This window comes from Paenibacillus sp. JT22N15 (assembly GCF_059383755.1).
The window spans coordinates 1-57671 of the sequence record NZ_JBXENV010000026.1 but is presented as its reverse complement, the minus strand read 5'-3'; the positions used below and the strand labels follow the sequence as shown (position 1 = coordinate 57671).

Annotated in this window: 48 protein-coding genes (1 of these 48 running past the window's edge); 15 read left to right on the top strand and 33 right to left on the bottom strand. The window is 46.3% G+C overall.

Annotated elements, in window-relative coordinates; translation table 11 throughout:
• A protein-coding gene (locus tag AC50X8_RS31525) for a Rab family GTPase (RefSeq protein ID WP_494883549.1) crosses the window boundary here: on the top strand, window positions 1-1036 show its final stretch. Its footprint begins 1208 nt before the window's first position; only the last 1036 of its 2244 coding nucleotides appear in the window; its start codon lies beyond the left edge, outside the window; it ends in the stop codon at window positions 1034-1036.
• A gap of 285 nt (window positions 1037-1321) precedes the next feature.
• Here the strand turns inward: AC50X8_RS31525 and AC50X8_RS31520 are convergent, their stop codons facing one another.
• The 15 genes from AC50X8_RS31520 to AC50X8_RS31450 form a co-directional block, all read right to left on the bottom strand.
• A complete protein-coding gene (locus tag AC50X8_RS31520) occupies window positions 1322-1663 on the bottom strand; it encodes a hypothetical protein (protein ID WP_494883547.1) in 342 nt (113 codons plus the stop codon).
• A gap of 22 nt (window positions 1664-1685) precedes the next feature.
• The gene (locus tag AC50X8_RS31515) at window positions 1686-3347 is read right to left on the bottom strand and encodes a recombinase family protein (protein WP_494883545.1); all 1662 of its coding nucleotides are present in this window, start codon (window positions 3345-3347) and stop codon (window positions 1686-1688) included.
• A 19-nt stretch (window positions 3348-3366) separates the two neighbouring features.
• Window positions 3367-3657: a hypothetical protein gene (locus tag AC50X8_RS31510; RefSeq protein ID WP_494883543.1), complete on the bottom strand. Its 291-nt coding sequence runs from the start codon at window positions 3655-3657 to the stop codon at window positions 3367-3369.
• Window positions 3658-3682: 25 nt separating this feature from the next.
• On the bottom strand, window positions 3683-4906 hold the full coding sequence (locus tag AC50X8_RS31505; RefSeq protein ID WP_494883541.1) for a recombinase family protein: 1224 nt from the start codon (window positions 4904-4906) through the stop codon (window positions 3683-3685).
• Between the two features lie 11 nt (window positions 4907-4917).
• On the bottom strand, window positions 4918-5055 hold the full coding sequence (locus tag AC50X8_RS31500) for a hypothetical protein (protein WP_494883539.1): 138 nt from the start codon (window positions 5053-5055) through the stop codon (window positions 4918-4920).
• A gap of 50 nt (window positions 5056-5105) precedes the next feature.
• Window positions 5106-5588 carry a JAB domain-containing protein gene (locus tag AC50X8_RS31495; RefSeq protein ID WP_494883553.1) on the bottom strand — a complete coding sequence of 161 codons (483 nt, stop codon included), beginning with the start codon at window positions 5586-5588 and terminating at the stop codon, window positions 5106-5108.
• A 293-nt stretch (window positions 5589-5881) separates the two neighbouring features.
• Complete coding sequence (locus AC50X8_RS31490) at window positions 5882-7567, bottom strand: DUF927 domain-containing protein (RefSeq protein ID WP_494883537.1); 1686 nt, start codon at window positions 7565-7567, stop codon at window positions 5882-5884.
• Between the two features lie 202 nt (window positions 7568-7769).
• Window positions 7770-8333, bottom strand: a complete 564-nt coding sequence (locus tag AC50X8_RS31485) for a hypothetical protein (protein WP_494883535.1) — start codon at window positions 8331-8333, stop codon at window positions 7770-7772.
• Window positions 8334-8429: 96 nt separating this feature from the next.
• A complete protein-coding gene (locus tag AC50X8_RS31480; RefSeq protein ID WP_494883533.1) occupies window positions 8430-9449 on the bottom strand; it encodes a hypothetical protein in 1020 nt (339 codons plus the stop codon).
• A 289-nt stretch (window positions 9450-9738) separates the two neighbouring features.
• Complete coding sequence (locus AC50X8_RS31475) at window positions 9739-10395, bottom strand: hypothetical protein (RefSeq protein WP_494883531.1); 657 nt, start codon at window positions 10393-10395, stop codon at window positions 9739-9741.
• A 277-nt stretch (window positions 10396-10672) separates the two neighbouring features.
• The gene (locus tag AC50X8_RS31470; protein WP_494883529.1) at window positions 10673-11182 is read right to left on the bottom strand and encodes a hypothetical protein; all 510 of its coding nucleotides are present in this window, start codon (window positions 11180-11182) and stop codon (window positions 10673-10675) included.
• Window positions 11176-11814 (bottom strand): hypothetical protein, encoded by a 639-nt coding sequence (locus AC50X8_RS31465; RefSeq protein ID WP_494883527.1) that lies wholly within the window; start codon window positions 11812-11814, stop codon window positions 11176-11178. The genes AC50X8_RS31470 and AC50X8_RS31465 overlap by 7 nt, the downstream gene beginning before the upstream one ends.
• Before the next feature lie 175 nt (window positions 11815-11989).
• Window positions 11990-12307, bottom strand: a complete 318-nt coding sequence (locus AC50X8_RS31460; RefSeq protein WP_494883525.1) for a copper amine oxidase N-terminal domain-containing protein — start codon at window positions 12305-12307, stop codon at window positions 11990-11992.
• A gap of 32 nt (window positions 12308-12339) precedes the next feature.
• Complete coding sequence (locus AC50X8_RS31455) at window positions 12340-12846, bottom strand: hypothetical protein (RefSeq protein ID WP_494883523.1); 507 nt, start codon at window positions 12844-12846, stop codon at window positions 12340-12342.
• A gap of 23 nt (window positions 12847-12869) precedes the next feature.
• A complete protein-coding gene (locus AC50X8_RS31450) occupies window positions 12870-13151 on the bottom strand; it encodes a hypothetical protein (protein ID WP_494883521.1) in 282 nt (93 codons plus the stop codon).
• Window positions 13152-13415: 264 nt separating this feature from the next.
• Here AC50X8_RS31450 and AC50X8_RS31445 point away from each other — a divergent pair, with 264 nt between their 5' ends.
• Window positions 13416-13787, top strand: a complete 372-nt coding sequence (locus AC50X8_RS31445) for a helix-turn-helix domain-containing protein (protein ID WP_494883519.1) — start codon at window positions 13416-13418, stop codon at window positions 13785-13787.
• A 30-nt stretch (window positions 13788-13817) separates the two neighbouring features.
• Here the strand turns inward: AC50X8_RS31445 and AC50X8_RS31440 are convergent, their stop codons facing one another.
• From AC50X8_RS31440 to AC50X8_RS31430, 3 genes are read right to left on the bottom strand one after another with little or no spacing between them, the layout of a single operon-like run.
• Window positions 13818-14855: a hypothetical protein gene (locus AC50X8_RS31440; protein WP_494883517.1), complete on the bottom strand. Its 1038-nt coding sequence runs from the start codon at window positions 14853-14855 to the stop codon at window positions 13818-13820.
• A 24-nt stretch (window positions 14856-14879) separates the two neighbouring features.
• A complete protein-coding gene (locus AC50X8_RS31435; protein ID WP_494883515.1) occupies window positions 14880-15272 on the bottom strand; it encodes a hypothetical protein in 393 nt (130 codons plus the stop codon).
• Window positions 15265-15696 carry a hypothetical protein gene (locus tag AC50X8_RS31430; protein ID WP_494883513.1) on the bottom strand — a complete coding sequence of 144 codons (432 nt, stop codon included), beginning with the start codon at window positions 15694-15696 and terminating at the stop codon, window positions 15265-15267. The genes AC50X8_RS31435 and AC50X8_RS31430 overlap by 8 nt, the downstream gene beginning before the upstream one ends.
• A 375-nt stretch (window positions 15697-16071) precedes the next feature.
• Between AC50X8_RS31430 and AC50X8_RS31425 the strand changes: the two genes are divergently transcribed.
• From AC50X8_RS31425 to AC50X8_RS31395, 7 genes are all read left to right on the top strand, one after another.
• The gene (locus AC50X8_RS31425; RefSeq protein WP_494883511.1) at window positions 16072-16962 is read left to right on the top strand and encodes an ATP-binding protein; all 891 of its coding nucleotides are present in this window, start codon (window positions 16072-16074) and stop codon (window positions 16960-16962) included.
• Between the two features lie 85 nt (window positions 16963-17047).
• Complete coding sequence (locus AC50X8_RS31420) at window positions 17048-17671, top strand: hypothetical protein (RefSeq protein WP_494883508.1); 624 nt, start codon at window positions 17048-17050, stop codon at window positions 17669-17671.
• A gap of 71 nt (window positions 17672-17742) precedes the next feature.
• Complete coding sequence (locus AC50X8_RS31415) at window positions 17743-18207, top strand: BglII/BstYI family type II restriction endonuclease (protein ID WP_494883503.1); 465 nt, start codon at window positions 17743-17745, stop codon at window positions 18205-18207.
• A 3-nt stretch (window positions 18208-18210) separates the two neighbouring features.
• Window positions 18211-19512, top strand: coding sequence for a hypothetical protein (locus AC50X8_RS31410; RefSeq protein WP_494883501.1), 1302 nt, complete (start codon window positions 18211-18213; stop codon window positions 19510-19512).
• A 2-nt stretch (window positions 19513-19514) separates the two neighbouring features.
• Window positions 19515-21296, top strand: coding sequence for a DEAD/DEAH box helicase (locus tag AC50X8_RS31405; RefSeq protein WP_494883499.1), 1782 nt, complete (start codon window positions 19515-19517; stop codon window positions 21294-21296).
• The gene (locus AC50X8_RS31400; protein ID WP_494883497.1) at window positions 21293-22156 is read left to right on the top strand and encodes a protein NO VEIN domain-containing protein; all 864 of its coding nucleotides are present in this window, start codon (window positions 21293-21295) and stop codon (window positions 22154-22156) included. Before AC50X8_RS31405 ends, AC50X8_RS31400 begins: the two co-directional genes overlap by 4 nt.
• A 21-nt stretch (window positions 22157-22177) precedes the next feature.
• Entirely contained in the window at window positions 22178-22720 is a 543-nt protein-coding gene (locus AC50X8_RS31395) for a BglII/BstYI family type II restriction endonuclease (RefSeq protein ID WP_494883495.1), read from the top strand.
• A 34-nt stretch (window positions 22721-22754) separates the two neighbouring features.
• On the opposite strand, the gene AC50X8_RS31390 is transcribed toward AC50X8_RS31395, so the two are convergent.
• Window positions 22755-23681, bottom strand: a complete 927-nt coding sequence (locus tag AC50X8_RS31390) for a DNA-methyltransferase (RefSeq protein WP_494883493.1) — start codon at window positions 23679-23681, stop codon at window positions 22755-22757.
• A 390-nt stretch (window positions 23682-24071) separates the two neighbouring features.
• Here AC50X8_RS31390 and AC50X8_RS31385 point away from each other — a divergent pair, with 390 nt between their 5' ends.
• A complete protein-coding gene (locus tag AC50X8_RS31385) occupies window positions 24072-25376 on the top strand; it encodes an AlbA family DNA-binding domain-containing protein (protein WP_494883491.1) in 1305 nt (434 codons plus the stop codon).
• A gap of 304 nt (window positions 25377-25680) precedes the next feature.
• Here the strand turns inward: AC50X8_RS31385 and AC50X8_RS31380 are convergent, their stop codons facing one another.
• The 3 genes from AC50X8_RS31380 to AC50X8_RS31370 all read right to left on the bottom strand — a co-directional run bounded on the left by AC50X8_RS31380 (window position 25681) and on the right by AC50X8_RS31370 (window position 27569).
• Window positions 25681-26643, bottom strand: a complete 963-nt coding sequence (locus AC50X8_RS31380; RefSeq protein WP_494883489.1) for an NADP-dependent oxidoreductase — start codon at window positions 26641-26643, stop codon at window positions 25681-25683.
• Window positions 26644-26663: 20 nt separating this feature from the next.
• Window positions 26664-27170 (bottom strand): MarR family winged helix-turn-helix transcriptional regulator, encoded by a 507-nt coding sequence (locus AC50X8_RS31375; RefSeq protein ID WP_494883487.1) that lies wholly within the window; start codon window positions 27168-27170, stop codon window positions 26664-26666.
• 168 nt (window positions 27171-27338) lie between these two features.
• Window positions 27339-27569: a hypothetical protein gene (locus tag AC50X8_RS31370; protein WP_056035160.1), complete on the bottom strand. Its 231-nt coding sequence runs from the start codon at window positions 27567-27569 to the stop codon at window positions 27339-27341.
• Between the two features lie 91 nt (window positions 27570-27660).
• On the opposite strand from AC50X8_RS31370, the gene AC50X8_RS31365 reads away from it, so the two are divergent.
• Window positions 27661-27825 (top strand): hypothetical protein, encoded by a 165-nt coding sequence (locus AC50X8_RS31365; protein WP_494883485.1) that lies wholly within the window; start codon window positions 27661-27663, stop codon window positions 27823-27825.
• On the opposite strand, the gene AC50X8_RS31360 is transcribed toward AC50X8_RS31365, so the two are convergent.
• The 7 genes from AC50X8_RS31360 to AC50X8_RS31330 all read right to left on the bottom strand — a co-directional run bounded on the left by AC50X8_RS31360 (window position 27809) and on the right by AC50X8_RS31330 (window position 43186).
• The gene (locus AC50X8_RS31360) at window positions 27809-33994 is read right to left on the bottom strand and encodes a rhamnogalacturonan lyase family protein (RefSeq protein WP_494883483.1); all 6186 of its coding nucleotides are present in this window, start codon (window positions 33992-33994) and stop codon (window positions 27809-27811) included. The two genes, AC50X8_RS31365 and AC50X8_RS31360, sit on opposite strands and share 17 nt — an antisense overlap.
• 399 nt (window positions 33995-34393) lie before the next feature.
• Window positions 34394-36049 (bottom strand): MGH1-like glycoside hydrolase domain-containing protein, encoded by a 1656-nt coding sequence (locus AC50X8_RS31355; protein WP_494883551.1) that lies wholly within the window; start codon window positions 36047-36049, stop codon window positions 34394-34396.
• A 248-nt stretch (window positions 36050-36297) separates the two neighbouring features.
• Complete coding sequence (locus tag AC50X8_RS31350) at window positions 36298-37644, bottom strand: ABC transporter substrate-binding protein (protein WP_494883481.1); 1347 nt, start codon at window positions 37642-37644, stop codon at window positions 36298-36300.
• 169 nt (window positions 37645-37813) lie between these two features.
• The gene (locus tag AC50X8_RS31345; protein WP_494883479.1) at window positions 37814-38653 is read right to left on the bottom strand and encodes a carbohydrate ABC transporter permease; all 840 of its coding nucleotides are present in this window, start codon (window positions 38651-38653) and stop codon (window positions 37814-37816) included.
• Window positions 38654-38662: 9 nt separating this feature from the next.
• Window positions 38663-39577: a carbohydrate ABC transporter permease gene (locus AC50X8_RS31340; RefSeq protein WP_056035172.1), complete on the bottom strand. Its 915-nt coding sequence runs from the start codon at window positions 39575-39577 to the stop codon at window positions 38663-38665.
• Window positions 39578-39663: 86 nt separating this feature from the next.
• Window positions 39664-41460: a response regulator transcription factor gene (locus AC50X8_RS31335; RefSeq protein WP_494883477.1), complete on the bottom strand. Its 1797-nt coding sequence runs from the start codon at window positions 41458-41460 to the stop codon at window positions 39664-39666.
• Window positions 41453-43186, bottom strand: coding sequence for a sensor histidine kinase (locus AC50X8_RS31330; RefSeq protein ID WP_494883474.1), 1734 nt, complete (start codon window positions 43184-43186; stop codon window positions 41453-41455). The genes AC50X8_RS31335 and AC50X8_RS31330 overlap by 8 nt, the downstream gene beginning before the upstream one ends.
• A 561-nt stretch (window positions 43187-43747) precedes the next feature.
• Here AC50X8_RS31330 and AC50X8_RS31325 point away from each other — a divergent pair.
• Together AC50X8_RS31325 and AC50X8_RS31320 are read left to right on the top strand one after the other, a co-directional pair.
• On the top strand, window positions 43748-45205 hold the full coding sequence (locus tag AC50X8_RS31325; RefSeq protein ID WP_494883468.1) for an alpha/beta hydrolase family protein: 1458 nt from the start codon (window positions 43748-43750) through the stop codon (window positions 45203-45205).
• Window positions 45206-45237: 32 nt separating this feature from the next.
• Complete coding sequence (locus tag AC50X8_RS31320) at window positions 45238-45630, top strand: MerR family transcriptional regulator (protein ID WP_056035186.1); 393 nt, start codon at window positions 45238-45240, stop codon at window positions 45628-45630.
• Between the two features lie 112 nt (window positions 45631-45742).
• On the opposite strand, the gene AC50X8_RS31315 is transcribed toward AC50X8_RS31320, so the two are convergent.
• On the bottom strand, window positions 45743-50455 hold the full coding sequence (locus tag AC50X8_RS31315) for a glycosyl hydrolase (protein ID WP_494883466.1): 4713 nt from the start codon (window positions 50453-50455) through the stop codon (window positions 45743-45745).
• Window positions 50456-51180: 725 nt separating this feature from the next.
• On the opposite strand from AC50X8_RS31315, the gene AC50X8_RS31310 reads away from it, so the two are divergent.
• Together AC50X8_RS31310 and AC50X8_RS31305 are read left to right on the top strand one after the other, a co-directional pair.
• Window positions 51181-51741 (top strand): TerD family protein, encoded by a 561-nt coding sequence (locus tag AC50X8_RS31310; RefSeq protein WP_056035246.1) that lies wholly within the window; start codon window positions 51181-51183, stop codon window positions 51739-51741.
• A gap of 32 nt (window positions 51742-51773) precedes the next feature.
• Window positions 51774-52616: an AIM24 family protein gene (locus tag AC50X8_RS31305; protein ID WP_056035191.1), complete on the top strand. Its 843-nt coding sequence runs from the start codon at window positions 51774-51776 to the stop codon at window positions 52614-52616.
• Window positions 52617-52711: 95 nt separating this feature from the next.
• On the opposite strand, the gene AC50X8_RS31300 is transcribed toward AC50X8_RS31305, so the two are convergent.
• The 3 genes from AC50X8_RS31300 to AC50X8_RS31290 form a co-directional block, all read right to left on the bottom strand.
• Window positions 52712-54244 (bottom strand): glycosyltransferase family 2 protein, encoded by a 1533-nt coding sequence (locus AC50X8_RS31300; RefSeq protein WP_494883464.1) that lies wholly within the window; start codon window positions 54242-54244, stop codon window positions 52712-52714.
• Window positions 54237-55340: a tetratricopeptide repeat-containing glycosyltransferase family 2 protein gene (locus tag AC50X8_RS31295; RefSeq protein WP_494883461.1), complete on the bottom strand. Its 1104-nt coding sequence runs from the start codon at window positions 55338-55340 to the stop codon at window positions 54237-54239. Before AC50X8_RS31295 ends, AC50X8_RS31300 begins: the two co-directional genes overlap by 8 nt.
• 78 nt (window positions 55341-55418) lie before the next feature.
• A partial coding sequence (locus tag AC50X8_RS31290) for a BclA C-terminal domain-containing protein (protein ID WP_494883459.1) occupies window positions 55419-57671 on the bottom strand: 2253 nt, incomplete at its 5' end.

The window sequence follows — 57671 nt, the reverse complement described above, 5'->3', positions numbered from 1 at the left end:
TGACGGTCAGGGTTTAGGACATACGACATCAAGTATGAGTAGTTTACCTTCACAAATTAAAAGTCGTATCAGATCAAGTGATGTTGTGCTATTGGTAGATAGTGCTAAAAACCCAATGCAAGCTACTTCGCTTTCAGTTTTAAGAAGCTTGGCAGCTAGTGGTCATATAGATAAGCTAAGAATATGCTTTACTCATCTAGATGAACTAAAGGGTGATAATTTACCGAACAGAAAAGCAAGAATCAACCACGTTAGCGCATCATTAAATCAGGCTATTACTCATGTAAGAGACACCCTTGGTTATGAAGTGGCCATTAATTTGGATACTCGTTTACCTGAAAGATCATACTATGTAGCGAATTTAGATGAACCTTTGGATAAAGACAAGCACACCCGCCAACAACTTGTTGATTTACTGAATGATCTAGAAATGAGTTATCTTATGGAGAAATACTCAAACGCGATACCTTTTTATGATGAAGCCAATTTAGTAATATCTGTACAGAATGCAACTCGTAGATTTTTTGAATTGTGGAAAGGGAGATTAGGATTCCCTAGTGTTTCAAATGAATCTGCTGAGCATTGGACAAGAATAAAAGCTTTGTCAAGACGCTTAGCTCAAACTTATGACAATGGAGAATACGGTAATATGAGGCCCGTTTCAGAGCTTTCTGACTATCTAATGGAGCATATCAGAGTTTTCTTAAATCAGCCACTTAATTGGGTCCCAACCAATGCTTCTGATGATGAAAAGAGGATTTCTGTTGATATCATCTCCAGTGAAATTGATGGTAAATTGTTAGATTTTTCAACTAAAAGAGTTTGGACTGACAGAATGGATATGTGGATTAAATCATATAATCATTCTGGTGGCGGATCTGTTAATAGACGAAAAAATAATATATACCAATTACTTGAGTTAGCAGCTCCAGTTCCAGGTGAGGCTGCGACTGCCTCTTCGCATGAATATTTATTGACTGTTAGGCAGCTAGTCAGAACTTCTATTCTAACCAAGGGTGGGAAGCTGCATCAATAAGCACTGGTATAAAAAATGTATTAGGTTAAGGTAAGTTATCAGATAACAAAACTAAGTCCCTTCCATTTCATCGCGATGGGAGGGACTTTGAACAAGTTAGGGATTCTGAGAACTTATCATTTAATTCAATTAGATTATAATAAATAGTTGCTGTCTGAGTCTAAGGAGTTTCGTAAATAGAAAAAGCCCCTTCCGCCATTTGCTCGGTGGAAGGGGCCCTTTAATAGGTTAATTCGTTAATAGTTAACTATTCTCCAGATTAGTCGACAAATCCTCCCAGTAATGCTACAGAGTAATGTTTATTATAACATTTACAATATCTCCATCAGGGTCAAGAATACAAACGGCATATGCCTCATCCATTTCTGCACTGGCGATCAAGAAGGCTTGGAGAGAAATCGCCGGAATATCGTAACCGAGCGTAAATAGCAATTGTCCATCTAAAATGTTGAACTTTTCGAATGCTCGTTCACCCCCCAAATGCTTCTCCGAAATTTCATCTCCTGCTGCCAACATGACGGCTTCACCTCCGAGGAAGTCAGTCCATTCCAACTCTGGATAGCAGGTTTTAGCCATTCTTAGCAGCAAATTATCGCAAGCAGAAGGTTCATTTAAATCTATTTTCATAAGTTCATTGCTTCTCTGATTTTTAGATAACGATCATAATCGCCTGATGAAGCATTAGCTGATTTTTTGCACAGTAAAAAGCCCCTTCGGCCATGGACTCAGCAGAAGGGGCTACGCTTAAAAAATGCTTTTCTGTTTCATTGTTAAACACAAGCTCAACGTCCTCAATGCGCCGCTTGTCATCCAGTGTTATCTTCTTCACGATTAGGTGGAGAAGCGTCTTTCGCTGCTGAAATGGCGAATGTTGGAGTAGGGCATCGAACTTCGTCATCAATGATTGAACAAGCTCGTAGGTTATGGGATCAGCTTGATCGTCGCGGAGTTCCAACTCCAATTTTGACCGACGAGAAAACTCAATATTCAATTCCTTGTTCAGTACGCTCAACCGACCAGTAAACATATCACGATCCATATCGTCCAATTCGTACAGTCCGAGGTATTTGCGTTTCTTTTCCTCCAGCTTGGCGATACGGGTCTGAACTGATGTCAACTCGTCTCGAAGTGGTTTGATCCGCCCCGAACGTTGTTCATTGACGCTACGGACGATTTTTTTTAATATTTCAGGTTTCACCACCGCTTCACGGATGCGGTCGCTTACCACCTGCTCGGCCTCTTGTTTACGGACGCTGTTGGCATGGCAAACCGAGCTGCCCTGGCTTCGGAACCGTCCGCAGGAGTAATACAAGCGGGTGATCTTCTGACCATCTTTTGTCCTGTTGACCGTGCGGCTGGCAGTCATTGCCGCGCCGCACTCGGGGCAACGAATGAGACCAGTCAGCAGGTATTCACCTTCGAAACGCTTCTTTGGCAGAGAGCTTTTCTTATTTCGCAGCAATCGCACCTTATCCCACAACTCTTCGGCGACAATTGGGGGATGATTACCGTCAACGAGAATAGGTTCAGAACTCTTGCCCTTACGCCTTCTTTCTGCCCAATTCTCGTAACGATTGTAACGGATTTTTCCTACAAACATCGGGTTGTCCAGTAGGTCTCGGATAGCTGTAGTGGAGAAGGTTTTGCCATTTTGGGTTCTGTGACCCCGATGATTCAAGTCGTTGGCAATGGTTTTGAGTCCGTGCCCGGATGCGTAATGCTCAAAAATATAGCGTACGATGGTTGCTTCTTCCTCAGCTATAATGACTTCGGATTTACTTTCCCGTGAATTACCCTTGCCTTCAACAACCTTGTAGCCGAGTGGAACTTTGCCGTTATGAAGCCCCATTTTGGCTCGCTGGCGATGACCCATCTTCACGTTGTCAACAATCGTATTTCGTTCCAGTTCGCCTACAGCACCCATCATTTGAAGGGCGAAGCGTCCTGAAGGAGTGCTGGTATCAAAACTTTCCGAGAAGGAGCGGAACGCGATATTGTTTTTCTCCAACAAGTCTACAATATGAAGCAGATCAATATTTTTTCGAGCCATGCGGTTGAATTTCCACACAATAACCTCGTTAAACTTAGATTCCTCAGCATCCTTTAAAAGCCGCTGAAGCTCGTAGCGTCCTTTGATGCTTTTACCACTAACCCCACGATCTACGTATTCACCGACAATATCCCCACCGTACAATTCCCAGTATTTTCTCAGGGTGTCGAGTTGTGCATCAATGGAATAGCCGTGTTCAGCTTGTTCCTCTGTACTGACGCGGGCGTAAATGGCAACTTTCTTTGGTGATCCTTGATTCATCTCAAATTTTCTCCTTCTTTCATTTTGTTGGAATCTCCAGATTGAGCAATGCTGCCGAGCCTTGAATGACCGCTTGTGTGATGTCTCGATCAGGCGGAAGGATGATTTTTGCAATCATGCTTCGTAACAGCGTTTTTTGATGCTGGGGCGTTGCATGTTGAAGTACAGGTTTAAAGTCAGCAAGCACGCGGCGAATACTACCCAGCGGAATTTTTTGCTCGGGATCCTCAGCAATTTTTTGCTCCAGTTCCTGCAGCGCTTGTTCTAATATAGCTATCTCTCCTTGAAGACTTCCTAGCTTTAGCTTCAACTCCTGACTATCAATATGTCCATCCTCAAAAAGCTCGTAGCAGCGGAGATTCCGTTTTTTTCAATAAGGCAATCTGTTTTTTGATATCATTAACTCGTTCTTGGAAAGTCTCCAGTTTTTTATCGCGTCTATGATTCAGCTTCACCGCCAACTGTTCTACAATGGTAGGCTGGGAAAGAAACCGTTGGACATGCTTGCTTACCCAATCTTCGACTTGATCTGCTCGAACATGATGAGGCCGACAAGCTATACGCCCCCAAGAATTGTATCTGCCACACACATAGTAATGGTTTATAGACCGTGCCCCACTTTTTCGTCTTCGGGAGACATGGGCTGCAACCATGCTGCTTCCACAGGTTGGACATTTCAGCAATCCAGTCAACAGATAAGTATGGGCAATGCACTTCGTAGGCGGGTGGGAGCGGAGAGCCAATTGTTGCTGAGCCTGCTCCCACAGCTCTTCTGAAATAATAGGCTCATGCTCACCGTCCACCGTTTTTTTGTGTTCCGGGGCAGTGCTATCGGTGTAGGCAATCTTGCCGATATAATTCACATTCTTTAAGATGCCTCCTACCGACATGCTTTGAAACATTTTCCCTTTCTTGGTTCGATGTCCGTTTTTGTTCAAGCGATTCATGATAGCCTTCAAGCCGAGACCGCTGGCATACCAAGTAAAAATATCTTGAACCAGCTTAGCTTCATCGGGTATGATCTCTACACGAGAAAGGTCACGGCTTATGGAATGGGGGACCCAGCGGTACCCCAGTACCTGATTGCCGCTGTTCCATCTACCGAGCCTGTTGCGGCGTTGCATGCCGAGACAAACGTTCTGTGCGATCTGCCTCCGTTCATGCTCGGCAACGGAGCCGAGCATCTGGAGCGCAAATTTCCCTATAGGCGTATCGGTTTGAAACTTTTCCGTAAGACTGTAGAGCGTAACGCCATGCTTTTCGAAGAGTTCGGTGATGTGTAGCAAATCCGTCAATTTGCGGGAAAGTCGATTCAGACGAAGGCAGATGACCTGCTGGAAGCTCCCTTTACGAGCGTCCTCTAGCATTTCAGTAAGCGAAGGTCTATCAGTAATGGATTTGCCTGATCGTCCGGCATCGACATAGAGCTTGTAGATTTCTAGCTGTCTTTTCTGGCAGTGATCGTACAAAGCAGCTTTCTGTGCCTCCAGACTAAAACCTTGGACTTGTTCTTCCGTTGATACGCGAATATAGAGAGCGACAGTCTGTTTTTTAACCATGTGCATCACCTTTAAGCCGCTTCTCGCTGCGACTGAGAAGTTAGCTTGTTCGCTTCATTAGCATCTTCGGTTTGAAGATAGTGATAGATCATGTCGGCTAGAATGTCGATGAATAATGTGATGTCATTGTTTTCAGTGAAATCTTCCATTGCAAGGCTCCCCCTGTAGTTCATTTTAGTTGGTAGGTTTGTAACTGCGTTTACATCAAAGCTTTCTCCTTCATGCTAATGAAGTTCCCATGCCCCAGAATAATGTGATCTAGCAGGTCAATGCCCAGCAAGCATCCACTATCTCGCAGCCGCTCGGTCAGTTCCACATCTTCTCGACTTGGGTCAGGCTGACCGGAAGGGTGGTTGTGGCAAGCGATGATGGCGGCTGAGTTGGCCAGGATCGCCAGCTTATACGTCTCTCGTGGATGAACCAGCGAGGCGTTCAGTGTGCCTGTAGACACCGAATGGATAGCAGTCGGTTCATTTTTGGTGTTCAGACAGAGGATGCAGAAGGTTTCCCTGTCGCATTCTCCGATGAATTGACGGAAAAGTTCAGCTGCATCCAGGGGCTTGCGAATCCTTCTTCCAGGGTAAAGGATGGATGAGGCTTCCCTGACCATCCGTAAGCCTAATACCTGAATGCGTTTGGCTGAGGCTGAGTTACTCGCCTTCTTGGGTTTTTGATTGCTCATAGCTCCGTTATCTGCTGTTGGTAAAGTATAGCTACTGTTCATCTATGAATCCCTCCATGATAAATGGTGTTAATTTATATATCATGGTTATATTAAATGAATGAAAAGACAACAAAGACGCCTTTATGCTCTTAAAAGGGAAAACTTGTGTTAATTCAAGTGTTTAGTAAGAATTCCGCGTGAAAATCACGCCAGAATTCCCGTTGATTAGGATAGGAAAGCCTTGATACATAGAGAAGCTTAGGCAAATTTCCCGTTTTCCCGTAAAGTTGCGGATGTACCTCTGTTTTGCATTACAGTTCGGTTGAGTCTGTCTGATCTGGGTTAAGTCGAACACAATATACAGGTACAATTGTTGATTCATCATGAATCTTTCTTTTTCGCTTATAACGATCTCCTTCGGTATCGAGCAGGCCTTTCATTTTCCAATCCTTCAAAATAATTTTGGCATCTTCGAATCCTCCATTTTTCATCCACTGATGAAAAACAGATGGAAGAATAAAGGCATATTGCACACCAGACTTTTTATATATACCACCGAATGTTTTACGGTTATCCAGAATATCTACATCCTTGTGGGAGCCTTTGCTTCTTATGCGCTTTAAGTCGCTGAAATAGGAGCGGTTCATTGCGAATTGCTCGTAGAAGTATTCAAGCGCCTTTATTCCAATATCCCTATCATTGTTTATTGCTTTTTCGTTCTCGATGAGGAGGTTAAGAATATCTGTTAGATTGAAATCAAGCTGAAGGGCTTCTTTGGCGATCTCTCCAGTGACCATGAGAATAGCCAGCTTTTTCGCAATACGTTGTGAAAAGTGCCCCTGCTGAGGCATGGCCTCCATAATACGACTAGTCCAGTCCTTCCACATGTGGACCACTTTAGATGGCCCTTGATCTAAAAGTGCCGTTGCGAATTCTGGACCGGCATGTCCGTAGTTGCGAAGGATGAGATTTTTAATTCGGTCTGCGCTCTCAGCGTCTTTTGTCCAGATGATATGACCAAACTCCAAAATACGCATGAGAATCCCTGTATTATGATTCGTTTTTGAGGTAAGTGCCCGCTCTCCATTAGATACAATGGTTGTACCCCAAGCACCCGATTCTTTTAGTTGAGACTCTTTATCCAGACGGCCCTTCTCTCTTCCTCCAGCAAGGTAGTAAGCAATGGTGGAGAAATCTTCACTGTCGGACATTGATATTTCATCAAGCCCAAAGATTAGACCAAAGTTGCCAACCAGTTTGCTAATGATAGCATTCTGTGTGGACATCCAGGTTTGCATTAGTCCATTCTGATTCGTTTCAGGATAGCCGAATGTAGAAATGGCGAGTGAGGTTGCTGTTGTCTTACCCTGAGTGCTTTTTCCGTAGATATGGAAAATGAGGCTATCAATTTTGGTTACGGAACTGATTAGCCCAACCACTGCTGAGGAAAGCCCGATCAGAATCGCCAATTCGAGGTTCCGGTTTCCCAGTACCCATTTTTCTACAGCCTGTTTCCACTTCGTATAGCTGCCTTTTGGCTGGATCGCTAATGTACCGTTATACGTAGAATTTATCCCAATTGCATTGTAGTGTTTAAAGACCAATTGGTTATCATACTTATACCAGCCCAGCTTTTGGTGAACCTTATATTGATGCGCATTGGCTTCCTCATTTCTTAAATGCTTGATGATCTGTGTAGCATTATGTTCATATACATCTGCCCCAAACTTTGCGAGATCAATGATTTTGTTTCTTTGAAAATCGGCTCGCCTGATCGTCGCTTTTTTTGGTTGTCCATTATATTTAAAAGTTACAGTGAAAGATAGTTCGCCTGTATCTATGTTTTCATATACCGCACTGATCTGAATGGCTTCTGCCACTTTAAACAGGCCTTTCTTTTCACCGCGATCTTCCCATATGAATCCATCCTTCAGAATCATTTCGGGGTAAAAGATATTTTCTTCCTCTGGAGAGTATTCCTGATCTGTATCTGTCATTTTGCTTGCTCCTTCCGATAGCTACTTATTTTTTTGTAGATTCATGTTCTCATGAAAAATGAACGTGAAAACGGGAAGTTTGCTCAAACTCCTTGCTATGACAAGGTTCTTGTTACTAAATTTCTTTGTGAATGGCGGTATTTTCCCGTTTTGGGGACGGGAAAATACCTATAAGAGAGAACTTCTGAGTAGACCATTAGGTTCACCGTTTGCGCCCGAGTCCAGCCGCGTATTGGATTCTTCGAGGTTCCTCAAAATCAGATTCTTCCTCTGGATCATCTTCTTCATCAGAATCATCCCAAGATTCCAGATCTAACTCCTCAGTATCCAGCACTTCATCATCATCCAGCTCATCGCTTTCTTCGATCTCATCTGTTGGTTCGTCATTGCCCGTATCTTCTTCATTCAGATGACGTTCGAGTGCCTCTTTATCTTCATTTTTGAGACTCTCAACCCACGTAACATTTGTATACATGCCTCTGTTTTTGACGGTAATCTTGACGTAATATCCGATGATTTCATGGAGGTCAACATCTTCGGATTCTGTGCCTAGAGCAGCATCAATCAAATAGTCGAGAGCAGTAAAAATGTCAGGATGGTCTACATAGCGGTTGCGAACAATCTCATCATGTAAAGTCTGGAACTCCACATACCAAACCTCTGAATTTTTTTTATCCGGCTCGACTTTGATGATTTTCGCCAGATAGTCTCCGTCATGAATAGATGTTTTCCGACGTTTCTTTGAACGAAAGATCATAAAACTCATTGGTCTCGACTCCTTTATTTATGTTAGGTGGGATAGAAAGAACCCCCAAAGGTTCTTTCTATCCGTTAAAAGATGGGTTGCGTGTTCGTTCCTTGATTAAAGCTCCGTATTGGTCAGGATGAATGAAAGGCTTCGCAACTCCATACCATGCTTGTTAAAGAGTTGCATGAAAGGCGGGCAGAGCAACTCTCGGATATTGGTGACAATATCGGATATGGTTTCTGCATAAGGCCCTTCAGGAGACATGCAGAGCAAGGTCAGGAAGCCATTCTGTTCTGAGCATTCCAGTACCTGAAACTTTTGGTTGATCAGATTTATAATTGCTGTTGCTGTCGTATTCGAAGGAATAGTCAATTCAGCACGGGTGAATGGCATAAACAAAGCACTAGATTCAGATGGAATAGGTTGCTTATGCAACTGGACATCAAATTTAAGTGGTTGGGGTAACTGTTGCCTAACCTGATATTCTAGCCACTCTACTTTGCCATCCTGGATGTAGTCCATGATCGGTGCCTCACTCTCCCCTTGTGGGGCTTGGGGGTCAGAATTACCTATCCCCGTAATCTCCATAAACTTTTTGGGTAGGAAATAGCGCTCATAGAAGAATTCCTCCCAGCCTCTACCGTCAGTGATAACAGAAAAGCTTACCCCGCTAACCATAAGGCCAAATTCATTGTTGAAGTAATGGATGACATTCTTCTTAATCATTTCTTTATTTTCGTCCCCTAAATCCATGATATTAATGGGCATAGGCGGAAACCAGAGAACATTAAGTTCTGATTCGCAATTAGTGGTTACAAGGCGATTTCCGAAGAGCGGCGTCTCAAGTCGATTACGGGCCTCCGCAATCAATAGTAACCCCTCAACTGAAGAGAAGGGTTTATTATCAATCCCGCTAATTACCAGAAAAATATTGTCCAAATATTCTTTCTGAAGAAACTGGTCATAATCAGAAGAAAGAGACTTGTAAATGCTGAGGCCAGGCTGTACTCCCGTGTTTTTGAGTTCTTGAATGAACAAAGACTGACTATCGGCATGGTTATGATCTAGTTTTAAAAACAGTTGCCAGAGATCATAGTTCTCCAAGAATTTTGTTGCAAGGGATTCGTTTGTCATGAATAAAACCTCCATATGAATAATTGTCTGCCTCAGGGCAGCGGTTGGTGTCTGGAAATGACTACTCGGTCGGAGCGTATGATTTCCAGCGTTATTTAGTTTTCAAGGAACATAGGATTTCAGCCAACTCTTAGTGTTGAGATGAGTGAAGAAATCTTATGAACTAATCTTAAATGGAGCGATAATCGAAAAAAATGTACATTTACATGCGAAATATCCATTTACGTACACAAACAAATGTTCTTGTTTTTGGACGTAAAAAAGGCAGCCGATTGGCTGCCTAATGTACTTACTCGTTTCCTTTTTGGTTATACCATTCTTCTTCGTTCATTTTCCGTATTACACCAGATATTTTCTTCATGGTTCGTTGAACTTCATTTCTGTAGAACTCGGCATACATTGTGGTTCGATCTTCGGGAACCTTCTCAGCTATGTATGTGAAGTCATTCATTAATTGTTCAACAACTTCCATTTTCAGTTGGTGGGCAATGATGAGGCGAACATCCGATGAATTATAAAAGATATCCTGAAAATATGCATAGTCGTCGATGTTGGCTGCTAATTTTGCATAATCCACGTGGTCAATAGTGTCTTTGGTATGAATCAGGTCTTTGGCGTATTCGGTGATCTTCTTGTAATCCTGATCTTTGAAAGGCAGCCCTGAATTATAGATGGATATATTACGAATCAAGAGCATGATTGCAGTTTTTTGGTTTGCAGGTATACGGAAAGGTGTATTCTCTCCTGTACGGTACTCTTCTACATTTTTACCTAAAAGTGAACAAGCTTCTTTAAAATTCTCAAGAGTATTGCGATAGGCACGGTCTTCAGTGATGTCAGGAAAAATCTCTTTAGAAAGCGATCGAAGCGAGTAATACTCTTTGGGTACATCGCTTTTTTTTGAGGTTGAATAATGGGTGCTTCTGTTATATGGGTTTTGCTCCAAGTTGTATTCTCTCCTTTCAGATGTACGTTTATCATATCAAGAAAATAGGCCCAAAGTCATGCGGGGTACAATTATTGGGCTTCTATGATCCTACGTGCCGCACGCCGAGCATCTCGGCGTTATACAAAAATATAATATACATTTATTTCCTTATTTGTCCACGAGGTATGTTGATGATGAAATAATTGGCTTATGTAGATACTTTGGGACACAGTGGTCGCAGTTTTAATTAGAAAAAAAGAAGCTACCTTATACTCGGCAGCTTCTTTCCACAACATTATTCGTAATCAGCCAATCCCAAATAGTGCAGGGATATGATATTTTCAAAGCCAGACATAAATCCGATCTTGTCCTGGTGCTTCACGCTTTGCGTAGCGTATTCAACCTTGGCATCATGGAAGCTCTGCAATCTCGTCTTACCTTCGTTCAGACCAGCGTAATAGTGATAGATGAAGTAATAAGGATTGTTTTCCTGTAGCATCTCATATGTGGCTGGAACATAATCATACAACCACTGTCCGTCTGAGTTTTGCTCTACTGTCGCCCAAATGTAATTGTTAAGCCCAGTGTTGGATGCAGAGACCGTCTGTACGATGGGGTTAATCATGTTACCCTTTGTCATACCATGATGAATCATGTTGTCTGTGTCGAACTTATTCGCGGGATGCATTCCCCAAAAGAAGGCAGTGTAATAGTTAGCAGTCAGTTCATTGTTGATGTTTGCACGGTTCATGAAATACTCTTTGCCCTGCTTCGCCCCTTCGTTGTCTACAGGACTGCTCACCATGAGATTGATCGACCCCTCTTATTCTCTGCAATCAGGCTTTTATTCAGCTCCTTCGTGTAGGTACGAAGCTCTGTCTTCTCAAACAGGTTAAACTCTGACTTCAAACGATTAATGAAAAAGGCGCCGTCATTTTGGGCCAGGCCATCTTGAACATTGCTTGCAACAGACAAAACAACGGTAGGGACTGACTTCTCGGCAACCTGATTACGGTAGTCATCATACCGATCTATGTATCCGGCGATTTCACCTTTCGTCAGGGGCAGACGGGATACAGGCCATTCAGGTTTGAAACTCAAAGATATGCTTTTCTCAAACACATCGAAGATAGCAACGTCCGTGTTCAGGTAGATGCTATTGTTCTTGAAGGTGGAGTAAAAGAAGTCGCTAAGAAACTTTGTTTCCTGATTAAATTCAACCCCGTTCCATCGTTCAGTAGCAGGAATAACTTGGACCTTATGAACGTAGGAGAAGGCAGGAACATCGTCTCCCATTCCAAAAATCTGCACACCCGCTACGCTACCGCCAAGCAACTTCTGCTTGGCTTTTAGTGCATCGTACAACTGCGGTGCGGTGCTGTAGGCGGTGGAATCAAAAAGCATATTACGGCTGTCTCTGAACTTGTTTACGTACAACTTGATTGCCGCCAGGTCAGCATCCGTTACCTTTTTGCTATTGTAGATAAAATAGTAGACTCCCTCTGGAGCGGTGGCACCAGTGCCGATGGCAACTTGCTTGCTTTTGTCATCCCATTTGACTGCGGAACCAAAGCTCTCTGCGACAAAACGAGTCGGAACGAAGACTCTGCCGTTAATCTTGGTGGCAGGAGCGTCCAGTTGAACGGTCTTCTCGTTTACGGTAGCGGCTGCTGCCTTCCTTGGTGCCGGTGATGGTCTGAGATTTGTAGTCCCAGCCTACCTCAGCGCCCAGACTTTCAAAAATGGCGCGAAGCGGCACCATGACACGCCCGTTGATCTTCTGGGGGGCAACATCGAAGTAGATGGGGCGGCTGTCGATGGAGACGGTAATATCTGAGCTTGCTGCGCTGGCTTTGGTGAAACTGGGGAAAGAGAGTATGGTTAGAGTGATTATTACTAAAATGATCGTAAATCCGTTATATCTTTTCACATTGAATGACCTCCTGTAGGTATGCAGTATGTTTAGCTGTATTTTGCTTGTATGAGCTGATGATATGTAGATTCTGCCTCTTGTTGTGAAACAGTTCTCATTAATAGATGTGTCTCTGCTTCAAAGACACGAATTTGTTCAGGCAGGAAGCACAACCCGCTTGCAGTCATTAATAAATATCCCAAGGCTTGTTTCTCAGTTAATTGTAATGCTGCAAGTTGCTGTAGCCGACTTTTATCCACCACGGTATTAGGGTTAGCACGCAGTATACGCCTCTTGGAGAAAAACCACTGAAGTAATGCTTTAAAGCCGCTTTTGTTCTGGTAAAGCAGATCTACTCGGGTTTCGAATATAGGTTCAACTTGTTGAGGCATGTATCTAGTCATGTTGTCTGCCGTTTTTAAGATGAGATGCAGAGCGATTGTACGCTCTATGCCCGCGATGCTTTCAAGAGACATTTTCGCTACATAGCCAAGAAACGCATCGGCAGTAATGATATTATCGTTGAGGGGCAATTCTTTTAACATTTGGAATTTCATAAGGCTACCCCATTTCGTAAATATTACTGAATGTGATTTGTTTGACTTTCCTCATAGTTCTTTGATCTTCGTTTCCCTACTGCAATTAAAATAGAAATAATTATAACAACGCCAATGATCCATCCATAGTAATTTGCAATGAATGAGAAGAGCCAAGTCACAACGGCAGCGGCAGCTAACATGCAGCAGAGAAAGACAAAGAAGAATCCCTTAATTCCAAAGTAAGTAACGTGGAATATTTTGTTGATGATGATGAAAAATACGATGGCAATAATAAACATGGCAATGGTTTGAGCAGTGTCCATCTTGAATCCACCTTTCAAAAAGTGTATTGACTGCTTGGAGTTATAGTTAGTGCTAATTAGAAGTACCTATTGAAAAATGCTCAATGAATTTATTTGTATTTGTCGCGGAACACCTCACACTCGTTATAAATGTTGCGTATCTAAAGATACGACCAAAAATTATGTAACACATCTATAAATACGATAATATCATGTAAATGGTATTCTTGGTAGTTGGTTCTTATAGGCGTCTCTCTCTTACGCTTATCATGAGGTGATAAACTCATGGTTCATAAAGCCAAGAGCGATCAAGAAGCCGCTGAAGTATTTGTTAAATTAGTAGGAGAGAAGATTAGGGAGCTACGTACAGGAAAAGGCTTGTCACAAGAAAGGCTGGGTGAGCTTGCGGAACTTAACTCCAATTACATTGGTCAGATCGAGCGGGGCGAAAAAAGCATCTCGGTCTACACTTTGAAAAAGATCGCCAATGGCTTATCTCTTTCGCTGGAAGAATTGTTTCGGAAAATAGACCCTGCTAACCATACAGACGCACTGGAAGAAATTATTGTCCTGGTACAGGAAAGGCCTGTTCAGGAGCATGATAAGGCTCTTGCTGTGTTGCGAGCAGCTCTTGATTGGAAAGAAGGATCGAATTAGAGTGGGCAGCTTTAGCCTGCTCTCATTCCATTATTCATTAATATATTTGGAGTTCACTTTTACTACAACATCCATGTTCTTCTTATGAAAACTCATATCCCGCGTGGACTGATTGGCTTGCTGTGTAAATTCCTCAGCTATGTCAGGTTCATCAAAAATGAAGTAATCCCTGTCTTTCTGTTTTCCGAGCATGGCAATAAAGGCATAATTATAGCTACCCGGATTGCAGATGCCGCCGCTACCGAGAGGAATCAAACTCATGATATCCTGAACGGTGAGTTGCTCGGGATTTTCAGGCTGACTATCCAGTGCAAGTAGTAGGCATGCAAATAGACGGTCTGCATTTGCTCTTTCAGTAATTAGGTTCAGATTAAATCGTTTGCTACTCGCCATTTTCCAGTCCAGCTCCGTTATGATTGGTTCGGGTTGATTTGGTGTACTTTCAGCCACTTTGCTGAGGATATCCCGGTATCCATAGGCAAACAAAAAGCGGCTGAGCTTTAAGGAAGCCCGGTCGCCAAGGATGGATTGTGTCTTGGGTAGGAGTTGACGATAAAATTCACTGTATTGCTCTAAAGATGCAGCCACATCTTCAAGCTCTACGCAACCATTTGCTAGCTCAGCTTCTTTGAGCAGGTCGTTCATGCCTTTGACGCGGTGGGAGTCCGCAAGCTCGATCTGCTCGGAACACAGAAGATGAGTAAGAAAGGCGACCGTATTGAAGGTATATTCCCCTTCTCCAAGCAAGTCTGTCCAGTAGGAGATGACAAATGGCAGTTCAGGTTTGTAATGCTCCACAAAGTTTTTCCAATTGCTGATAACGGTCAGATGTAGCTTTTTATATGGATAGGGAATACTCTGCTGCTGCCATTTTCCGCAAGACCATGACAGGGCAGCACGTAGTGTATGGGCTTCGATGGCGGCAGGATCAGTGAACTGTTGCCTCCAGACCTCTAATGGCTCAACAGGATACTTGGCAAAGGGAAAGCGGCTAAGGTGTTGTTCATGATGCGTTTTCACAAGTGCAGCAAGTGATTTTTTCTTGGTGTCAGTCAGTTGCAGGGACATTTGAAGAACGCTCCTTTTGGCGGTTTAATGGGCATCATCTGCGTTGGCGAGGAGCCATTGCTCCGTCTCAGTAGAATGGATACCTTGTAATGTAAAGAACGTCATGCTGCACTCGTTGTCCAGCATGACGTAAATTTTATAGAGGGCTTGTTCCCCATCAAAAGTATATCGTTCGATGTATTCAGGGTAATACCTACCTGCCGAGCATGAGAAGGATGTTTGATCGTGTCGAATGGGAGAAAGTTGATCGGTGGTTTCCAGAATGAAGAACCATTGACCGGGCGGTGGGAAGGCTTCATCTTCAATTGTAGAGCGAAGTTTTTGCATGTAATCGTGGATGAATGTAAGGCAATCGTTAGGAAGTGCGGTTTTCTGGAGTAGGGTTGCGAATTGTGTATCAGATGTGAGGTCAACCACTTTCCTGATCCCTCCTGATCGCAGTTGACTTGTGGGCTATATTTCCGTAGTGGGGATGGTCGTTAGCTTTGGCTGCTGCAAGAGCTTCAGGCGAAACATAGAATGGTTCAGCCAATTCCGATACCCAGCCCAGCGCGAACTCAATGGGACTTCCTTCGATAGCTGGAGGGCCATCTGCCCAATCCTTCTCCAGACTGAATTGGATGCTGTCCTCACCCATCGTTACAAACAAATCTGTGCCGTCATAATAAGGGTTTACTGTGTCTTCTTCCTGAAACGTAAGAGCGACCCGTACTTGGTGTACGGGCCGCTTTTTTTTGTGGATTTGGATTGGGGCTTCTGAAATAGCTAGGAAATGAATATCGCCTTTGGGATTGAATGCTTTTTCTAGCATCGATAATAGATAATTATGTTTTTCGTTCATACTATACCTCCATCTATGTATTCATAGGTATGATATATAAATTAAAGATTATTTATAACCTTTTTACGGTATTTAAATTCTTAAATTATATAAATATTGCAGTTAATAAAGATATTTTCGTATATATTTTTATTTAATGCGAAAAAGTTATGAATAAAGGTGAAGATGAGTGCAGAATTGATTTAAAGTACATAGTCAGTATAAAAGAGTTGTTCCCTTAGAGAAGGACAGTCAGATGAAAAAATATGTGAAAAAAATGTTTCTTAAACGCCGATCACATAAGTCTCTATCTCCCATAAAAGCAATTGTTAAATGACGTGGGACTGGTACAATAGACTTACGAATAAGTAGAATCACTTATTTGGAGGGGATTGTTTGGAGAGTAAAGACGAGTTTATTTATAAAGTCTATATAGATATCAAAACAGTCAATGATTGGCTTGTTACAGAAAATATTTTATCAGTGGTCGAGTGTCTTGAATATAATCAAATTGGAGTACTGGATTTTTCAAGCCTAAATAGTTTAAATCCATACGGAGTAATGATGTTATTAACAATTAACCGAAGAATTTATGAGATAACAGGCAAAGAGATAAAATTTATTAATATTAGAGCTAAAACTTTAATTTACTTGGAGAAGGTAGGCTTTTTTAAAACAGATTTATTCGATGCTGACATTGAATTAGATACTATAATATGGGATGAATTAGAACATGAAGTATTTAACGAAGCTTGTAACAATCTTGAGAGGATTAAAACTCTTGAAGAGAAGCGTTTGGTCATTGAAAAAATTCGTAGTGCACTTGAAGTATGGCTTCCTGAAGAAAAGTACAGAATGTTACGTAGTCAAGCAATTTCTGTATTTATGGAAATTACTGCCAACGCTCTTGAGCATAGTAGAAATTCTAATAAGATGGGCGAATGCTTTGTTATGTTGCAAAAATATGAAGAGAAAAATGCAATGGAGATATATATAGTAATAGCTGATTTTGGAATTGGCATACGAAAGCATCTCACCAATAAATATGGTGAAACTTATAAGGATGACTGTTCTTATATCAGAGAAGCATTGAGCGGTCAGAGCGGTAGAAAAGAAGAAGGAGGTGGATTTGGACTGCAGTCTATACAAAATATAATAGCTAACAATAGGGGTTCTTTTATTGTTCGTTCAAATAAGGGTTTAGTTGAAATTAAAGAACAAATAGTTGATTTTGAAGGAACTCAGGAAACAGCTGGTACACAGGTTGGAATTATTCTCCGCAAATGAGCTTGACAATTCTATATAAAGGAAATACTATATATCTATAGTCTTCATCATTATTTGGTGAAGAGGTAAGGGGAAGGAATGTGTTATGCAAATTGACACAATAGATATTGTAATATTAGATATCTCAAAAGAATTGAATTTATCGACTGGAGATATACTCTCATATCGACCAGATGGAAAAAAAATAAGGGAGCGAATTATCGAGAAAATTTCTAATTTAAATAATCTTTGTTACATTAATTTGAGCTTCAAAGGAATTGAAATATGTGATATTTCAGTTGTGGATGAGGTTATTTTAGAAATTATGATTTATTTTAGAAATAATATCTCGAATTCTGTAATATATTTATCTAATATCTTTGACTATGTTTATGATAGCATAGAGGCTGCACAATTACTGAAAGAAAAAAAGTTATCTTTTCAAGCAAAAGAAAAAATAAAATTGCCATTGTTGGTTTATAATCAAATAAAGGGGTTAGAAATTCTAGGTGATGTAGATACGGTTTTAGAAGAGGCTTTCAATATTATTAAAAGTAATAAAGTTGTGACCGCAAGAGAAATCTCGGCATTAAAAGATATAGCAATAAATAGCGCAAGTAATAGGTTGAAAAAATTATATGATTATGGACTTGTATTTCGTAATAGTTCTTATGATGAGACTGGAAAGTATTACGAGTATATTCTTCCAGAAATTATTAGCTCTCCGTAGGAGGGCTAATAAAAAAATAACTCTTCACATATTTTTGATGAACACTAATTAAAAGGAGTCGTGAATATATTATGAAGCTTACTATCTATTCTCACAATTTCGGTTCGCAAGCAATCACCAAGGAGGTATTAAATCCTTTAGTAGAAAGACTTTCCGCTATTGATTTTAAGTTTAGAGGCAACACCGCTACAGAACTCCGGGAAAACATTTTAGATGCTTTAATTCAGTTAGGATGGTCAGACCAAGTCAAAGTAGAAAGAGATTTAAATATAACCATTACCTCCATGAATAATAAAGTTGGTTTATGCCTGCAGTTAGGGAATATGGCCAGATTTTACGCCGATTTATTAAAGTTAGAAGTACTTCATCAAAAGAATACAGCAGAATGTGCCATTTATATTTTACCCAAAAAAGAAGCAGCTAAAAAACTGGGGTCAAATATAGCTCAATTTGAAAGAATGACTGAGGAATTGAAGGTCTTCAAACACATTATCACTATACCAATAGCCGTTATTGGAATTGAAGAGGAGGAGTAAAAAGTGAGTACAACAACAATGGTTTTAGGATATCCTTATCCAAAAAGAAAAGAAATTCTAAAAGGTTTTCATGAGACTAATTTTAAATATCGTAGACCATTAAAATTCAAAAATAATGTTGACTTGTTAAATGTTTTTGAAGTTTCAATTGATATGCCCAAATATAGATTAGCTAATGGAAGAACACAAGCAGCCCAAGAAGAGTTTTTAGCTAGTCATAAGGGAAATCCCAAGAACTTCTTTGAGATGGATTTAGAATCAGAAGAAAAGCACCGGATTCAACATGATATATTGAAAACAATGCTAAAAGACAAGTCTATTGACTTACTTGAATATTTTAAAAAGGCTAAGCAAGAAGAGCCTATTATCATTGATGATGATGGTTTTGTAATTAACGGAAATAGACGTCTTTGCGCATTGAGAGAACTATATTACTCAAATCCTGAAAAATATGTTCGCTTCAAAAGTATAGATGTGTTACTGCTGCCTCCCTGTGAAGAAATAGATAAAGATGAGTTAGAAGCCAATTTACAAATTAAACAGGACATAAAGGCAGACTACAGTTGGATTTCCCAGGCATGTATGTTTAGGAAAAGACAGCGTGATTATAGCTATACAGATAAACAACTAGCGACATTATACGATAAAAAAGAGGCTGAAGTTAGGGAATTGCTCGATATGTTAGGTTACGCGGACGAATATTTAGAGAGCCGAAACCTAGACAAACGATATGATGAAGTAGAGAAGAAACAGTTTGGATTTAAACAAATCAGAAAGTTTAATGAAGAAAACAAACAAAGTGATATTTCAGAGAAAGATATATTCAAAAATGTGACCTATTTCATGCTAGATGAAAATGCAGATGAACTAGGTTTAGGGAGATTATATTCAGTTATTAATGACCTAAATAAATATTTTGATAATGTAGAAGAAGCATTAATAAAAGAACTTCCCTTGGATAAATATGAAATTGATGAACAATATGATGAGCAGATAAATCTTTTTGATAGTATTGCTGATGACTCTGATGAGAAGAAAATCCTAAAGAAGTTAGCGATGGCTGTAAACGATCAACAGAATAGAGAAGACGTTGTCGATACTGTAAAAGATGTAATTGAGAAGTGTCGTATTCTTGAAAATGATAATAAGAGTGCCAAATTCGTAATAAAGCAAATAGGAAAAGCCCAGTCTTTTTTAGTAGATGCACTTAATCATTTCGATGAAGAGACCGAACTAGAAGGTATAAAAGAACAGCTAGATTCGGTCAGTCGATTGATTCAACAATTGAGGAGGAAGGTTGAATAGTTGTGCTAAGTATAAAGTACAAAGAAGAATATCAACAGGTAGAATTATCGGTTGATGACGTCACCTTTGCCTGGATAGAAATAAGAAGAATATGCCAAGAATTGTCAAATGAAATAGAAGTCACATCAAACTCTATTGTAATTCCATGGTGGGAATTTTTGTCCTTGAAAGATAATCTTAGGTTCATATTCAGTAAATATAAAGTTAAATTAAACATAGATGAACAAGCCCAAACAATATTAAAAAAGTCCTTAGGAAAACAGAATACCTACCAAGCGGGGAGCAATATGCTCCCAATAGATAAGGAAAGTATAATTTCCACTCTTGAATCCGAGGGTTTTTCTCGTCTTTTGACGGAGCATCAAATTGAAAACCTTACAAAGTTATGTAAGTTCTCATCAGCTGCAAGTTTTTCTGTTCCAGGTGCTGGGAAAACCACTGAAGCACTTGCCTACTACTTCTTTAAGAAAAATAGTAAATCGAAACTTTTTATAGTAGCACCGAAAAATGCTTTTGCTGCCTGGGAGCAGCAGTTGGTTCTTTGTGTTGACAATCCACCTAAGATTTTTCGTCTTCGCGGTGGTTATCAAAATATTAAAGATTTACTGAAAAAGGAACCGGAAATAATGATGATAACATATCAACAGCTACCCGGGGTTTTAGATTTAGTTGGAAAGTACTTAAGTAAAAATGAGTTTTTTATGTTTGTAGATGAGAGTCATCGAATGAAAAGAGGCAGCAAGGGGAGGATAGGGAGCTCCATTCTCAATCTATCTCATCTACCTGAGAACAAGTTGATTTTATCAGGAACCCCTATGCCCAATACTATTGATGATCTTATCCCTCAGTTTAACTTTTTGTATCCTGAAATAAACGTTAACCAGAAAAATGTTGTTGATTTAATACAACCTATTTATGTGCGGACAACAAAGGAACAATTAAATTTACCGAAAAAGAAAATATCAATAGTACAAATTCCAATGACTGCTCGACAAAGAAGATTATATGAACTTTTAAGATCAGAAACAGCTCGGGAAGCCGAAATCATTTTAAAAGCACGTGATCGTATTGAGTTGCGTGCAATAGGAAGAAGTGTTTTAAGACTTATTCAATTAACATCCAATCCTGCATTATTAGCTAAAACTAGCTTTAGTTACCATGAGATATTAAGAGATGTTCTTTCAGAAGGAGACAGTCCTAAGGTAAGATATGTATGTGAAAGAGCAAGAAGGCTAGCCAGTGAGAACAATAAGGTGTTAATATGGTCAAGTTTTGTTGAAAATGTAGAGCTTATAGCATTAAGACTGAGTGATTTGGGTGCAGATTTTATACACGGTGGAGTGGACTCAGGAGAAGAAGAAGATTCTGATACAAGAGAGTATAAAATCAATCAATTTCACAATGATCCCAATGCTCGAATTCTTGTGGCGAATCCTGCTGCAGCAAGTGAAGGGATAAGTCTTCATGAGGCGTGTAATCATGCTATTTATTTGGACAGAAATTATAATGCGGCACAATTTTTACAATCAATGGATAGAATTCATAGATACGGATCCACAAAGGAAGCCGAAATTGAAATTGTTACATGTGCAGATACCATTGATGAATCTGTGGACAGAAGATTGAATCAGAAAATAAACTTAATGGCTGAAGTCTTAAATGATTCTTCATTAAAAATCGAAGTTGAGTATTCAGATGAAGAATATGGTGAAGAAGGCCTTAACGAGCAGGATATTGATGACTTACTTAACCATCTACAAGGGAAAGAGGTGGAAAGTAAATGAGCCTGTCAGTTGGCATTCTTTATTCTTCACAATCTTTTCTGGAACTAGTAAAAGAAAATGAACTCAGTGGGGCTGATTTCCCTAATATATTCACCAAATTTGTTGTGGCCGATGCAAGAGCTGTTTTAAACACTGCACTTGAATGCAAATGGGTTATTCTCAAAGAAAATAATCTTTTGAAAATAACAACAAAAGGAGATTTAATATTAAATGCAATGCAGCCATATGAAAAATTAAGAATTCAAATAGCCGATATAATTGAAGTTACCAAACCTTCTTGGGCTCCACTTCTTTGTTATGGTCGTTTGGAGGCTGTCAAGTATTTTTCTGAAGAAGTGTTCCAATGTTTTAAGGAAGCGTACTTGTTAGAAGGATATGAACAGAAAGTAATTGAATGGTGGGATAAACTCGCCATTATTTCAAAAGGATTATTTGAAGACGTGAGATTGGAAATTGGAAGAAAAGGAGAGACGCTTTCTAGACAGTACGAAAAACTCAGAATAGGGGTGTATCCACATTGGCAGGCAGTTGAGTCGAATTTCAGTGGATATGACTTATTATCACAAATTAATGAGAAAGATAATGAAAAGCTAAAAATCGAAGTTAAGGCTTCTACTTCTAAAACAGAAAATATATCTATTACAATAACAAAATTAGAATGGGATGTAGCGAAAACATCAGAAAAAAATTATGTATTTCATATTTGGGTATTTTATCCGAAACGAGAACTCTTTGTTTTAACTCAAAAAGATATGAGTACTCATATTCCTATTAATCAAGGAAATGGAGTATGGGAGTCTGTAGAGATTTTTTTTAGTCGAGAGAATTTAAAACAATATAAAAGTAATGATATATTTTAATTAGATAACAGGGGGAGTATAATGCCTAAAATTGTAATCGCTGATGAGTATGAACACATGCGGGGGAAAACAATATTAAAAGCAGCATATCCAGAACTGTTTGAGGAGATTCTATGGGTGCTTCAAGACACAAATATCCCTATGCCAAGTAAAACAAGTAGAGAAAAAACCAAATCAGAGGCTTTGGTTTTTTCAGGTAAAGATTTTAATAAACCATTATCAGCTTCGTTTAAATCCAGGGAATGGAAAAAAAGAAAAATAAGGTTTACTGAAAAAGATCGTTATGGGATTGAAGTTGATTTTACAAAGGGCTTAGTTGGCATTGAAGTCCAATTTGGTAAATACTCTTTTGTTCATCATGATTTCAACAAGTTTCTCTATCTATTTAAAAATAAAGAAAATCCAATAGATGTAGGAGTTGAGATAGTTCCGGTAAAAAAGCTTCAAAAACAGTTTTATACTGGACCAGCTTCCTTTGAATCAGTGATTGCTTCTTTGAAGAGTCTTCAAAGGAATGATCCACCTGTGCCTCTTTGGATAATAGGAATTGATTTGGAAGATTAAAAATCGGCTATTGCTTATGCAATAGCCAGAAATTTTATTTAATAAAGGGATTAGTAGTTAGTGAAGTACCAGCAGGTGGAGTATAAACAGGTTTATCTTCCCTGACTTTAAGTAGACCAGCTGCAGCTAAAGAGATTCTATCGACAGCGATACTATAATACTTTTGGTTTGTCTCACAGCCAGCAGTACGACGATTGTTTAATAACGCTGATGCTTGAGTACTAGCAACGCCCATAAAAGGATCAAACACAAGATCATTTTCGTTACTCATTGATTGAACGAGACGATTGACAAGAGCAACGGGAAATTGACATGGATGTTCAGTTTTTTCAATGTGATTACTGTTTACATTGGGAATTTCCCAGACATCGGATGGATTTTTTCCTAAAGGATTACTAGAATAATTGCCTTGTTTTTCTCCTTTATAGGCTTTCTTGCCCGGATACTTCTGTGGAACTCTAACAGGATCTAAATTAAAGATATAGTCATCTGTTTTTGTAAACCACATTATGGTTTCATAGCGACCTGAGAATCTAGTAGAAGCATGAAGACCATGGCCAAAGTGCCAAACAATTCGATTTCTTAATTGCATACCTCTTGATTTGAAAGAATGGTACAAATATATATCTAGAGGGTAAATTTCATTTTTATTTTTTTTCTCTACGTAATTGCCGACTTGCCAGCATATACTTCCAGACGGTTTAAGTTTCCTAATACACAAGTCAATAATGCTATCTTGCCATTGCAAATACTCTTCAAAAGGTTGAATACTTTCATACTCTTTTCCTACATTATATGGTGGAGAGGTTACAATCAACTGAATACTTTCATTAGGCATAGATTCTAAAAACTGTAAACAATCACCTTGGTACAAAGTAACTCGGTTTTCTTCGGAAAATCTTTGAGGATAATTAGTATCAGCAGTCTCCCTAATAATAAAAGGGTTCATTATCACAGACATGTTACACCTCCAGTGGAATGCTATAGTGATATTTAAACTGGCGTAATAAATTAATATAACACAAATTGGCTTAAAAATAAATGGAAATCAACAATCGCGAGCTATCGCTCTCCTTAACCGTAATAATAATTTTACTACAAATTTCGAAAAAGATCTAGTCATTATACACAAATATAGTGGACCTTTTACGAGTTAAATTATGCCTATTTATTTTCCGAGCTCCAGTTGTTTAAACCATTGTCTGTATAAAAGCATAACCATAAACTTTTTATTTAACCCAGGTCCATGTTGTGACATGGGCTAATTGTTGTAAGAGGTAAAGCATTAATTCATGTTAAACATAGTAAATGTAAGACGTAAGGTGGGATACATTTAGTAGGGGTGAGATAAATGAGGATAGACCTAATCCAACAAAAACTTGAGAAAATTAGTTTTTTAGAGTTGCGCTTAGAACTTAATGCTAATTGTCCCACTGTGGAGCTTATGCGTATAGTAGTTAGAAATACTGACTCGCAAAAGGGGACAGAAGTGTACAATTATGGCCAAGTGATTTTCATAAAACATTATATAACTGGAGAACAGCTCTCAGAGCTATTAGAACAGGCATCTAAGCAGGCGAGGTTTCCTCTCGAGGTACCCGGTTTTGGTGAAGTTATTGATTGTAAGTATGACCTTTCTAGAATGAATTTCGATGAAAGAAGGCTTTCCTCAGGTCAATGGGATGGTATACAAAGTAACAGGTTGCCTTCCCAGATTATTCAGAGTAGCACAGAAATAGATAATAAATTTAATCATTTGACAGATCGGCCGATGAATATAGGAGGGTTGCTGTACTTCCCAACTTTAAGGGATGCTGAGTTTTATTACCTTTATGATACCTTTGTGGAGAATAACAATTCTTTGCGTTGTTTTTTTCAATTAATTATTACTGATGAAAGAGCCTGGTTTGAGCGCATTGTAGTTAATAAATATGGATTGCAAGTACTAGTAGCAGGGGCAGAGGCGAGTGAGTGTGAACTTAAATTATTTGGAAAACGCCCTGGTATAGCCAAAATATTTGCATTATCTCAGGGCTCTACTATAGATATTCCTTTAGAAACGTTGTCTGCTGTGCTTTTTGTCTATTTGTCTTTGAATGATGAAGTACTGGACTCACGCCATATAGCCGAAGGTGCATACGTATTTGCCCCGACAGCGGGAGTTGTATTTGAACAAGATGAACGAATGAGCCTTGAAGGAGTAATAATGCTTAGGGGCGAAGGGATTCATCATGACTACAAACAAGCATATACAGAGAAAATTCCTATTACGATGTGCGCTTTTGCAAATACAGAGGGAGGCTCAGTATTTGTAGGGATTGATGATGATGGTAAAGTAGTAGGTATAAATGACGGTGACGATATACGTTTGAAAGTCGAAAACTGGTGGGAGGACAATACCATTGGGAAAGTAGAACGTAGATACATTTTTCATTCTTTAGCTGATGAAAAGAATATTGAGAGGACAGTTTTAGAAATTCTTGTTGAAGAAGCGAAAGTAAAACCGATAGCAATACGAAAGAAAAACGGACAAGAAGTTTACTATGTGCGCCGTGACGGGAGTAATCGACCAATGAGAAGGGATGATTTTGTTCATCTAGTACAATTGGCGGCTACAAATCTAAATGCAACGATAATGAATAACTCTTTATTTTAGATGAGTGTAAAGCTTCGCCTTATTGAGGTTTTACATGATTAATTCTCACAACGCTGAACTTCTACCATAAAAATTAGGGCACTCTCGCCAACATCAGGGTGTCATAAAAATTCGCTGTTATAGTGATACGGGGAACCTTACCATAAGTGAAGACGAACACTATTCTTTTAGGGGTAGTGACCTAACCATACAATTAGCCAGAATAGCTTGATGTTAATGAAGAAAACAACACTAAGTGAATAATGCGCTCGTGTTGTTTTCTTGTTTTAATATCATCCTAACTTCTATTTTATACTTGTTATTTTTAGATTGAGTTTATGTGCAGCAAAATTCTTCCTCGCCCATGTCTTGCTTCACTTTTCTCCAGTGCTTTATTAGCTTGATTTAGCGGAAATATGGAATCAATCGCTGCTTTAATCGTACCGCCCGCAATTAATTCTGTTAAGGTCTGCAGATTCGCGTATGTTGGAAATTTGGTGTTAAATTTAGCTGTAATGCCATGCTTTTGAGCGTTCTCTTGAGATGGAGCCTGCGTCAAAGAAACAAGAATCCCCCCCTTCTTCAGAACGGCCCATGATCGCTTCTCGGTCTCGCCTCCAATAGAATCGACGATTAGATCCACTTCTTGGACGACGTCTTCGAAAGCTGTCTTAGTATAATCGATGACTTGATCCGCCCCCAAAGACTTGACGAAGTCCACGTTAGAGGTGGAAGCCGTAGCGATCACGGTCGCTCCCTTCCATTTGGCCAGCTGAACGGCAAACTGTCCAACGCCGCCTGCTGCAGCATGAATAAGAACGGTTTGTCCAGGCTGGAGTTCACCTTCAGTGAACAACGCTTTCCAAGCTGTTTCCGCTCCTGCTTTAATCGTTGCTGCATCTTCAAAGGTGAGTATATCCGGCATCTTAACTACTTCCTGGACTTTCACAATGCCATATTCCGAGTAGGCTCCTCTAATACTGCCAAAAATACGATCACCAGGCTTGTAATTCGTTACACCTTGCCCTACCTCTTCGACAACTCCGGAAGCGTAAAATCCAGGAATGTAGGGAAAGGTTACAGGAAAAACTTCTTGTAGCCAACCGTTGCGGATCTTATAGTCTAGGGGAATAATCGTAGCATATACAATGCGAATGAGCACTTCATCCGTTTGTGGTTGGGGACGTTCAACCGTTTCTACCTTCAATACATTTGGACCACCATATTCATTGACCAGAACGGCTTGCATTGACTTATTTGACATGTTCATCTCTCCTTTTTCACTCATCATTTATTAAAAATTTAAAACTAAGTTTCTAAAGAAGCGGCTATTTTTTGTGCCAGAGCTACAAACTGTATTTTCTCTTCGTCATTGAGCGCTTTCGTTGTGATCTCTTCCAGCTTGCTCCAAGCCTGAACCACTCTGGGTTCAACATCACGCCCTATTTGAGTGAGCGATACGATGGTTACGCGTTTATCTTCATGGGAGCGGCTGCAGGTGACCAGCCCCGCATCTTCCAAACGACGAACGGATTTAGCTATTGTCGAGTGATCAAGGCGCAACGATCTTGAAAGACTATTCTGTGATTGGCTGTCTCGGTGCCACAATTGCATCAGTACGAGCTCCTGCCCTGGATATAGGCCTGCTTCGCGAAGCAGCTTTCCTGCATTTCTATGATGTGAACGAGCCATGCTGAATATAGAGAGGCTTACGGGAAAATGCGTTAACGAACTGATTTCATTTTCAATGGCTTCGTGATCGATGTTTTTCTTCAATAGTTTCATCCCTCTTTTTAATTGTGTGGTCGTCAACATATTTAACTAAACACAAGATAACATTAAAATATGTTGCCGTCAACATAAATAAAAAAGCTGCCATTTAGGCAGCCCGGTGATAATATGCCGATAGACTCGATAAGCTCAACCACACCATCGTCTAATAACAACAGACCATTCTGCCAACGATGAACGTCAGGTCGGATATCACGAATCCCCTTGTCCGAACAAGCTCTCGATCAGCTCCCATGTCTTCGAATGTGAAGATACATTAAAATCCTCCGCCGCCAATAACGTCAGTACGAACAAAAATCCAGCGATAACAAGCAGACTTATTTTCTGCCACCGCTTGTACATCGACATAAATCTCGGATAAATCAGCGAAATCGTAAAAATAATCATGACAACGATGGCTAGTATTTGCAGAGCTATGCGCATGGCGGGTTCTCCTGTCCTATCTTATACCTGATCAATTAAGCTTAAAGCTTCATCACCACATTTCAAAGGGAATAGGGACCTAAACCTTCCTATGAAAAATGAAGCACTCCTGCCGTTTTTAAGCCCCACCATACTTGAAAACCAAACCTCTTGTCCTGGTTATCCAATTGTGTGCCTTATTCAATGCCAACAGCCTGCCTTTGCCGGATTGATCCGACCAAAGCAGGCTGCTGCTCTTCCTATTTGGTTACGTTAACCTCCATTTGGCTGCTTTCCGTGATGCCGCTATCGTTGGATAGCTCGACGCGGTAAGTGTAACTGCCTACAGCGCGGTCCGTTATTGTCGTAGATGCGCTTTGAGCGCTCGGCGTATTTGCCGTCAGCGTCTGCGTATCAATCAGCGTACCATTTTCATACAAACGGTATTCGGTGGCGTTCGTTCCCCACCACATGTTCATCGTCACCTTGTAGCTGCCATCCCCGTCCCAGTTGTCATTGGACAGCACAGGCTGGCCGGGAAAAGCGTCCTTAACCGTTACAGTATGAGGGGTACAGCTCGTCGTACCGAAGGAATTAGTCAGCTCGCAAGTATACGTATAGGTACCGTTTGCTTTTCCGGTAATATCTACGGACGCCGACTGCGCAGACGGCGAGTTGTCCGTTAACACCTTGCTAGCAATGAGCTCCCCATTCTCATACAGCTTATATACCGTACCATTTTGCCCATACCACAGGTTCATGGTGATTTTGTAGCTGCCATCCAGCAGCCCATTGTCATGACCGTTATTGTCGGACAGCACCGGCTTGCCCGGAATATCCGTTGCCTTCTCGGCTCCTGTCACTGTAATGACGACGGTTTGCGTCGTTTGCAGCCCGGCCTCATTGACCGCTGTCGCTGTAAAGGTATGCGTTCCAGCCCGGCCAGCCATGGACAGAACGTCGCCATTTACCACTGGATCGCCGTCAAAAGAAAGCGTCAGGCTCCGAATGCCTGATTCCGGATCTTCCGCCGTTACCGCCACCGTCCAGCTGTCGGCTTCGGTCATCTGCTGCGGCGGCAAGCCTGTAATAACAGGAGGGGTTGTATCCTCTTCCTCCTGCGGCGCACCCACATACTGAATGCGCGGCATTGGCGGCTCCTCCATACCTGCACCTAGATAGAAGCTAGTGTGCGGCGGCTGATTGTAAGCTACATTTTGCCATGCAATGCCAAGGCGATATACAGGATCATGCATCAGTGTTCTAATCCGATGCTCGGTTACATCGGTCGTCGTATAAATACGAAGCTCCGAGCTGTCTGTAGAACGCCACATCACTTCCTCACGCCAGTCGCCGAATAGATCGGCCTGCAAGCTCGGATTGGCCTTCGTCGAGTTGTTCGAGGAAGCGCCAGTCGCTGTGAGCAGATTGACCGTCGTTTCATTGACATAATCCCACTTGTCGATCCGATTGCCATCCTGCAGCTCGCGCAGCAAATCGCCATCCCACCATACGCCAAAGTTAGTCGAGGAAGGGATTTTAGTCGTGATCAGCTCGCCGCGTGCATTGTACAACCCGGTGATGGGAATGTGCTGCTCATTCGTAATCGTTGCTGACCACATTTCTTCACCAATATGGTTGGGATCAATATCTGCTGACAGTCCGCGTCCGGTATCTATGCCGGTGAAGACGCCCCAAAGGATTTCTCCCATAGCCGCATCACGCATCTCCATGCCATACTTGGAATCCGTATGCTCATGCACGCCGAACACTTCCAGTCCCGGACGGGTAGGGTCCAAATCGCCAAAATGCAAAGCATCGCCATGACCAAGCCCTGTGTTGTATAGCGGCTTGCCATCATCGTCAATCGCCATCGCGCCAAACGTAATTTCATCCTTGCCATCGTTGTCTACATCGCCAATCGACAAGTTGTGGTTGCCCTGCCCGGCATAAGAGCCGTAGCCTTCGGTATTTGAATCAAATTTCCACTGCTGCGTCAGTTTTCCGTCACGGAAATTGTAGGCAGCCAACACCGTTCTTGTATAGTAGCCACGGCTGAAAATAACGCTCGGATGCTCACCGTCCAAATAGGCGACGCCCGCAAGAAACCGGTCGACTCGGTTGCCATATGCATCGCCCCATGCGCCGACATCGCCGCGCGGCGGATCATAGGCAACGGTATCCAGTGCACCGCCAGTCAAACCATTGAATACGGTCAAAAATTCCTGCCCCAGCAGCACGTAGCCGCTGCTATTGCGGTGATCGGCACTCGGATCGCCAATGACGCGGCCCAGGCCGTCAATCGTTCCATCGGCTGTTTTCATCGTTACTTCAGCGCGTCCATCTCCATCAAGATCGTAAACCATGAACTGCGTATAATGGGCACCGGAGCGGATATTTGGCCCCATATTAATGCGCCACAGCCGTGTTCCGTCCATTTTGTAGGCATCCAAGTAGACGATGCCTGTATAGCCTGCCTGCGAATTATCCTTGCTGTTGGATGGTGTCCACATGAGTACAATTTCCAGCTCGCCGTCCCCGTCAAGATCGCCAACGCTCGCATCGCCCGCATTGTACGTGTAAGGCTGGCCATCCTTTGTATAATCGTCGGCTGGCTTTTGCAGCGGAATGGACAAATACGATTGGGTCCACACGCCGAAATCGTCAGTCGCCGGCTTCTCCACGCCGTTCAGAACAGCCGTCACCTGATAAATGGAGCTGTCTGTTCCTTCCGTATCGAGCAGGTTCGTGCTGCCTGTTATCGGCTCCGCATTCACTTTGCTGCCATCGCGGTACACATTAAAGGCTATGGATGATGGATCAAGCCCAAGCATTCTCCAGCCAATGTAGTTGCCTTCAGCCTTCTTCACCGCAACCGGAGCACGGTCCAAATACTCCATATTGCGATACAAAGTCGTTACGGCAGACGTCTCCAAGCTTTGGGACAGCTCGGAAATGCCGCCCGCATTCACAGATGCAGCCTTATAATAGTAAGGAATCGTCGTCAACACCGTTGTGTCCGTATAGGCGGCTTCCGCAGACTTGCCAATTAGCGTGTAATCGCCATCCACCTTGGTTGCCCGGTAAATATAGAACACTTTCGCATTGCTGACCGCATCCCAGCGGAATGTCAGGTCATTTTTATTCGTTTCCACAAGCGTGAGGCCTGTCGGAATGGCTGCCGTTGGCACATTTGGATCAACCATCGACACAGCAAGCGCATTGGAGGCCACCGACTCAAGCCCCGTATGGTCAACGGCTGTCACCGTATACACATAATCCAGACCGACATCAGCTGTCGTATCGGCAAAGCTACGCGCTGCCGTCTCGGTCAAAAGCTCTGCACTAGTGGCTACAGCAGCCTGACGGTAGACGCGGTAGGCCGATGCGCCTTCCACAGCGTTCCATGCCAGGGCAGCCGTTACAGGCTCGTTCTCAAGCTCCAGTTCCGTCAGCGCTAGACCTGTCGGTGCCAGCAGCAGCGGCGTAATTTCCAGACCATTCAAATGAGCCGTTTGGCCGCTGAATACGAGGTTCATTTGACCATCCTTCACGGCAATCTGATTGAATACCCGCTCGGCAATAGACTCCTTGCCGGACGTAATCGTGCCGTAATCCTTCCCTTCAATATTGACATTGGTCCGTGTCGAGCCAATCCAATCGCCCGTATACGTTTTGACCGAATAGGAACCGTTCGGCAAATCGACCTTGAACTCATAGCTGGCATTGAAATAAGCCACAAAATCGCGTCTCAGGTCGTCCGTTCCCGCCCCCCGGTCGCGGTCAATCATGCCTGTGCTGTTCGTCAGCCCATAGCCGAGCTCAGGTGTATACAGCACATTGCGCGTAACTTCGGTGTATCCAGCTGCAACTGGTGCTCCTACCGGACCGAAATCAAAACGGTACTGCGCCGATTTGGTCGTGATCGATACTTCGCTGGATGGAAGCGATTCGCCGCGGCCATTAACAGCCGTTACCCGTACGGTATAAGACTTTCCTTCCAGCATTCCGCCAATGGTCAGGGTTGGCACCGTCGCTGTGCCAATCATGGCGTAAGCCGATTCCGGCTCGGAAGCCAGCTTGCGGTAAATTTTATAAATATCGGTGTTGTCCGAAGCGCTCCACTTCAGCACTGCACCGGCGTTGCTGACACTGCCTGCAACTAGATTAGCTGGTGCATCAGGCACAGCATCAGGCTGTGCAATTTCGCGGACAAAATCCGCCAGCGGCACCGGAAGCTGTTCAATGCCGCCTGCCAGCAGACGAGCGATTTGAATGGCCCCGTATTCCTGGAAATGCGTATTGTCCGCAGAACCATTCGGGAAGGCCCCATAAATGCCTGGCTCCACATGAAGGAATACAGACAAGGAAGCTTGCGGGCCAATGGAGTTGTAGTAGGCGATACTGAGCGCACTCAGGTCAACCAGCTCCACATTCAGCTCGGCAGCTACCTCTTTCATGGCCTGCACATACTCTGGAAAGCTAATATTAAAAATGCCTGTGTCCGCATTGAAATCACGGCGGCCCATCGGCGTTACGAGAATCGGCGTCGCGCCGCGCTGTCTGGCACCATTAACGTAGGTTTTCAAATAGTTTTTGTAATCGGCTGGCGAAGCATAGCGCTCAGGAACACTAATCGTCGCATCATTGTGGCCGAATTGGACAAGGAAATAGTCCCCCGGACGAATCGTCCGCAGCACTTCATCCAGACGGCCCTCTACAATAAAGGATTTGGAGCTGCGGCCGCCAATGGCATGATTTTTGAAAATAACATCATTGCTGAAGAAGCGCGGCAGCATTTGGCCCCAGCCAGCCTGTGGCTCCCAATAGGGATCATAGGTTTGAACGGTAGAATCGCCCGCGAGATATACGGCCTGCCGCTCTCCAGGCTGACGCTCCTGCTGTTTCTTGATGACAAGCGCGTTCAGTTTGGGCGCGGACCCCGTAAATGCAAGATTGAGCTGCCCATCCACAAGCGCCAGCTGAAAGTCCATCTCCAGATATTGGCCAGCTGCTTTGCTAGTCAGCTGTACCTTCTGAATGGTTTCGGCCTTGATCGCGATTTCGGATGCTTCGGTCGCATCACCCGCAATGAGTGAAATCGTATAGTCGCCATTAGGCAGATCGACGTTAAAAACCCCATTATTCGGTGTAACAAAATCCGAGCGCAGCGGATCAGCTGTGCCACGGTTGCCTGAGCCGATATTCGAAATATCAGTAAAGCCGTATTTGAGCGCAGATGTATAGGCGGTCTCGGCTGTTACACGGACATAGCCGTCAGCAAGCTCGCCCGATCCAAAATCGAAGCGAATGGTATCGCCTTCCGGCAGTGTAGTAGGCGGCACATAGACAGCGCTCTCCACAACCGCGGAAGCTTCCGATTCCCCGTGCACGTTAGTAGCTTTCACAGTGTAAAATTGCGCCACAGACGTGTCGACGCCCGTATCCGTATAGGCAGGAACCGTCGTTTGGCCGATTTCTACAAACGGCCCTGCTGCCGCATCGGCACGCAGCACCTTATAGCCTTCCGCTCCCTCGACAACCGTCCAGCCCAGCACAACCGCCGAAGCTTGCACGGCGCTGATGCTGACTTGGCTCGGCGCGGCTGGAGCCGTAAGCGCCGGTATCGTTATCGCAGCGGTAGGGGCGCTTAAGACCGACTCCAGTCCAGCTGTACTGACGGCAGCGACGAAGTAGCTATAGCTGCTCCCTTCTGCAACGGCCGTATCCACATAGGAGGCAGCTGCCGTTTCACCTGCAAGGACAGGAGCGGCAGCGCCCTCCGAGCGATAGAGCTTGTAACGAGCCGCACCGGTAACCGGATTCCACGCGAGCGTCACATCCTGAGGCGTCACGCGTGTCACGGCAAGCCCGCCCGGCGCCTCAGGAGCAGCAGCTACTACCTGCTCAATGACGATGCCGTTCAAATAAGCGTAGCCCGTAGTCGCCGAAATATCGACCGTCAGCTGCCCGTCATTTACCGTGGTCCGGTACGTGCCATGAACGACCGCCTGACGTGTAGAAAGCGTTCCGGCAGCGACTCCCTCCAAGGCAATATTTGTTTTAGTCGAGCTTGTGCCCGTCAGTAAATCGCCCGAATACACGGTGACATCATATTCGCCATTAGGCAAATCCGCATAAAACGAAAACGAGGTTCCGAGGACAAAATCATTCGTCAGCTCATCTCCGCCGGAGCGGTTCCGGGATGCCAACGCGGCGCTCAGCCCGTAACCAGCCTCAGCCGTATACAGCTGCGATTCGCTTACGCCGATAAAGCCTTCCTTGACAGGACTTGAGGCTGTGCCAAAGTCGAATTTCTTCACAAGCTGTTCTACTGTGCTTGCGTAGGCCGTCTGCGATCCAAGCGGCAGCCCCTGCAAAATAGTGGTCCATAAAACCGCTGCGGCAAGCAGCAGAAACATTAGCCTTTTTTTACTTCTTAACATATAAAAAAATTCCCCCCATTTTCTCAATTGAAATGTTCATTCATTGCAACAAGGTTCGACTTGCGGGTAAACTGCGTATCCGTTTTTTAGCCTCAATATTAAGTAAGCGTTTACAAAATACCGCATCCTGCTGTACGATCCTAAGCTGTCTGTTCGTTATGAGGCCATCATCCCTCCCTGCTTCTATGTTTAATGGCTATGGCAATTAGTTGAATACGCTTTCAAATAGATACTAACGTTGTTTTTTGTGAAATAATAGCAAAAAAACCGTCTTTTTTGATTAAAAATCCGGTTTTCATAGCAAAGCTGCCGCCGAAGCAGCAGCCTCTGAGTATGTTGGAGCTTTTTAATAATGCCTATGCTGCTAAATGAGAGCCAACTAGATTTTGCTGCTTTCCTTCAGCTATAGACCGGATAAACAATGCCAATATCCAGCTCTTTTTCTAAACGCCCCTCTGTATAACGAAGCTGTTCATTCCCCTTAATCTCCAAAGCGAGCTCCGCTCCATCGTAGTGGACAACTCCATTAATCGTCCTAACGCTCATGCCGATCAAGCGGCTCAGCCTGCCTGCTCGATCCGTAACGGCGCGAATGCCGAACGGGAAACGCATATGCTCCTTCCCATCTAAATAAATGACAGACTCCTCCCGAGTATTGAGCAGCTCAAACGTCGAGCCATCCACGGTTCTGCTGTAGGCTGTGCTTCCGCCTGCCGGCTCATCGCCATGATCCATCGCATAAGGCAGCAGCCCCGTAAACCACAGCGTTCCATCTGGCGCAGGCAATATACCACATAATCGCTCTACATAATCCAGCACGCTCAGTATCGCTGGCGAATACGTTTCCGTATAGCCCTCCACCCCCGTCCATGGGCTAAGCGCTTGTGAAAACCGCGTCATATTGGCCATTGCCGACACAAGCGGATACATAACCCAGGTCAGCTCTACATAACGCTGATGCTTCTCGAACGCATGGGCAGCGCGAATAATGCTAAGAAAGTTAGTCGGCCCGCCCCAGCTGTTATAGCTGGAAAACGGATCAAAACGCGGATCATCCATCGCCATCGACGTAAACGGAAATTTAGCAAAAAACTTGCTCGTATTGAGCAGATAGCGCCTTAGCATCGTATCAAAAAAACGGCGGTCGCCCACCTCGCAGGCCATAACCCGCAGCAGCACGTCCGACTGCACCTTTACCAGCTCATTTTGACGGTCGCGATCATAGAAGAAATGATCCGCTTCGTCAAAGCAATATTCGAACAGGCTTGCAAGCGAGGCCTCCGCCTTCCGCTTCCATTGCTCGGAGGGCAGCCCCAACTCCTCCGCTATTAACGCCAAATACTGCCGCTGGCAATATACATTAGCTGTTAGGTCTGGAGCCAAAAATGGCAAAATCGGAGAATCCGGCTGACAATGTGCCGCATCCCCCAAATGCGGCGTATCCGGCACATGCCAGAAGCGGGGCGACAAATCATGGCCCGTATCGAATGTACTGAACGCTTCTACACAGCCCGTCCCTCTCGTATCGCGGTGAGCCGCCAGCCAGTCGTCATAACGAGACATAGCGTCATACATCGTTTGTAAAAAAGCCTTGTCCCGCCCATGCAGCGCATAATGGTTCCAAACGCTGCGGGCGAGCGGCGTCACCAGCTGAATTTGCCGGTAAGACGGTCCATTCTCCGTTATTTTGTACGGAAATAGGCCATCCTCCCGCTGAAACGCGGCAAAGGAGAGATACGTTGTCTCCGATACAGATGGAATAAACCGGGACAACAGCTCTGCGTTTATCGTCCCTGTACTTTCCAGCCAGCAGCCTAAGTAGACGCCGCCCTCATGCAAAATCGGCTCCGGATTGCCGCCCGTCGGCACGATGCAATCCAGCAAGCGGCGCATGGCCTCCTCATGTACGCCTTCCAGCCGCCCTTCGGCTGCAGCAAATTTTACTCCGCCAGCTTCCCACTCGCTTATTAACGATTGATCGGAGGCTTTGCTCCCCTGCCCCCATATATGCTTTGCAGACTTGCTCCTAAGCCGTTCCAGCAGTTTTTCTTCCATTAATTTCGCCCCGCTTTCTACTAAAATGAACGATTTCAATTGGCACCTGCTAGGTTAAAATACGCGAGCACACTCGCATGCCGACCTTAGCCCCTTCTCCGCCCTTATCGGCTCTGACAACAGCAGGCTGCCTGACGGCAGCCCGAATGAACCTATTTATATTCCAATTAGCAGGTTAGCGCGGCCTTCACCTTTGCATTTCTCTTTGCTTTCGCCTTTGCCTTTTCTCCGCCTATAAGCTTCATTGCCTATTGATTTTTCGCAAAAATTTGCAGCGTGCCGTTGTAAAAATCGGCAACTGCCTGCTCTACCTTTTTACGGCCAAAACCGATTTCCTGAACCGTCGTCTCCGCCAGCTTGGAAAACTCCGCGAAGCCCGGAGGATTGTAGCTGACTGCGAAAGGCTCCGTTTTTGTCGCTTCCGAAACGCGGCTCGTATAATCATAAACGATACGGTCCGCGTCGCTCGCTTCGGCCTGCAGCGCCTCCCGATTTTTGGACGTAACCGGAACGCCGCGGTCATTGCCGAGCACCTTGGCTGCCTCTGGATCATTAATGAAGAAGTTGATCAGCATCGCCACTTCCTTCGGATGCTCTGTTTTTGCATAGCCCGACAGCCCTTGGCTCGACTCGAATACGACACCCGTTCCCTTCGCCCCCCTAGGCAGCTGCACCATCGTGAGCTTATCCTCCGTCAGCCCTTGATACGCTGCAAACTGGTTGGATGGTATAAGGCTCATCGCCACCTTGCCCGTGATGATTAACGATTTGCTAGGATCGCTCGGCGGATTCGATACGGCAAGCTCCGGCGTCACGACGCCGCCTCCCGCCGTTGTCGCTTCCCAGTATTTAAACCAGCTCAGCGCCTGCTCTTCTGTAAAGCCTGGCTTGCCTTCTGCCATGTTGTACAGCTGCGCGCCATTTTGCTTAAGCGCAATATCCATGCCATCTACCGTATAATTATAGGTACCATATACGCCATCGCCGAGCTTTTCAGACAGCTCCTTGCTAATGGCGGCGTAGTCGTCCCAGCTCCATCCATCCTGAGGCACCGCAATGCCTGCTTTCTCGAACAGCTTCGTATTAATCAGGATGCCTCTCGCATTCGCGCCAGCAGATATATGCAGCAGCTTGCCTCCCAGCGTACCATACTCCACCATCGACTCATCCATATCCGTCAAATCGAGCTCTTTGCCTACATACGGGTCAAGCTCCAGCAAAACCCCTTTATTGGCATAATCGACAACGTTGCCGCCGAGGAAAAAAACATCCGCCGGCGTACCCGATGCGAGCTGGGTATTCAGCTTGTCAAAATAACCGGATGAAGGCGCGAACTCGCCCTGTACCTTGATGTTTGGATTTTTTTTCTGGAATAGTTCCAGCACCTGATTTGTACGGTCAGCCCGCCCTTGGTCTCCCCACCACATGATGCGCAGCTCTACCTGCTCCTGGCCTGTACTGCCGCTGCCAGCGCTTGCACCATTGCCCTCTCCATTATTGCCAGATGCTGCTCCTCCTGCTCCCGTACCTCCCGAGCATGCCGTTACAATTACCATTAATGCTGCCAGCATTGAAAATAGAATACGCCGCTTCATGCCAATCTCCCCCATTTTCGTTAATTTTGTTTGAGTAAAACGCTTACAACGCCATCTTACTTTAAACCTTAGCCTCAGCGCCTTTCATTATTTCGGCAGTTCATTTGCAATTTTTTCGGATCGCGTTATTGCCATATCGCTGACTCGCCGATTGCTAGCCATGAGGCCGCTATTTCAAGCCTGTCGTTGCAATCCCCTCCAGAAAATAACGCTGGAACGTCAGGAAAACCGCCGTAATGGGAAGCAGCGACAGCGCAGACATTGCGAGCAGCGCACCCCAATCCGAGGAGCCCGATGGGTCGAACAGCGCCCGAATGCCCAGCTGCACCGTGAACAGCCGAATATCGCTCAAATAAATCATTTGGCTGAAAAAATCATCCCATGTCCATATAAACGTAAAGATGGCCGTCGTAATCAGCGCCGGGACCAGCAGCGGAAGAATGATGCGGAAATAAATTTGTTTTGGGCTGCATCCGTCAATCGTTGCGCTTTCGTCAAGCTCGCGTGGAATGCCCCGGATAAACTGGACCATGAGCAAAATAAAAAACGAATCCGTCGCCAGCCATTTTGGCAGCACCAGCGGGTAATACGTATTAATCCAGTGCAGCTCGTTGAAAATGACGTATTGCGGTACCAGCGTAACATGATAGGGCAGCATAATCGTAACCAGCATCAGCGAAAACCATAGCTTGCTGAACTTAAAGGTTAATCTAGCAAAAGCAAAAGCAGCAAGCGAGCAGGTTATGGCATTTCCAAGCACGCTCGTGAGCGATATCGCAAAAGAGTTGGCGAAAAAACGGCTGAAGCTGATGCCTTGGAAGCCGCGCCAGCCATTCACGTAATTTTCCAGCGTAAACGAGCTTGGCCAGATGCCCGGATCGGAAAAGATCAGCTGGTTCGGCTTGAAGGAGCTGCTGATCAGCCATAGAACGGGGTAGATCATCAGCAGGCCCATGACGATGATCGGCACATGCCTCAGTACTTGCCCATATTTCATGCGGTTTGTCATCCTTTGCCCTTACCTCCCGTCCTTGTTGTCTCCATAAAACACCCAGTATTTCGAGGTCACGAATATAATCGCCGTCAACGCTCCAATAATGAGCAGCATAATCCAGGCGAGCGCCGAGGCGTAGCCCATATCGAAGAAGGAGAAGCCCTTCAAATACAAATACAGCGTATAAAACATCGTCGCATCAAGCGGGCCGCCGCGGCCGTCACCGATGACGAAAGCCGGTGTAAACGCCTGAAACGAATGAATGACGCTCATAATGAGGTTGAAAAAGATAACCGGCGTCAAAATCGGCAGCGTAATGCTGACGAACTGATTCCACTTCCTCGCCCCGTCCACCTGGGAAGCTTCGTAAAGATCGGCGGGAATTTGCTTTAGCCCCGCTAGAAAAATGACCATCGCCGAGCCGAACTGCCACACCGACAGCGTAACAATCGTATATACAATATAATCTGGATGGGCAATCCAGGATGGGCCTTTGATGCCGAGCCAAGCGAGCGCCTTGTTTACAGCACCAGTACCGTCGAATATTTGCCGCCATACGATAGCGATAGCAACGCTCCCACCAAGCAAGGACGGGATATAATAAATCGTCCGGTAAATTCCCAGTGCCCGGATGCCCTTATTGAGCGCGACTGCTACAAGCAGTGCAAAAGCCAGCCTGAGCGGCACGGAAATGAATACATACTTGAAGGTTAGCCATAACGAGCCCATAAACGTGCTGTCATTCGTAAAAATTTGTACGTAGTTATCCATCCCAATCCATGATGGCGGAGACAGCAAATTGTACTTGGTCATGGACAGGTACAGCGAGCCAAGCATCGGTCCAGCCGTCATGCAGAAAAAGCCAATCAGCCACGGCAGCAGAAACAAATAAGCGGTTTGGTTCTGCTCGCGGGCCAGTGTTTTGCGGGAAACGCCCATGGCAAAAATCCCTCCTAATGATTGATGTACGCAAGCAAGCTGCACTCGTACACCAATCATACGCAGGAATAGGATTCGGCAACATATCATTTCTTCGGGAGTTCGTTATCACTTTTTTCAGATAGGCGCTGGCGAAATTCGGACGGTGTCAGGCCATACATTCTTTTAAACTTGGAGCTGAAATAGCTCGCATTGGAAAAGCCGGACAGCTCGGAAATATCCCATAGGCTGAGCCCCGTTTCCTCCAGCAGCCGGGTCGCATGCCCCATGCGGACGTCAGTCAAATAATGAATAAACGTTTTTCCCGACTTCGCTTTAAACAGCTCCGAGAAGTAGGACGAATTATAATTGAATCGTTCAGCGAGCATCGTTAAATTCAAGTCATACATGTAGTTTTCTGCGATATATTGCCTGGAAGCCTCCAGAACCGTATCAACAGCGCCCTCTTCCGCCCCTTGCAGCTTGTCATGAATAGCCGCGGCTAGCTTCATCAAAAATTGGCAGGCTTTCTCCGCTGTGCTAAGGTTGAGCGCCATTTCCGGACGCAGCCAAAGCTGCTCGCCTCCCGTTAACGGCACACGAGCTTCATGCGCCTGCGCCTCCAAGACGAGATTGAACTGAAAAATCGCCTTCACGAACCGGGTGCGCGATACGCTAAGCGCCTCCTTCAGCTCGCGCTCTATCATTTTGACGAGCTGCTCCATTTCTCCCCGTTCCAGCAGCCGCCGGATCAAATCGACCGTCTCCTTCGGAAGCAGAAACGGCTCCTCCGCTGCCCATTCGCCTTGGCGAGCTTGCGCCTCCGCCAAATTCCAGGCGACGAGCGAGGACATGCAGCCCTCCTTCCACTGCTTAAAGCCTTTAACAGCATTTCCTATGCCGATGGAGGGCACGAATCCGAGATGCCCGTACACCATATCGCGCAGATTCTGCTCAAATTCAGCTGGCTTCTCCTCTCCATCCAGCAAAGCGATATGCATTAAGCCGTGATAATGCTCGTCTCGAACGACTTGCACCGAGCCGGTGGAGCCATCCGCCAGTTCCCGGCAAATTAATTCGAACGGCAGGCTGAATTGCTCAGGCCTACGGTTCGACTGCCAATCTATCTGATCCGTTTGGCCAGTCTGGTCTGACTGGTCTGCTTGGTCTGACTGGTCCGTCTGGCCTTTCCGTTCGGCTGGGTCTGTCTGGTTCATCTGTTCCTTCTGACTCTTCAATCCAACCTGCTCCGCTTGATTCGGCTGAACCTTCTGACTCTTCTGTCCAGCCTGCCCCGACTGATTCAGCTGATTCAACTGCTGCCCACGCTGCTCTAATCCTGCTGTTATAAATCTGACCGTCCGCTCTCCCCATTCCTCCAGCTGAAACAGCTTTGCCCGCTCCATTAGCGCTTCCTCACGCCCTGCTTCGCCCCGGATGAGATAGCGCAGAAAATGCTCCTTCATTTCCCGATAATACTGGGTCAGACGCCATTTCATATCCTCGGACTGCCGATGGCTCTCCTGCTCCCTATCGAGCTCCCCTCTGACCTTCAGCAGCGCCTCCGTCAGCTCATCCCGCGCAACCGGCTTGAGCAAATAATGGCGTGCCTGATGGCGGACAGCCGCATGCGCATAACTAAAATCCTCATAGCCTGTAAGGATGATCAGCCGGATTTCAGGGTACAGCCTGCGGCAATCGTCCAAAAAAGACAATCCGTCCATAACGGGCATATTCATATCTGTCATAACAACATCGAAAGCATCGCGCTCCAGCTGCTCCAGCGCCTCCATGCCATTCGCCGCCTCGCCCGCAATACATAGGCCCAGTTCCTCCCAATCTACCTTGAGCCGCAGCCCCAGCCGGATTTCCGGTTCATCGTCCACAATCAGCACCTTATACATGCTTACCCTCCTCCTGTATAGGCAGCGCCAGTACGATTAGCGCACCGCCCCAGCCGCTATCTTTAATCTGGATCTCAAACAGCTCGCCGTAATACAGCCTGCACCTTGCAATGACGTTGCTGAGGCCAATTTGACTATCTCGGCTATTCAACAGCATGTCCATTCGAGCAGCGGCCGAGCGTTCCGCAAGCTGGCGCTTCATGTCGTCAGGAATGCCCTGGCCATTGTCCGCAATGCTCAGAACGATGCGCCCCTCACTCCTGCTGACCACAATTTCCACCCAGGCTTCCGGCTGATGCTGAAAGCTGTATTTGACGGCATTTTCGATTAGCGGCTGCAAAATAAACTTAATAATCGTCAGATGCGCAAGCTCGCCTTCTTCCTTCAACGTCAAGCTCAGCCGTTCGCCAAAACGGATTTGCAAAATCTCCACGTAATCCTTCACGTATTTCAGTTCTTCGCGCAGCGGCACCACATCGTCGCTCATTCGCAGCGAGAATCGCATCATTTTGCCGAGCGACTCGATGACCTGCACCGTATCGTCGGTGCGCTTCTGCATGGCGAGGCTGCTCATCAGCTCCAGCGTATTGAACAAAAAATGCGGATTGATCTGCATCAGCAGCGCCTTGTATTCCGCTTGCTGGCGCAGCAGCTTCAGCTCAAATTCGTTTTTGATATGCTGCCGGAGCTGGCGCACCATATTGCGGAAGGTTACCGTCGCAAAACCTACTTCGTTGCGAATGCTGATTTCTGGCGGAAGACGCAGCTCCGCCTGATTGAAATCGCCCCGCTGAACATGGCGCATAGCGGATATGAGGCGGGATAGCGGATTGGAGATGCTCTGCGACAGCCATATGGCTAGAAAGACGGATAATACGAGCAATATGGAGGCGAATAAAATAATGCTGCTGCGCAATTGGAACAGCTTTGCATACAAGTCTTGTTCCGATACGAAGCCGACAAGTATCCATCCCGTTCTTTGCAGCTTTTTAAATACGACAATATCGGTTTTCCCTTTATCCGAATCCATATAAATAACGCCTTGTTTGCGCATATCTCCGCGGATTTTCTCCATAGCAGCCTGCATGTCGGCCTGTGCCCCGGCTTCAGGCGGGGAAAGCAGCAGCTGGCCGCCTTGATCCAGCAAATAAATGGTACCGCTTTCACCAAGGTGAATCCGATTGAGCGGCTGCTGAAAATAGTCGCTGCTCACATTGATTTTCATCACCGTTCGGGCACGGCTTGGCTCAAACGTTCCGATTGGCATGAGCATGCTGACAACCGGATGCGTGTTATTGTATCGTGCCTCGACCGGGTCAATATGGCTGGCCACCCAGTGGGTTCCCGATGCTTTAAAATCGCTGTACCACTGCTGCTCAAGCAGACCCGGATCGGACACGACCTGATTGTCGCTGCTGATCCACGTGCCATCGGCGCGGTAAAAGGTCACCCGCGATACGCTCGTATAGCTGTTCATCGCCTGCGTGAGAAAGCTGCTGAGCTTAATATTCGCCAGCATTTTCTCGCCCGCCACAAGCTTCGGGTCTGTCATGGCCCCGTCCCAGTTTTTCGTCGTATCGCTATTGAACACGAGCGAGGCCAGATCGTAGATCTGCATCTGGACCATATCGACGTAAGCGCCGTACTCCTCCATTTTCTCCAGTGCCGAGGATTCGATATAAGAGCGGATAATAGAGCGTGATTCATTAAATAATATATAAGACATAGCGCCAAAAGAAAGGACGAACAGCAAAATAAAAACAGCAATTAGTCGGCTTTTTAATGAGTAAAACACAGCTAGTCCCCTTTTCTGTCAAACATCGTGCTTGATTTGCCAATATAGTAGCACAATGCTTGCTAGGTTCGCTCTTTTTTCTCTAAATCGTGAGGACAGGGGTTCCGCTATTCTGGCTTTTGAACCGATTTCGGGTCGTAAGCGGACAGGAAATCCGTTATCACCCGCATGATCCCGTCAAAATGGCCATTTGCAGCATATTAACGGCTCCTGTGTCCGCAGCCTGTGCCGTAACCCATCATTCTGATAAAATAGCTGCTACTGTGTCCGCCAAGACTAGCTCTGTGCTGGAAGTAAACTCTCAAAACGAAAAGGACAACTCTGCCTCTCGGTATGTAGGTTCACATTCATAAGGGGAGACTTTTTCGGCAGAAGAGGGCATTCAAAAATAATACCTTGACCTTGAGGTATACTTCAATCTTTATACTCTGTTTATACAAGATTTCCGGCCTGCTGGACGGAGAATACAGAAATAAATGGAGGTACTGTATAATGAAAATATTAGAGGTCATTGTCATTCTGGTTATTTTAGCGGCAGCGGGAGGCTTGTTATTCGCAAGAAAATCGAAGCGGCTCGATGCCGGGATGCTTGGAGCGGTTGTACTGGCTGTGCTCTTGCATGGAGTAATCGATCATTTCCGCATCCAGATGGTTGCTGCTTACGCTGTAGCTTTCGTTTTGATTATGGCCTTAGTCCGCCGGCTGCTGAAGCCCTATGACAATTCTATCCGTTCCAAAGCTATTATTAAAAAAAGTCTGCTCTCCCTTATCGTCATCGCACTTAGCGGATTTTCTGGATATGCGAGCACGCTGCTGCCGATTTTCACAATGCCTGAACCTAACGGCAGCTATGGCATTGGCACCATCGCACGGCAACTGACGGATGAGTCCCGCGCTGAAACGCACAGTGACGACCCGAATGACAAGCGCGAGCTGATGATCAATATATGGTATCCGGTAGATAAAAATAATACCGAAGGCGCATCGACTGAGCATTACCCTTCGGAAATTGGGGAAGCGGTCAGCCTCGTATTCGGCATACCGAAGCAAATTTTCAGCCATGTGGTTAACATTCCGACGCATGTCGTAGAAGGGGCCGAGCTATCCTCTGCTGAAGCGAGCTATCCGGTTGTCCTGTTTTCTCCTGGCATTCGCTCGACCCGCTTCCAGAGCATGACGGCAATTGAGGAACTCGTAAGCAATGGCTATATCGTCGTAGGCATGGATCATCCTTATACATCAGCGAAGGTTGATTTTCCGGATGGCCGTTCGATTTTATACGAAGCTGAGCCCGAATTTCCAACTTCAGCAGAGCTTTACGACAACAATATCAAAGAAGTCGCTATCCGTGTAACTGATACGAGTTTTGTGCTCGACACGTTGACGGCATGGAATCAGGATGACCCTGATCATAAGCTGGAGGGCAAGCTGGATCTAAACCGCGTTGGCATTTTCGGCCACTCCTATGGCGGGGCGACAACTGCGGAGACGCTGGCACAGGACAGCCGTTTTAAGGCGGGGGTTAGTTTAGAAGGCGGATTTTGGGGCGATGTAGCCCATAATGGCTTGAAGCAGCCGTTCATGTATTTGATGACAGGCGACACAGCCAAAAGCCTTGCTCCAGCGACGAAGGAGAAATCCTATGTCTATTTCGATGAGTTCGCTTCCGATTTGGATTCGGTCATGACGAAAAGCACCAATGACACGTATTACATGACTGTTGAACCCTTTATCCATCAGAGCTTTACCGATATCGCGCTGCTGTCGCCTAAGCTGTTCGCCAAAGGAGTCGACTCTGTTCACGTGGTAGATATTACCCGTTCTTATATCACAGCCTTTTTCAATCAATATTTGAAAAATGAATCGCAGCCGCTGCTGGCTGGGCCATCGCCGGACTATCCTGAGGTTGTGTTCGACAATAACTATACGAAAAAAGCTGCTGCCCAATAAACACACGGACAACAGCAAGAAGGGGAATGCTCATGGAAGGAATGACACGCGGCGAGCTTGCCAAAAAAACGGGTCTCAGCATGGCAACGATTCGCTACTACGAGGAAAGCGGCATCCTTCCGGCCCCCCGCCGAAGCCAAGGTGGATACCGTTTGTACTCGGACGATTATTTGGTCAAAATCAAATTCATTAAGGACACCAAGTCGCTCGGCTACTCCCTTAAGGAGATTCAGGAAGTGCTGCATCTGCTAGGCCGTGATATGGACGCTGAAGCCTTAAAAGAGTATGTGCGCAGCAAAATAGTCGAGATTGATGACAAGGTGGAGTCGCTGCGCTCCATTCAATCGATGCTCAAGGGCTTGCTGAAGACACCCGAAGCTGACATTCACAATTATTTGGATTCGTTTCGCACTCCAGAGGGCTAGCATGCATTTAAAAATAGTCGAGTCCCACATATGCAGAGATACGGCATATCAATAGAGAAGGGAGGCCCTTATGCGGGGCCTCCCTTCTTTGCTATTACATTCGATTATTCATTTATTGCACCTTAATCTCATCCAAATAAATCGTTGCTGCACCTGTCGAGGCACTTGGTGCAAACACTTGAATGCCTAGCGCCTGAACATTGCTTTTATCCGCGACGCCTGACAAATCGTAGCTTACCGTCACGAATCCATCGCCGCTATAGGAAACCGTTTCATTCGGCGCGAACCAGCTCCAGCCGCTGCCCGTTTGCAGAAACAACTTCACGGATACAGCGCCCGAAAGCGCTGCATTCCCATCCGCTGCCACTTTAAACTTGGCGGACAGCGTACTTGCTGTACCCAAGTTCAGCACACCGACCCGTCTAAGCTGGAAATTGCCGCCGTTCAAATCAAAAGCCGCCTTCAGCGAGCTGTTTCCTGATGATGCTGCATCAGTCGACACTGCTATATCACGGGCATTTGCCGTATTGTAGGCATTATCCGCATCGGTATTAATGGCCCAACCCTCTGCTCCGCTTTCAAAATCGTAAGTGGGACCAGCCGTTCCCGGACCCCCGCTTCCTTCCACATACACATCATCTACATAGACAGCTGCTGTGCCCGTCTGTCCCGCTGTCGGCTCGATCTTCACGCCGATTGCCTGCACGCTTTCTAGTCCCGTTACACCGGTGAGCGGAAGCGTCAGCGTCTTAAATCCGCTGGAATCGACGATAACGCCCATTCCGCTATCATGCCACTCCCATGTGCTCCCTGTCTTAATATATAGGCGGGCATTAGCAGTTCCTTGCGACAGCTTCACCTTGACGCTGAGTGATGTAGAGGCGGACAGGTCCGCTGCAGCAACCTTCGTCAGCTCAAAGCCCGCCGGGCTTGCTAGCGAGAAGGTAGACGTCAGCGAATGGTCGCCCTCTGTCTTCTCATCCGCTGTAGTCGCGGCATCTGTGGCCTGCGCCTCATTCGAGCTTACCGTCCAGCCAGCCGTATCCGTTTCGAATCCATAAAGCGTGCCTGGCTCCGCTGGCGAGCTTCCCGAACCGGAGCCGCCATTTGGCACGCCGCCTGTTCCATCATTTATCGCTTCAATATCATCGAAATAAAGCGTGCTATTAAGGGTTGCTCCATTAGTGGCATTCACGTAAATGGAAAACTCCTGTACATTTTTCAAGCTGACCTTGTTGATCTTTTTGCCCGTATTTCCTGTATCCCAAGGAGCAACGGTAAACGCATTAAAGTGAAGGCTGACCCATTGCCCGGTTGTACCTGCAAGCGATGGATATGCTTCGTAGGAAACGCCATCCACACGCAGCTGAATCACGAGCTTCTGGTTGCTGCCGTCCGGCACCATCCAAAATTTCAAATGGTTGAACGTGGACCAGTCTACTCTACCCAGCACTTTCGTAATGCCCGCATAGCCGGAAGTGCCCAGCGTATAGTCCAGTTTCATCCCATAGTTGCCCGAGCTTTTATGCACGCCGTCCAGCGCTACAGCTGTCGCATCGCCGCCCGCATGGATGAACTTCGCTGCCAGAGCGGCATCGCTGCCTTGATACGTCTCGAAGTTGTCCACTACAGCCGGGTCCTTCTCCGCTTCAGCAAACGTGCTGTACAAGCTTAGATTATCGACGCAGATTGAAAAATCGCCTTCTAATCCGCTGCCCACCAAGGAAAGGACAAGCCCCGTCGCCGCTGCTGATTTTGCCGCATCATTCAAATCAATAACTGGCGAAAATTTCGCATATACCGTGCTGCCTACGGTCACCTGCGGAAGCTCGGACAGCTTGATTTTGGTCGTCGTCATCCCATATTTCGTATCCCAATCCGGCGGCAGCATCGCCATGCTGCTAATCGTCGCCTCCGCATCTCCCGCATTCAGCGGAATAAAAGCGTCCAGCTTGATGCGCTTCACATCGGCCAGTGCATTTCCGCTGTCCAGCACTGGAAGCGCAAGCTTGAATTCCTGCCACGTATCCGCTGCTGCTGCATGCTGGGCATCCAGCTTCAATACGCCGTTGCCGTCCAAAACATCATGCCCCACGGTCAGCGCCATCGTTTCCGGATAAGTGCCCGGATCGCCATTTTTAACGACGCCTTCTGTATCTTGGTCAAAGGTGTACGTTTTCATCAAAATCTCGCTTGCCTGTACCGATACCGTCGCAGATTGCGTTAGCGCAACCTGATTGCCAACATATGCTTTGACGTTCAGCACCGCTGTTTTGCCATTTAAGCCCGCTGCCGGAGACCAATTCGCCGTATAGAAAAATCCGTCGCTATCAAGCGTCATCGGATATTCTGTATCCGAACCCTGTACCGTATAGACGACCTTCGTTGGGGTAATTTCCAGCGCCCGTGCGCGAATCGTGACGGAGCTGCCGACAATGCTGTTATCCGTAGGCGTTGCAATATGCATGAACGGCTGCTCTGGCGCTGTCACGACCGTATGGCCATATACGCCCTGCACCTCATTGCGGAAAGTCGTAAACGAATCATTATAGAAGTTAATAAAATCAGGCAACAGCTCATGATCGCCGAGCCCGTTTGGCGCATTTTTATAAGGCACATACAAATTGTTGCCAAGGCCAAAGTTCGCCCATGTCTGCATATAGGCAATGCGTGAAGCGTCCTCATCGGACTTGATTGCACTCAGCAAATCGGTAAACCAGGTCGTATTATTGTTCCCGGTCGTCTTCATCCCCTCCGGGCTGTAGCCGAATTCGGAAAACGTCGCAATTTTCCCCTTGCTGTCCGCCAGCCTTGAGATCATGCCCAGATCCGTAACCAGTCCGTTCAAAAAGCCCTGCGAACCCGCATTCTCCTTGTTATCGTATTGGTCCATCCCCAATATATCGACATAATCGTCGCCCGGGTACGTCGTCAAATAAGTGCTTTCCGCGCCGCCGAACGAGCCATTTGGCGAGAAAACATACAGGAAGTTGCGCACGTCCTTCTTATCGCGCAGGTATTCAACCGTATAGCGGAAAACCTCCTTGTATTCGCTTGTGGTCGTCGTTTTCGCGCCCCACCAGAACCAGCCGCCGTTTTGCTCATGGAAAGGACGGAACAGAATTGGAATGAGCTTGCCATCATCATCCTTCACATTATTTGCGAAATTCGCAATGGTGTCTAAAAAAGCATTAAACTCCGCATGCTTGTCGCCGCCCGGCAAAATATGAGCAACTACATTGCCTGACGTATCATTAAAGCTGCCGCCAGTCACAAAGTTCGGAAAATGGGTGCTGAGCGTCACAATGCCGCCGAGATCGTGGGCATTCTTGACCGATGCAGTGAGATTGATCCGGCTTTGCTCCACATTGTTCGGCACACCCGGCTTCTCTTTGCCTTCCAGGCTTAGCGTATCCCAGCCGAACACGGCAGGGTAATCGCCAACCGAATTTTTCACCTCGGATTGCGAGCCGTCTGCCCCGGTCAATGTCACACCTTCGTCCGTTGCATGCTGATGGCCGAATAAAATTTCATGACCGCGCACGCCGTTCAAATAGGCGAACAGTGATTTGGTCTCAGCCGTTGCATGCTGATCGACAAAGTTCACCGTCGGCTCCGTATTTCCGCCGTTTCCGCCGCCGTTGTTGCTGCCACCACTGCTGCCCGAGGATGCTCCTGTTCCTGGCATCGTGCCGGTGCCAACTGGCGTCAGCGTGCCATTTTTCAACGTATAGCTGCCTTTGGCTATTGGCTGGCCATTAATAGTGACGGAATCGGCCTGCACCGTCAGCCTCCCGATCGTTGTACCTGGGCCGGTGATCAGCTCCGTAGGCTGATTCAGCACGATACTGTCTGCCTCCGCGTTGTCTCCCAGCTCCAGAATAGCCTTGCTGTTAGCCACGATGCTATTGATTTTGGTGTCTCCGTCTGCCTCGACATGCACCTTGCCATCCTTGCGGTTAATTTCTACGCCTGCCAGCGTTGAATCGTGAAAGATAACGGTATGCTCGCCGCCACCTGCAATAAACGTCGTTCCTTTCACGCTGGCATGATCGACTACTGCTTCGCCGTCCCCAATGCCTGCGGTCAAATAAAGGTTGCCGGCAATTTGGGCATCTTTGAGCGTAATGCCAGCATGATTAATGATCGCATGGCCCGAAATCGTTTGCGCCGCTGTATAATCCCCTGCCTTGGCATACAGCTCGGCCACCAGTTTGTCCACCAAGGTTATGACCTCTGCACGAGAGATTTTTCCTGCGGGCTGGAAATCGCCATTTTCGTAGCCGCTGACGACACCTTGCAGCGCGTTGATCGCCTTTTTCGCATAGCTGGAAATTTGGCCGCTATCCTTGAAGGACCCCGCGTACGCTGCATTGTCCGCTGCTTTCAGCTCGAAAATACGCGCCAGCAGCGTTACCGCATCCTGCCTCGTTATCGGCTGCTCCGCTCTTGCCTCGTTACCCGGGAACCCCTCATAAAAGCCCGCAGCCCGCGCTTTGCTAAGATCGCCCGCATACCATGCTGTCTCCGGCACATCGCTAAAGGCTGAAGCAGACAAAGCCGATAAACCGAACAGCCGATTAATGACCGTGACAAATTCCGCCCGGGTCATGCTGCCATTCGGATGGAAGGTCCCGTCCGAGTAACCGCTTACAATTCCCTGCGCACTCCATTTCTCTATAGCAGCTTTCGCCCAATGTCCCTGTATATCGGGAGCAAACGCGTTAGTTGCCGCCCCTGATTGAGCGAAAGCAGCAGAAGAGAACATCGAAACAACGATAGCTGGGGCCATGATGGCCGCGATCCATTTGCGTTTTTTATTCATGCGATCCTCCTATTTTTTAAAGTGTTTTGAAAGCGCTTCACATCATTATAGAGGAACCACTTGAAAAAAATAGGAGATTCAATTTGTTTTTATAGTTCTCTTTTGTCTTCTATTTTGTTATGTTTCTTTAATTTAAGGTGAAACGGCTGTCGCCGTCCTTTGGCGGCGCAGCACGTTTCATTCCGAGAAATATAGAGACAGGATCGGGAAATCCTATACTTTCCTATATTTTAAAAAATGCAACCAAGCTTTCGCTTCGCCGTATCTAATCAGACATCCCTGCTGCAGCAGGAACTGTAACACCATTAACCATTAACAACTACAATCACAATCTGCTATACTACAAATAGTTTCATATTCTTACACAGAATCGACAAATTCCACCATTCTGGCCTGTTAAGAGCTTTAAGGTGAATAACTGTCGAGGCAGATGGTTCTTTTATTTCATATTTGAGGAGGCAATACAAATGGGTATTGGATCGAATTCAAACGGCGGCAACAATTTTGGTGGACAAGGCGGCATTCAGGGCGGTATCCAAGGCGGTATCCAGCAGGGTGGCATTCAACAGGGCGGTATTCAGCAAGGCGGCATCCAACAAGGCGGCATTCAACAGGGCGGCATCCAAGGCGGTACTCAGCAAGGCGGATTCCCGAATGCGGGCAACGCTAACTCCTTTGGTGCAGCACCTGCTCCTCAAGGTGGCGGCTTCGGAGGCGGACTTGTATTGTCCAAGGGACAGAAGCTCGATTTGACGAAAAACAACCCCGGACTCGACCATTTAAAGGTTGGACTCGGTTGGGATACGAATCGCTTGCAAGGCCAAAATTATGACCTCGATGTTGAAATTTTCCTGCTGAACCAAGCGGAGAAGCTTCCTTCCAACGGCCATATCATTTTTTATAATAACTTGAACAGCCCAGACGGAGCGATTCGCTATAACGGCGACAACCGGACTGGACAAGGTAGCGGCGACGATGAGTCGGCAGAAATCCAACTGTCCCGCGTGTCTCCTGACATTCAGAAAATCGTATTTACCGTGACGATTGACGACGCTGTTCGCAAAAATCAAAACTTTGGCCAAATCGGCAACGCCTACATTCGGATCGTCAACCAGGCGAACGGCGCTGAAATTTGCCGCTTCGACCTGTCCGAGGACTATTCCACTTCCATTTCCTTGCTCGCGGGAGAAGTATACCGCCATAACAACGAGTGGAAATTCAATGCGGTAGGTACAGGCCTTACGCTTGATCTGACTGGCATTTGCGCACATTATGGCGCTATGTAATTCACTACACATCTAACTGGAGGTCAACTCATATGCCATTTCAATTTCAAGTGGAACGCGAGCTGTTTCTGAAAGCTGAAGGCCAAGGCAAGTTTTTCGCTAAAAAAGGCTCCATGGTCGCTGATCAGGCTTACAACGGCAAATTTAAATATTCCAAGCGCTTGCTTGGCACAAACTCCGGCAACATTGTTGGACAAGTATTAAACCACGGTATGCGCCGCATTACAGGCGAAAACCTTGAAATTATGGAAGTCGAAGGCCAAGGCTCCGTCTATCTTGCTGACCAGAACACGCATGTGACCATCATTAATTTGGAGCAGGGCGGCCCTTGGCAGCACGTAAGCGTTGAAAGTGAAGACCTGCTGGCGTTTACAGAAACTTGCCACTACGGCGTTACGATCATCGGCTCCGGTGTCATTTCCCAACGCGGACTTTTCACCTCCAAGCTCTCCTATAACGGCCAAGGCGCTCAAGTCGCAGTGAAAACGAACGGCAACCCGCTCGTTCTGCAAGCTCCATGCCGCGTCGATCCCGATGCGATTGTTGCCTGGACAGGCCCTTCACCTAAAGTGAAGCTTGATGTGAACTGGAAAACCCTTATTGGACAAACCTCTGGTGAGTCGTATATGTATGAGTTCAATGAGCCTGGGCAAATCGTTATCATTCAGCCTTTCGAGCGCCAAAGCGGCGTGAAATTCGGCATTGATGACAACCGTTACCAGCCGCAAGAGCAAAGCAGCGCCTTCCAAAACACTTTTGGCGGCAACGGCGGCAATGCTGGTAACGCTGGCAACGTTGGCAATAACGGCGGTGCTCCAAGCAATAACAATAACGAAGGCGGGCTCGGCGGCATTATTGGCCGAATTTTGCGTTAAGCCATTTATTATACGTACTTCCAATAAGAAGATTAAAAGCATCTCCACTCATCATTCCTGATGAGCAGAGATGCTTTTTTGCCTGCTGGTGCCTGTTATTCCTGCCACTCCACGAGCTGTGGATTATTATCCAAAATCGACAGGTATTGCTCCTTCCAGCCATACTTGGCATCGGGGTCAAGCAGCTGGTAGCGGTGGAGCTTCTCCCGGCGATGCTCTTCTTTCGCCCAGCCATAATGCTTAAGGCGAATGCCCGACAGCTGATGAGGCAGCTCCAAAATATTAGCGGGAAAACGTCCGCAATGCTGCGGTGTATTTTTCCACTTATAATCAAATGCTGGGTCATAGCGGAGCAAAAAAGGACGATAGCTTTCATGTGCCTGCCAGATCGCATCCGATCGATACGAATGAAGGCTCCAGAAATCGTATAGCCGGAAGCAAAATACATTCGTAGACCGGCTTTGCAGCAGCGAATCGAGCTCCTGAACGAAGCTTTGCTCGAACCATTCATCCGCGTCTAGATTCAGTATCCACTCCGGATTTACAGTCAACGTCTCTTCCCACTGCTGCTTCCGCAGCGTAATTTCATTGCTGAAACGCGACACCTCGTTACGGATCAGTTTAACCGGAATGCCTTCCAACACCTGCAGGCACACCTCAGCTGTGTCATCCGTGCTGCCATCGTCAATAATGACCGCGTCATCAATATACTGGCGATGCTGCTCCAGCGCCTGGCGCAAATAGCGGCTGCTCTCGTTCCTTACGATCATCGACAGCGTGAGCCGTCCTCGGGTCTGGGGCTGGACTTCCGCTTCTTTCTGTAGAAACCGCTCCGCCCCAGCCAAATCCGCGCTGCGGTAAATATGATAGGCGGGATAGTGGGTATCCACAAACAGCCGCAGGCCAAGCGCAGCCGCCCTAACGCAAAAATGCCGATCTTCCCCCCAGAAGGTTAAATTGCTAATGGGGCCAAAATGCACGCCAGCTTCAAGCGCACTTCTGCTCAGCAGCGTACATGCGCCAAGCCCGCCTACCTCGTATACGCCAGGCTCGCTTAACATGGCGTAAAACTGCTCCAAGCGCACCGCAATTTCCATATCGCTCAGCTTCTCGCCTCGGCCTCGCTCCCACTGTCCGTATTCGTCATGCAGCCATACTTGCGGCTGAGGACGCGCATCCGGCTGCCAGCGGGTCCAAAAAATTTCCGATACAATATCTTTGTCGTCCGCTACTAGCTGCGCAAGCGTCCTGGCGTCCAGCAGCAGGTCCGAGTCGAGCAGAAATAGGTAATCAAATTGGCTCTCTAGCGCATGTTCAATGATTCGATTTTTGAAATAGGCAACCTTCCAAATGAGCTGCTCGTTCCAGCAATGCGTTATATCCGTGCGTACATACACGTCTTGACTATCGGAGGATTCTGAGCGGATAATGGTTACCCCCTCGCGAGCGGCAGTAAACTGTTCCAGCAGCTGACTGCTCGTAGCATCCGTATTATCGTCAATAAAGAGATAGCTCAGCTCCAGCTGATCTGCATGAAAGCGTTTCAGCGAAGCGAGAAACAACGCAAGAATCGTAGGCTGCTGCTGAACGGGACTGGCAATGAGCACACGCCTTTTTTTCTCAGACAAGTACGATCCCTCCCTCATCCTTCTTACTCAGCCGCTGACTCAAATATTCCCGGTTCGATACCATTCGCTCATCCTCCGGCCGGTAGCTGGCCGCCTGCTCGTTATGCCTATAAGCTGACTCATAGTCGCCCAGACGGTCATAGCAGACACATAGCTGAAGCTGCGGCAGCCAAGTAGAACAGGCTATATTCGCAAAACCCCAGCCTGTTGTGTCCGTATGCTCCACGTGGAGCGCCTGCTTATACCAATATACCGCCATCTGAAGCTCATCCCGCTGCAAAAAATAATACCCAAGGCGGCAGCAAAATTCCGCCCGAGGCTTATCATAATAGAAGGATCGCAGCACAGAATCCATCATATTGCGTGGCTCGTTCAGCTCGTGGTAGCAGTCCGCAAGCCGCCCGCAAGCAAGAATATTATCCTCGATCCAGCCTTTGCCGGTAGCAAGAAACTTGTCATAATAACGGATGGCCGAATCGTAGCGGCCATTGTCTTTCAGCTCATTGGCATAATAAAATAAGTCGCGCGGGGTGAAAACTTCTCCTCTGCGAAGTCGATTTTCATACATCGTTAAATTGCGGTCGCTATCATGCCCGAGGCTCTTATGTGTAACGATTACATCACAATGAACGATGTTTCCGTAAACCTCCAAATACTCATGGACCGCGCCAATCCACTGAAAGTTCCGCTCACGCTTAACAATGCGATTGCGCCGCAGTTTGTTAACTACGTTGCCGTACTCGTCAAAGGACAGGTGGTAATCCATCGAGACGGAGTCTACCGTATCGTCCAGCTGGTGTTTGAGCGCCTTCAGCTTATGCAGCTCGGAAACCTCCAATACATCGTCCGCATCCAGCCACATCATATAAGGCTTCGTTGCAAGCGAGAATGCGAAATTGCGGGCGGCGGCGAAGTCATCCACCCAGGTGAAAGACTCGACGCGATCGGTAAAATCGGCAGCGATTTCCCTTGTAGCATCGGTCGAGCCTGTGTCGACAATAATAATTTCATCTACGGCGGGGGCAATAGAGGAGAGGCAGCGTGCCAATGTTTTTTCTTCATTTTTGACTATCATGCAAAGACTGATCGCGATCAATGAAACCACACTCCTGCGAGTTGATTCTATTGACCCATCCTATTCAGTCACTCTTGCCTTGGTGCCCAACTGGCCGACTTAGCTTAATTGGATAATGGTCAATGCCGCGCCGGCGCTGCCTCCAAGCAATGTGGCCGCACCCAGCAGTCCAAATAATTGAAGGGTAATGGTCGAGCCTGCTGTCAGTCCAACAATAATATCGTTATTGAAAGAGGATAAGCTTAATACTGGCTCCAATGTTGAGGCCGTACTCGCTATGCCGTTAATTAACAGACGCGAGCTGACCAATAACGCCGCTGTCAAATTAATTTGGTACGTAATATAATATCTGCCCGCTGCGGCAACTGTGAACGTATCGTTTAATCCATTGACCGTTATGCCTGCGGCGATATTTTGAGAGCTTGGAAGCGGTACATTCGTGCCTCCAAGTATAACTGCAATGATACCCCCAGTTGTATTGGCTGCAAAAGCGGATACAGCTGTCGTACTAACGCCTGTTGCTCCAGTGACTCCGGTAGTTCCAGTTGCTCCTGTAGCACCAGTTGCTCCGGTCACACCTGTCACTCCCGTGGCTCCGGTTACACCTGTAGCTCCCGTGGATCCTGTAAATCCGGACGCCCCGGTTACACCGGTTGTTCCTGTGATGCCAGTTGCTCCGGTTGCTCCTGTGACTCCTGTCGCACCCGTTGGTCCGGTTATTCCTGTCGTTCCGGTCTCACCAGTTGCCCCTGTCACGCCAGTTATACCGGTTGTTCCTGTGACACCAGTTGCTCCGGTTACACCCGTGGCTCCTGTCTCTCCGGTTGCTCCTGTCGCACCCGTTGGTCCGGTTATTCCTGTCGTTCCGGTCTCACCAGTTGCCCCTGTCACGCCAATTATACCGGTTGTTCCTGTGACACCAGTTGCTCCGGTTACACCCGTGGCTCCCGTCTCTCCGGTTGCTCCTGTCGCACCCGTTGGTCCGGTTATTCCTGTCGTTCCGGTCTCACCAGTAGCCCCTGTCACACCAGTTATACCGGTTGTTCCTGTGACCCCAGTTGCTCCGGTTACACCCGTGGCCCCCGTCTCTCCGGTTGCTCCTGTGACTCCTGTCGCACCAGTTGGTCCGGTTATTCCTGTTGTTCCGGTCTCACCAGTTGCTCCGGTCACACCTGTCACTCCCGTGGCTCCGGTTACACCTGTAGCTCCCGTGGATCCTGTAAATCCGGACGCCCCGGTTACACCGGTTGTTCCTGTGATGCCAGTTGCTCCGGTTGCTCCTGTCGCACCAGTTATGCCGGTTACACCCGTTGCTCCTGTCGCTCCCGTTTCTCCGGTTGCTCCTGTCGTTCCGGTCTCACCAGTTGCCCCTGTCACACCAGTAGCCCCTGTCACACCAGTTACACCGGTTGTTCCTGTGACGCCAGTTGCTCCGGTTACACCCGTGGCCCCCGTCTCTCCGGTTGCTCCTGTGACTCCTGTCGCACCAGTTGGTCCGGTTATTCCTGTTGTTCCGGTCTCACCAGTAGCCCCTGTCACGCCAGTTATACCGGTTGTTCCTGTGCCCCCAGTTGCTCCGGTTACACCCGTGGCTCCCGTCTCTCCGGTTGCTCCTGTCGTTCCGGTCTCACCAGTAGCCCCTGTCACGCCAGTTACACCGGTTGTTCCTGTGACCCCAGTTGCTCCGGTTACACCCGTGGCTCCCGTCTCTCCGGTTGCTCCTGTTGCACCAGTTGTCCCAGTTTCTCCAGTCGTTCCGATCTCACCAGTAGCCCCTGTCACACCAGTTACACCGGTTGTTCCTGTGACACCAGTTACTCCGGTTACACCCGTGTCCCCCGTCTCTCCGGTTGCTCCGGTTGCTCCGGTTGCTCCTGTTGCTCCTGTCGCACCAGTTGCTCCTGTCACACCGGTCACGCCTGTCGAGCCCGTTACGCCGGTTACACCAGTCGTGCCTGTCGCACCCGTTACCCCGGTCACACCGGTTGCTCCTGTCTCTCCTGTCACACCAGTCATACCTGTCGAGCCCGTTACGCCGGTTACACCAGTCGTGCCTGTCGCACCCGTTACCCCGGTCACACCGGTTGCTCCTGTCTCTCCTGTCACACCAGTCATACCTGTCGAGCCCGTTGCTCCGGTTGTTCCAGTTACGCCGTTGGTACCCGTTACACCCGTTGCTCCTGTCTCTCCTGTTGCACCAGTCATACCTGTCGAACCCGTTGCTCCAGATACACCAGTCGTACCGGTTGCTCCTGTCTCTCCTGTCACACCAGTCATACCTGTCGAGCCCGTTGCTCCGGTTGTTCCAGTTACGCCGTTGGTACCCGTTACACCCGTTGCTCCTGTCTCTCC

Bases quoted from the DNA above. Each gene is read 5' to 3' on its own strand.
- AC50X8_RS31350 (WP_494883481.1), bottom strand. From the start codon at position 37,644: ATGAAGCGGCGTATTCTATTTTCAATGCTGGCAGCATTAATGGTAATT.
- AC50X8_RS31470 (WP_494883529.1), bottom strand. From the start codon at position 11,182: ATGGTGAGCAGTCCTGTAGACAACGAAGGGGCGAAGCAGGGCAAAGAG.
- AC50X8_RS31345 (WP_494883479.1), bottom strand. From the start codon at position 38,653: ATGACAAACCGCATGAAATATGGGCAAGTACTGAGGCATGTGCCGATC.
- AC50X8_RS31375 (WP_494883487.1), bottom strand. From the start codon at position 27,170: ATGTTGACGACCACACAATTAAAAAGAGGGATGAAACTATTGAAGAAA.
- AC50X8_RS31505 (WP_494883541.1), bottom strand. From the start codon at position 4,906: ATGGTTAAAAAACAGACTGTCGCTCTCTATATTCGCGTATCAACGGAA.
- AC50X8_RS31365 (WP_494883485.1), top strand. From the start codon at position 27,661: ATGAAAAATGAAGCACTCCTGCCGTTTTTAAGCCCCACCATACTTGAA.
- AC50X8_RS31380 (WP_494883489.1), bottom strand. From the start codon at position 26,643: ATGAGTGAAAAAGGAGAGATGAACATGTCAAATAAGTCAATGCAAGCC.
- AC50X8_RS31420 (WP_494883508.1), top strand. From the start codon at position 17,048: ATGCAAATTGACACAATAGATATTGTAATATTAGATATCTCAAAAGAA.
- AC50X8_RS31440 (WP_494883517.1), bottom strand. From the start codon at position 14,855: ATGTCCCTGCAACTGACTGACACCAAGAAAAAATCACTTGCTGCACTT.
- AC50X8_RS31315 (WP_494883466.1), bottom strand. From the start codon at position 50,455: ATGAATAAAAAACGCAAATGGATCGCGGCCATCATGGCCCCAGCTATC.
- AC50X8_RS31490 (WP_494883537.1), bottom strand. From the start codon at position 7,567: ATGACAGATACAGATCAGGAATACTCTCCAGAGGAAGAAAATATCTTT.
- AC50X8_RS31430 (WP_494883513.1), bottom strand. From the start codon at position 15,696: ATGAACGAAAAACATAATTATCTATTATCGATGCTAGAAAAAGCATTC.
- AC50X8_RS31495 (WP_494883553.1), bottom strand. From the start codon at position 5,588: ATGAGCAATCAAAAACCCAAGAAGGCGAGTAACTCAGCCTCAGCCAAA.
- AC50X8_RS31335 (WP_494883477.1), bottom strand. From the start codon at position 41,460: ATGTATAAGGTGCTGATTGTGGACGATGAACCGGAAATCCGGCTGGGG.
- AC50X8_RS31455 (WP_494883523.1), bottom strand. From the start codon at position 12,846: ATGAAATTCCAAATGTTAAAAGAATTGCCCCTCAACGATAATATCATT.
- AC50X8_RS31360 (WP_494883483.1), bottom strand. From the start codon at position 33,994: ATGTTAAGAAGTAAAAAAAGGCTAATGTTTCTGCTGCTTGCCGCAGCG.
- AC50X8_RS31370 (WP_056035160.1), bottom strand. From the start codon at position 27,569: ATGCGCATAGCTCTGCAAATACTAGCCATCGTTGTCATGATTATTTTT.
- AC50X8_RS31520 (WP_494883547.1), bottom strand. From the start codon at position 1,663: ATGAAAATAGATTTAAATGAACCTTCTGCTTGCGATAATTTGCTGCTA.
- AC50X8_RS31385 (WP_494883491.1), top strand. From the start codon at position 24,072: ATGAGGATAGACCTAATCCAACAAAAACTTGAGAAAATTAGTTTTTTA.
- AC50X8_RS31480 (WP_494883533.1), bottom strand. From the start codon at position 9,449: ATGACAAACGAATCCCTTGCAACAAAATTCTTGGAGAACTATGATCTC.
- AC50X8_RS31450 (WP_494883521.1), bottom strand. From the start codon at position 13,151: ATGGACACTGCTCAAACCATTGCCATGTTTATTATTGCCATCGTATTT.
- AC50X8_RS31330 (WP_494883474.1), bottom strand. From the start codon at position 43,186: ATGTCTTATATATTATTTAATGAATCACGCTCTATTATCCGCTCTTAT.
- AC50X8_RS31400 (WP_494883497.1), top strand. From the start codon at position 21,293: ATGAGCCTGTCAGTTGGCATTCTTTATTCTTCACAATCTTTTCTGGAA.
- AC50X8_RS31340 (WP_056035172.1), bottom strand. From the start codon at position 39,577: ATGGGCGTTTCCCGCAAAACACTGGCCCGCGAGCAGAACCAAACCGCT.
- AC50X8_RS31415 (WP_494883503.1), top strand. From the start codon at position 17,743: ATGAAGCTTACTATCTATTCTCACAATTTCGGTTCGCAAGCAATCACC.
- AC50X8_RS31325 (WP_494883468.1), top strand. From the start codon at position 43,748: ATGAAAATATTAGAGGTCATTGTCATTCTGGTTATTTTAGCGGCAGCG.
- AC50X8_RS31390 (WP_494883493.1), bottom strand. From the start codon at position 23,681: ATGTCTGTGATAATGAACCCTTTTATTATTAGGGAGACTGCTGATACT.
- AC50X8_RS31355 (WP_494883551.1), bottom strand. From the start codon at position 36,049: ATGGAAGAAAAACTGCTGGAACGGCTTAGGAGCAAGTCTGCAAAGCAT.
- AC50X8_RS31515 (WP_494883545.1), bottom strand. From the start codon at position 3,347: ATGAATCAAGGATCACCAAAGAAAGTTGCCATTTACGCCCGCGTCAGT.
- AC50X8_RS31445 (WP_494883519.1), top strand. From the start codon at position 13,416: ATGGTTCATAAAGCCAAGAGCGATCAAGAAGCCGCTGAAGTATTTGTT.
- AC50X8_RS31500 (WP_494883539.1), bottom strand. From the start codon at position 5,055: ATGGAAGATTTCACTGAAAACAATGACATCACATTATTCATCGACATT.
- AC50X8_RS31485 (WP_494883535.1), bottom strand. From the start codon at position 8,333: ATGAGTTTTATGATCTTTCGTTCAAAGAAACGTCGGAAAACATCTATT.
- AC50X8_RS31305 (WP_056035191.1), top strand. From the start codon at position 51,774: ATGCCATTTCAATTTCAAGTGGAACGCGAGCTGTTTCTGAAAGCTGAA.
- AC50X8_RS31320 (WP_056035186.1), top strand. From the start codon at position 45,238: ATGGAAGGAATGACACGCGGCGAGCTTGCCAAAAAAACGGGTCTCAGC.
- AC50X8_RS31395 (WP_494883495.1), top strand. From the start codon at position 22,178: ATGCCTAAAATTGTAATCGCTGATGAGTATGAACACATGCGGGGGAAA.